Origin of the sequence: Psychrobacter sp., from assembly GCF_049295055.1 — a bacterium.
Taxonomy (GTDB): Bacteria; Pseudomonadota; Gammaproteobacteria; order Pseudomonadales; family Moraxellaceae; genus Psychrobacter.
Window position 1 is genome coordinate 1 of record NZ_JBAQQF010000071.1, and the last position, 52,896, is coordinate 52,896.

The following is a 52,896-nucleotide window of genomic DNA, read 5'->3' on the forward strand; positions in this document are numbered from 1 at the left end:
TAGGTCATGCCGTCATCTATACTTTTGAGAACTTGTCTACGAAAATCTAGTGAGTAAGTCATGGTCTTTATAATAACAATTAGATTTGATAATTAGTTTATAACACTTTTAAGTGGGATTGACTATACATTTATTTTAAATAAGCTTATATCACGCTGACTTTTATCATTGTAATGGCATGTTAAAAATGATGGGAAATTTAGAAGCGCGGTCATATCTTTAATATAAATTCTGTATACTTAAAACTGAACCGCCCAATTTGCAACCAATGGATGACCTTCTGCCATGTCTAGACGTTCAGCGCCTTTTGTCGCCCCTGATTATATCGACGACTCTATTTCAAAAGATGGCAAAAAACACGCCAAAGTTTTGCTATCAACGCTGCAAGAAGACATTGCGAGCTTTAGGAATGAGCAGTTTCCACCTGATATTTTACTTCAAGTTCGTGATATGCCTATTTATGAAGGAAATTTAGCAGAAGTCCAAGCATATCAGCAACGTTGGCATAATCTACTTGAGCGCGCGCTGGCATTTTACCCCGCTGCCAATTTAGCACCTGATTATCTACCTTTGCCCGCCAGCCTTGAAATACCGCAGTTTATGTATCATGTTCAAAGGCTGCATCTGACCAAAACCCGAGCTAAGGAATCAAAAAGCTTTGGCTCGGTCGGTGCACTTACGGATAAATGCGGTGATTATAGCGCTGATGATATTGAGCGTATGACAGCGGTTTTTGACAATGATGATGAAGCGCGTTTGGTCGCCCACCGTGAGTTTATTGACTTGCGTGCTTATGTATTTTGCCGTGATAATAAAGGCGAGATGTTGGAGCCTGAACGGGTAAGATTTTATCGGACTGGACTCATCGTGCATGCCCTACCCGATTTTAAAATCGTAGATAGTCGACAGACACCGCGTAAGCGCCGCAACGATGCTTATAGCAATCCGCTGGCAGATAATGGCGTATGGAAGATTTATCGTAAAAAATAACCTATGTTAAAATATTTTTTATTGTTGTTATAATTCTGCTTTACTACTCATTTTATCGTTACTGCTAAGGATTCCAGATGTTCGCTGCCGCCGCCGGCTCACCAAATTTAATGTTACAAGCTACAATCTTCTTGGGAGCAGCGCTGCTGTTTGTACCACTTGGTAAGCGCTTCGGTATTGCGACAGTCTTAGGGTATCTGATCACAGGACTGATATTGGGTCCAAGTGTGCTAGACGTAGCAGGCGATGCCGAAAGTTTGTTACATTTTTCTGAGTTTGGTGTGGTGATGCTGCTATTCATCATTGGGCTTGAGCTGCAGCCCTCACGATTATGGGCACTACGCCGTTCTATATTTGTGTTGGGCGGTCTACAAGTTGGTCTAACTGGCACGTTATTAATGTGGCTCTCACATCAATTCTTCGCCTTACCACTCGATACCGCATTCATCGTCGGCTTTGGCCTCGCCCTCTCGTCTACTGCATTTGTACTACAGATATTGACTGAAAAGCAGCAGCTGTCGAGCACCCATGGCCGTGAAGCCTTTACAATTTTATTATTCCAAGACATTGCTGTTATTCCTTTATTAGCCGTCATTCCTTTTTTATCAGGGGTGCGCGAACAAAGCTATGATTTGATTTATTTTGGCAAGGTATTTGCTGTTTTTGCCGGACTCATTTTCGCCAGTCGTTATGTCGTTCGCCCGTTTTTTAAATTTGTAGCCTCAAGTGGAGCGTCAGAGTTATTAACAGCAGTCGCGCTATTTATCGTAATGGGCGTCTCTATTTTGATGGGTCAGATTGGTCTATCGATGGCATTAGGCGCATTTCTGACGGGCGTATTGTTGGCGGATTCTGAATATCGTCATGAGCTAGAGGCCAGTATTGAGCCTTTTAAAGGCCTGCTATTAGGTTTATTCTTTATGTCGGTCGGCATGCTGACGGATGTGAAATTGATATTAGCAAAACCCATCTTTATCATCGGCTGTGCGATGGCGCTGATGTTTATCAAGTTTGGTGTTATTACCGCCATTGCAAAAATATCAGGCAATCGCTGGCCGACCAGCATCAGACTAGGTGTTACCCTCGCCCAAGGCGGTGAATTTGCCTTTGTCTTGTTTAGTGTAGCAACGGCACAAAACGTCTTGCGACCTGAGCTTGCCAATACCTTGAACCTTGTCGTGACCATCTCTATGGCACTCACGCCACTGGCATTCTTATTATTAGAAAAAATAGGTGAGCCATTATTTGCAAAAAGTAAACCAAGTCGCGAATACGATACAATTCCAGACCACGAGCATCAGGTAATTATCGCTGGTTTTGGGCGAGTTGGGCAGATTATTGGTCGTGTACTGCGCATGCACAATATCGAGTTTACAGCGATTGAGCGTTCTGCAAATCGAGTCGATTTCGTCCGTAAGTTTGGTAACCAAGTCTACTATGGCGATCCAAAAAACCCTGAGATATTACGTGCGGCTGGCATCAAAAAAGCACGTGTATTTATTCTTGCTATCGATGATTTAGAACGCTCTATCACCACCGCTCAATATCTACGTAAAAACTATCCAGATCTGGTTGTCTTGGCACGAGCGCGTGATCGCCAGCATTATTATCGTCTACGTGAGGTAGGCGTTCGTCATATTTGGCGTGAGACTTATTTAACTTCTTTAGATATGTCACGTGAATCGCTACAGCTGCTCGGTATCTCACCGGAAAAGGCACGCGAAACGGTAAAAACTTTCCGCGACTATGATGATGATTTGATTGAACGCCAACAAGCTATCTATGACGATGAAGCCAGTATGATTGAATCAGCCCAATCAGCGATGGCAGAGCTAGAGAGCTTATTTGATGAAGATATCGATAAAGCGCGTAAAATGGATTTGAGCGATTTTTATGAGGCGCTCAAAAGCCAAGCCATACCAATCGATGATAAAGACCATATCGCGACTGATTCTAAAAACTAAGCGTTATAAAACGCTACTCAGCGCTGCAATTTTCAGGCGCTTGCTTTTTATTCAGCGAACTTATACATTCCCAATTATCAGCGCCTGGCACATGATAAAACACCAGGTTATGACCATTGAGATAGCGTATAGGAAACTTAACATTCTGAATCGTCGCAACAACGGCACAGTCGGTTTCTACTACCCCCGCTGCTTTATTATCAATATCAATACGTACTTGCTGCGTGCCGGTGTTGATAGCTAGATTGATTGGACATTGCCCTGTTTGCTGATACGTCAGCGCCACGCGATTCTGTGCAGTTTTGGCCGTATCATAGGCATCAAAGAGTACCTCATTTGCTTTTGGTTTCGCGACAATAGGCAAAAACTGCACTTTTATCACCATTAGAGCAAAGGCAAAAAACCCAAAGCCCAAACCTAGTCCGAATAAACTGACCCCGCCCTCTCGGCGCAAATGCGCTTGTTGCAAACGCTCATCTTGCGGATAGTCATCAATAGCATCGGCAATCTCACGCCGTGCCATCCGATAATAATAAGCGTCCGTCCAGCGTGCGACCATAAACGACCAAAATAGCCAAATGATCGCAGCGATGCCTGCTCGTATCGCCATCTGATAAGCATCAGCAATATAAGGCATGGCTAAAAATTCAACAGTAACCAATACCAAAGCAACATTGAGCTGGATAAATGACCATCCTGCCACGCTATAGACGATCGCATCCATATAGCGCTTACGATATAGCAGCCACGGAAAGGTCACAAAAAATGCCGCCCAATGCCATTTTGGTGAGAGATAGCCTTGTTTATCAAATTGCTCAAAGCGTTTTAAATAATAACGCTGGCTACGATTACTGATAAACCATTTGTCCAATTGCGTACGTCTGACAGAGGTCAGTTTTTCTTGATAAAAAGGGGGCGGTGTATCCGTTTCGATAAATAACATAGCAGTAAGCTCTCAATAAAAAGCGTATTGATGATTATAGTAAAACTCTCGCATCATAGTGAACCATCATGTCAAATCCAACCTTTATATTCTTCATTAGAATTCCATATTTACCGTATTTATTTAGTATAAACTTATGCAAAAGCCAATCATAGAGTGTCTAGACTCTTATCATTAAACGATCAGCAACCCCCTTATGTCTAAACGTAAACGTCATATAATACTATCAATCCTCGCTATTACCGCACTAATCGGTATCGCTTTAACAGTCATTATTGCTAATATCAGTTCAATCTCTGACCCTTATCGTAATGAGCTGGTTTTTGATAAAAATAGCTTTGTAGGACAGTGGCCATTTACTGTTGAAAGTGTGGTCATAAGGTGTGATGACATCAATCATAAATCAATCGTTTCTATGACAACACCTACTGGAGAAGGTTATATTCTTAATGCTGATTCAAACGTAGGCTCCGATAAACCTCAAATAAAATCATTAAGCCCAGAAGATGCTGTCTGGCTCGATGTTCCTAAAGATACCGAAAAACCTAAAACAGATTCACTCTCTAGTAATGTTAAAATTCCTATCGACGATATCATCAGCGCAGGTTTAAAATTATGCGTTGAGATTTAGGATGACTTGAGAGAATTAGCAGATGCCTTATGATTCAACGTTCACACTTGCTCAGATTTAACCTATAATACGCTCATATTCGCAACTTTATAAAGCCTTAGTAATCTTATGAGCCAACCTTCTAATACCGATAGTCCAAACGATATAAACCAAGTAGCTGATGCTAGTATTGCCGCTCCTGCCGACACCAGTGCCGTTTCAGAAAATGACAAACATATTCGTATCGTCAATACGTTTATGAAACGCCGTACACACATGAATAAAAATGCCGAACTAGCCTTGACTGCGCCAGAATTTGCTCATTATTTGGTGAATAACAGTTTTGGCGATGGCAATCTTGATGGCATCGATGATTTGCGTGAGTTATTCACTGATAGTCCTAATGGTAAAGATGCCCCACTTACCTTAGAGATTGGCTTTGGACTCGGTGATTCGTTCATCGAGATGGCAGTAGCAGAGCCTAGCCGTAACTTCGTTGGCGTCGAAGTACATGAACCAGGTATCGGCAAATGCGCTTATATGGCAGGCACCCAAGGCTTAACCAATGTCAAAATTATCAACGGTGATGCCATTCAATTGCTAAAGCAGTTACCAGAGAACCATATCGATCGCATTCAGCTATATTTTCCTGACCCATGGCAAAAGAAGCGTCACTATAAACGTCGCTTCGTCAGCCCTGAACGCATGGCAATCCTAACTCGCAGTTTAAAACAAGGCGGCTGGTTCCATACCGCTACCGACTGGGAGCATTATGCTTTTTGGATGGTAGAAGTTTTAGATGGTTTTGTAGGCTTAACTAATCAAGCGGGCACAGGCAACTTCACTGACCGTCCTGACTTTCGTCCAATGACCAAATTCGAGCGCCGCGGTATAAAGAGTGGACATGGCGTATGGGATTTAATCTACAGTAAAGACTGATAGCGATAATCTTTAACGTAGCAGCTCCCCATCTAGCGGCTAAGACACTTATAATTATTTATAAGTGTCTTAGCCGCTTTTTCATGGCTATTATCTTTATAGCTATCATTTTTATCACTATTATTTTTATGATAATGATAGTACAAGCGCCTGTTTTATAGAGGTCTATATACAGTTCAGCCTGCTTTCCTATCTACTTTCAGAAGCTAGAATATTTTTATAAAAAAATAAGTCGCCTGTCCTTACGTGAAACATAGTGATTACCAAGCAAATTATTGATAAATTTAAATTTGCAAAAATAGAAATCCCTAATAATTGACTACTCTATGACATTTCCTATCTGCGCAAGCATTGATACTATAAGGGCTTCGTGAGTTCTCCCCATAAGCTGTGGATAACCCTGTGTATAAGTCGCCACTTGACAAGAATTTCCCTAGGCAGCTTAAAGGATAAGGTAAAATCGTTCATTTTTTGTACAATTTAAAAAACTTTTAATATCAATAACTTACCTATCGTTTAAAAAGAAAGTAATTTATTTTTAATATTTTTAATATTAATTTTATCTGCTCAGATGTTTCACACAGGATAAATAAAATTATTTTATTTGTTGTGGACAACTCATAAACTCATTGACAAACAGCTCTGTTATCAATTTCAAAATTTAAGCTAAAAAAGCTCTATTTTATACAGAGTTCGTCCTTATACTATACGACACCATGTGTCGCTTAGCCTCTTACTGGTCTAATAATCTGACTTGGATTTTGTTATAATTACCTATCTAAACAAGAGTGGTATAAAGAAGTATTCACTGATAATTAAATGCCGAATCTATCAATAAATATTACGTTTATCAGTATTTATGAACTTTTTTTTACTTTTCTCATCACTTAATTTTACTGTATAGTAGAGTGATATATTCGATGTCACTGTCTAAAACCTAATATTACAGCCTACCCTAACCTTGCTCAAAAACACATCCTACTGACGATTAAAGTCGTGATTGATAGCATTGAGTAAGCAGTTTGTGATAGCAATAATACTTACTGTTCCGAATCAATAATTAATAACAAGGAGTCCTGCATGGACGAAAATAAAGCCAAAGCCCTTAAAGCTGCATTAGCTCAAATCGAAAAGCAGTTTGGTAAAAATACCATTATGCATTTAGGTGATGACTCAGCAGCACTTGATGTCGATGTGGTATCGACTGGCTCATTGGGTTTAGATATTGCACTTGGTATTGGTGGTCTGCCAAAAGGTCGTATTGTTGAGATTTACGGCCCTGAAAGCTCAGGTAAAACCACTATGACTTTGCAGGCAATTGCAGAATGCCAAAAACAAGGCGGTGTTTGTGCCTTTATCGATGCTGAGCACGCCTTAGATCCGGTCTATGCACGCAAGCTTGGTGTGAATACTGATGAATTGCTACTCTCACAGCCTGATAATGGCGAGCAAGCGCTTGAAATTACCGATATGTTGGTACGTTCAGGTGCGATCGATATGATCGTTATTGACTCGGTAGCAGCCTTGACGCCGCGTGCAGAGATTGAAGGCGAGATGGGCGATTCACATATGGGCCTGCAAGCACGTCTTATGAGCCAAGCCTTACGTAAAATCACTGGTAATGCCAAACGCTCAAACTGTATGGTCGTGTTTATTAACCAAATTCGTATGAAAATCGGTGTTATGTTCGGTAGCCCAGAAACCACAACCGGTGGTAATGCGCTCAAATTCTACGCTTCAGTACGTATGGACATTCGCCGTATCGGTGCGGTTAAAAATGGCGATGAAATCATTGGTAACCAAACCCGTGTCAAGGTTATCAAAAACAAAATGGCACCGCCATTTCGCCAAGCTGAGTTTGAGATTACTTATGGCGAAGGTACCAACCATTTAGCTGAAGTTATCGATTTGGGTGTTGAGATTGGTGCAGTTGGAAAAGCAGGCTCGTGGTATAGCTATGGCGATGAAAAAATCGGTCAAGGTAAAGCCAACTCTGTGCTGTTCTTAAAAGAAAACCCTGCCATTGCTCAAGAGATTGAAGCTAAGATTCGTGCTGAAAAGCTTGGTCCCAAAAAAGACGGTAAGGAAGCAGATCTTGTTGAAGCTAACGAAGAACTGGCCTCTGAACCTGCACAATAACGGTTTAATGATTAATTGTTATAAGTAACTATGATTTATTATGGAAATTAAAACCTTAGCTGAAATTCTAGCTGAGTCGGACGCCGACTCAGCTGGTAATACTGATACTAAACCAAAAAAAGCGTCTAAACACTCATATAAAGGTTCGCCTAAAAAGCCTCATAAAACTAGCAAACGCTCTATCTATCCAAGTAAAGACTACTCATCAGCTAACGACTCAGTAAATAAAAACTCAGTAAATAACGACTCTACTTTTAATATAGAATCGATTGACGCGCTACCCTCTCCTATAAAAAAACCTTTCAAGTCTAAAAAACGTAAAAAAACTTTCCACCCAGCTGCTAGATTTACTGCTGAACCTAATGATGTGCCTGTTTATCAGCCACCAGAAGCGCAAAGCATTAAAGAGATGCTGGCAGAAGTAAAATACAATGTTCATGGCGATCAATACAATAGCGACTCTTCTAATCAGGCTGACGTTGGGCGATATTTAGAAAGTTCAGAATATTTTTCTGCCGTATCGCTTACTAATGACAGTGAAACGGATAGTCGAATTGATAACCTACCCTCTGCACTTAAAGCTTATCTACGCACGCCTGAGCAACGGCAAGCGGAGGTCGATGCCATCAAAGCAGAAAGCCGCTTACGTTGGTTGGCTTTTTATTATTTGTCACGGCGCGAATATGGTAAAGCCGAGCTCAAGCAAAAGCTGATTGATAAAGAACAAGACCCGGATAAAATAGACGCATTACTCGATGAGTTTGAAGAAAAAGGCTATCAAAGCGATTACCGTACGACCCTCATGCTTATCCGTGAAAGCATTCGTAAAGGACGTGGGCGTGGACATATTAAGCAGGAATTCTATCGTAAAAAAATTGCCATGCCAGATAATATCGATGAGCTGATTGACATGGCCAATACAGAATCCGAAGAGTTTAGCGAATTTATAGATGACAGCGCTGATAATTTAGTCGAAGGCGTAGACTGGCTTAAACTAGCGGTCACTGCCCGTACCAAAAAATATGGTAACGATATACCTACTGAGCAAAAAGACAAAGCGAAGCAACTGCGTTTTTTACAATATCGTGGCTTTAATACCGATATTTGCTTTCAAGCCCTTAATTATACGTTAGATAATTTAGATGAACGTTTTTAATCGTTTTGACATTGACCGTCATAATAGAATGTTATCTGTTTATACTTACTGTTTATTATATTTTAGACAAAAAGAGAGCACATTTACATGTACTCTCTTTTTTTGTCCGTGCCACCGTAAAAAATATTAATTAAAAAACTATTTTATTTTAACGCCCCTAAACGGCTAGATAACTGATTAATAATTTGCTCAATTTCTTCATTGGCTTCAGGTTCATTGTCTAAGTTACCATTTGGCGTTAGCTGATTCATTACTTCAGGCAACAGCTCAGCCAAACCTTGGCGTACTTCCATCTCGTTAGCGCCCGTGTGCGCGGCTACTTGCTGGATTTCATTATCATCAAATAAACGGTTGATCTCATTAGGATCAAGGTTATCGTTAACCTCCTGATTACTCATCCAAGAACGCGCTTGGTTTTCATAACCCATGCCGGTAATCTTCGATAATGCACCACCTAACCCACCATTACGTTTGATCCAACTGAGTACCATCGGCATGAGGGCAGCAATGAGCATTCCTTTACCACCAAAGCCGCCTCTTTTTTGGCCACCCATAGCCTGACCGCCCAATACGCTACCTAAGATATCACCAAGGCCACCAGAACCTGAATTCATATCACCACGCTGATTAGCGCCTGTTAAGCCACCGATGATATCATCTAAACCAAAGCCATTATCTGAGCGGCGCTCGTATTGCTGCGGGTTATAACCACTTGGTTGATTACCACCGCCTAATACACCCCCCAATATATCACCTAACCCACCAGTACGACGCGGATTGATGCGTTGGTTGACTGGATTACGTTGCGCATCTTCTGGGTCCATTGCGCTACGTACCACCTGACTCACTAAATTCCCTAGTAAACTCATAATTTATTCCTTTTTATTATAATAAAATTCATCGTCAAAATAGGTTACTGATAGAAATAACAATTACTGTATGTATCATCAATTACAGCATCGTTAATCAACATCTTGTAAACCACTTTTAACGATTGAGTCTAATATATCAAATCTCTTTCTCTCTCTAGATAGGCATTTTGTTATGACATGTAGTAGATAGTTTGACATTATAAGATAAAGTGAATAAATGAGTAGAAGCCGTAAAATTAAGTGATCTTTATCTAAGCGGTTTTGCTAGCAATCATATTGGCCAAGATAGTCAACTCTCGCCATTGCTCAGCGCTGACTTGATCACGAAATACAGCCACAGATAAACGACGTCGATAGGGTTCTATAATAATAAAATCAAAGCATATGACCCAGCGATAATGAGCGAGCGTATTAAGCTCTGCTTGCCATAATGCATCCCCGCGGCCCGTACGTACCAACAGTTGCCAATTTTGATAAATGCTCTTATCAAGTGGTGGTTGGCTTATATGTAATAGGATGGGTCGTGATAATGCTAAGTAGATTATGATTGCAGCGCTAATGATTAGTATGAAAACATATTGCCATAGTGACAATGAAGCAAGCGCTGCCAATGTAATCATTACACTGGCTAGGACGCTATAAAATATCATGCGCCAATAGCTCATAGCCTTAATAGCGGTGTCGATACGTAGCGAGGTTAGCGTTGTCATATTTGGATACCGCAGCATACTTTTAATTCACAGAGCTTGTTTAAAGCTGATTTGACTATCAGAAGATAATCTCATGCGATTTAAACGGCAGATGAAAATTATTTGTATTCGAATAATTCTTTAAGTTATTAAACCAAACTTTTGCTATGGCGCCATGTCTTAATCTTATTGACTAATTCCCACATCGCCTCATCTTCTGGACGATTTTGGTTGGTGAAATAATCTAATAAATCAGGATCTTCATGAGTCAACATTTGAGCAAATTTTTCTTGTTCTGCAGGTGCAGCCGTTAGGTATATCTCTTTGATATATGGGTCAAAATAAAAGTCCAACTCTTTAAGACCGCGACGTGCTTGATAAATAATGCGACGCTGCTCATTAGTTGGCTCTGGTTGGTTTGTAATTATCATAAAGATATTCTCATTGGTTTACATTATATTTAGATTGTATTTAGATAACTATTAAAGTGCAGCAGTTGTATTGTTAGAAATAACTATCAGAAAAGAAACCTATTTTTAATCTTCAGCATTTAATTATAGCCATTTAATTATTGCCATTAGGATTTATCATGTGCAGATAACTGGCTCCATAATGCCACGGCTTGCTGCATCATAGCGACATTATGAGTACGAATAATACTAGCACCCTGCTGAAGCGCAAAGATACCCGCAACAGTACCTACCGTATCACGCTCGGGCGGTTGGGTAGTAGCAAGCGCATGCACACCGGTTTTAGTCAGCACTTCTGCCAAAAATCGCTTGCGTGAAATACCAAACATCATCGGCAGCCCAAGTGTTTGCAATCTTTTAAGCTGACTTAATAATGCACAGTGATGCTCATAGTTTTTAGCGAAACCAAAACCGGGGTCGATAATTATTTTTTCACGTTTGACACCCATACTGATGACTTCATCGATACGTGCCTCTAACTCAGTCTGTACCTCATTAATGACATCATCATATTGCGCCAGATTATTCATGGTCGTTGGCTCGCCGCGCATATGCATCAGCATAACTGGTATATCAAGCTGAGCTGCCAGCGCTGCTGCACCTGCACGTTTAAGCGCCCGCACATCATTCCAAATATCAGCACCTGCCTCAAAAGCTGCCTGCATAACCGCTGGATTACTGGTATCAATGGACAGCCAAATACTATCACCACAGCATTGTCTGATCGCTTGCACAACGGGTATAACACGTTGTATTTCTTCATCAGTCGCCACAGCATCTGCATTTGGTCGCGTAGATTCACCACCAATATCGATAATGGTTGCACCAGCCTCTACCATTTGTTGACAATGAGCAACCGCTTTATCGATCGCATTAAACTGTCCACCATCAGAAAATGAATCTGGTGTTACATTAAGAATACCCATAATATGAGGTTGTGATAGGTCTAAAATTTTATCGCGACTGGTCACCGTATAGGCAGGTAAAGGTTGGAATAATGACATAACCCATCCATTTTATAAAAGATTGAAAAAACGCTCTTAAAGAGTAGCTTATGATAGCAGTAAATCTTATACGATTCTAAAACCTGCATAAAATAAAGAAAACAAAAAAGCCCTTTTTAAAAAGGGCTTTTTATATTGAATATTAATGAATTAAATATTACATCGCTGGTAATGGCGGAGGCGTCGTTCCCACTGTTTTCACATCGCCTTTCGACAAGTTCACTTCATTATGCTGATAAACCCTTGGCGGACGAGGTTGTTCACCCGCTAGGATATCTTGCAACTGATCGCGGTCAATCGTTTCCCATTTCATCAAAGCTTCAACCATGGCATGCATTTTTTCTTGGTTGCCTTCAATCAATTCACGAGCGATGTCATATTGCTCTTCTAACATACGGCGTACTTCTTCATCGACCTTTTGCTGCGTGGCTTCTGATATGGTACGAGTACCACCACCAAAATAGCCTTGCGAGCTGTCATCATCTTCATACACCATGATGCCTAATGCGTCTGACATACCATATTTAGTCACCATAGCACGCGCCATTTTGGTTGCACGCTCAAAGTCGTTTGAAGCACCCGTTGACATTTGATGGATAAATACTTCTTCCGCAATACGGCCACCAAACAAGATAGCAATATCACTCAGCATCTTCGACTTATATAAACTGGTCTGATCGTGCTCAGGCAACTGCCAAGTAACACCAAGGGCAAAACCACGTGGCATAATAGTTACCTTATGCACAGGATCGGTACCCGGTAACAGCTCAGCAACTAAAGCATGACCTGCTTCGTGGTAAGCGGTAGCGCGGCGTTCTTCTTCGCGTATAACCATCGATTTACGTTCAGGACCCATATACAGCTTATCTTTAGCATCTTCAAAGTCATTCATATCAACGCTTTTCTTGTTACGACGAGCCGCAAATAATGCCGCTTCGTTTACAAGGTTGGCCAGCTGCGCACCACTAAATCCTGGTGTACCGCGGGCAAGAGCGTTGGCATCAACACCAATGGTATTAGGCAGTTTTCTTAAATGGACTTTAAGAATTTGCTCACGACCTTTGATATCTGGCAAGCCAACTTGAACCTGACGGTCAAAACGACCCGGACGCAATAGCGCTTTATCAAGCACATCGGCACGGTTGGTTGCAGCGATGACGATAACGCCTTCATTACCTTCAAAACCATCCATCTCAACCAATAATTGGTTCAGCGTCTGCTCACGTTCATCGTTACCGCCGCCCATACCGGAACCACGGTGGCGACCGACCGCATCAATCTCATCAATAAAGATAATACAAGGTGCGCTCTTTTTCGCTTGTTCAAACATATCACGAACACGTGATGCGCCAACACCCACAAACATCTCAACAAAGTCAGAACCCGAAATTGAAAAGAACGGTACTTTCGCTTCACCAGCAATGGCTCTTGCTAGTAGCGTTTTACCCGTACCTGGAGGACCGACCATTAAGATACCACGTGGAATCGTAGCGCCAAGTTTGGTGAATTTGTCAGGATCACGCAAAAACTCGACCACTTCCACCACTTCTTCTTTGGCTTCTTCGCAGCCAGCCACATCTTCAAAACTCACTTTGATTTGGTCTTCGGTCAACATTTTAGCTTTCGATTTACCAAAGCTCATTGGTCCGCCGCCTTTACCACCAGCGCCACCTTGCATGTTACGCATAAAGAATAAAAACAGACCAATAATCAATAGAATTGGGAAACTGGCTATCAGCAATTGCATCATGACACTTTGGCGTTTAGGCGCTGTGCCTTGCACTTCAACTTGATTCTCGCGCAATAGTGGCATGAGCTGCTCGTCAGCCACAGCTGGTCTAATGGTCTCAAAAGCTGAGCCATTTTTCTTTTCGCCGATGATTTGCTCGCCATCAATTTCAACACTGGCTACTTGATTTTCTGACACAGCGGTCACAAATTCAGAGTAGTTAAGGCTATCCGGCTCAGATGATTTATCAAAGCCGCTAAACACCAGCACTAAAACGCCGATTACCACCAGCCACAATAAGGTATTTTTTACCATGTCGCTCACTAGTTATTCCCATCCCTTACTTATTGGTGTGTTTACTCAACACGTGACGTCTATATATAAACGTATGTCTCGCTATTCAAGAGCTATTGGCAAATTATCGCTTATTCGTCCAAAACAGAGGTGATAAAAACAACCTCGCATCCTTACTGGAAAAATAATTTCTATAAATATGCACAATAACCATAGATAACTGAGTTTATAAGGCGCTTACGGTCAGACGACTTTGCTAAAAACATAAGTACTTAACAAATCATTCAGAAAAGTACTTAAATATAGGTTTAAAACAAAGTTAATATAGCATTATATGTGGTATGAACTTGAATAATTCAAGCAGCTTTCACATTTATTCAGTTAACGATTGTAGCGCTTTTCATTTAATCATAAATACATTCTATGATGACACATTATCTCACGTAATATTATCGCAACTTATTGACGTTAAAGCTATTTGATAGCAATCCAAAACATCTCTTTTGAGCGTGGTCGTGAAGCGCCCGGTTTGATACTACGGATTTTACTAAAATCAAGCTGCATCTGCTTGCGTAATTCCTGTGTACCTTCACCTTGAAACACTTTCATAATAAGCGCGCCACCTTCTGGTAAGGTTGCAAGCGCGAAATCAACCGCAAGCTCACATAAATACATCATACGCGGCTGATCGATTGCACTATTACCGGCAGTATTAGGCGCCATATCAGATAAAACCACATCGACCTGTCTATCACCTACTTCCGCCATAATCTGGTCAAACACTTCTGGCTCGCGAAAGTCGCCTTGAATAAAGGTAACGTCTGGCAAAGTATCCATCGACAAAATATCAGAAGCAATTAATATGCCTTTTTCACCGACCAGCTGACCGGCGACTTGAGACCAACTACCAGGCGCACTACCCAAATCGACAACCGTCATACCTCTTTTAATCAGGTTGGTTTTTTCATTAATCTCAAGTAATTTATAAGCAGCGCGGGCACGATAGCCATCTTTTTGAGCCTTTTGCACATAATGATCGTCAATGTGCTCTTTCATCCAAGCACTACTGCTCTTTGACAATTTTTTGTTTTCAATACGTGTGGCCAAAATTCCTGCTCCCATAATTTTGCGAAATACTCATAAACGTCTATTAATCAGTCTTCTATTAACTAATTTTTTGATAAACCACTTTTAATACGTACTTAAGTATTCTAACTACGCGATTAATTAAAGCGTTCATCTATCTTAGACTGTTAAGCAGTCAAATTTTCTTAGTGAAAACACTGCTTTATGAGACCGTAGCGTTTATAATGTGCTCATAAATGCAGTTTAACATTTTCATCACGTAAAATCGTGCAGAATCCTGCTGATCTTATGCAAGATAGTCATAGATTATCTATAATGGTCATTAATTGCTCTCACTCGTACTATCTTTTATTTTTAATAAACACTAGGAATTCTATGCAACTTGATAACGCTACTATTAAACGCCTGAAAGGCATTGGTCATGATCTCAAACCGATTGTCATGATTGGCAACAAAGGTGTCACGCCAAGCATCATTGAAGAGATTGATCGCGCCTTATCAGATCATGAACTTATTAAAGTAAAACTGCCTGCTGGTACCAAGGAAGAGCGTGATGTCATCGGCGCTGAGCTTGCTGCTACTGCGAAGGCAACTTTGATTCACTCAATTGGTCGTATGGCGCTATTGCTACGCAAAAACCCAAATGCCAATCCTAAGCTGTCAAACTTAGCGCGTAATGCGTAGTAGTTAATAAATAACTAACTACTTAGTTTAAGTTCTAGCATACCGTACAGTTTTATCTTATAGACTGATCATGACGGTAAATTGTAAAAGCCGCGATGCACCTTTGCTCGCGGCTTTTATGTCATTTATAGTTCACTATTTAATATGTGATATTCGTTATCAGCTATATCATACTTTATGCTATCAATTATTTTTGGGTAATAAGAATATGAGCCAGATTTTTGATTTGTGCCTAGCGACTGAAACCTTGACACAGGACGCACAGCAACTTGGCGTGACGGTAGAAGATTTAAAACGTATTCAAGTGCGGGTAAGCGCAACCCTCATGCAACAGCCTGAAGCCTGTTTGCAGTTGCACTATTATGTAACGCTGCCTTTTAAGTCCTTAGCCGCTCAATTGAATTGGCCAACGTGGCAGTCTTCACAAGTAGGCTTTACCGATTATTTATGGGAACAGACTTGTCTTGAGTGCTTCTTAGCAGGTTGTTTAGTTAATAAAGACCGTTTGATAAATAATAACAATACAACCAACACTGATGAAGTAACCAATTATATCGAGGTGAACGCAAGCCCTGACGGTCGTTATGCACTCTATCAGTTTAAGAGCTATCGTAACCCTGCGACACTTCCGCCAAACCCTCTACTGCAAGCAGATGGACAGACACGCGCTTCTATCAATTGGACTGATACCTCAAAGCGGCAAATACCGTTACTAGAAACCGAAATAGATGCTAAAGCTTATAGCCATGCATCGACAGCAGCTGAAAACTCGTTACCTAAAACCTCAGTATCTGAAGCATTAGCTCCTAAAAATATATCTTCTAAGCTATATCACTACGAGCGCAGCTTTAGAATGCCATTAAACCAACTGTTCAATGAAACCGCTTGTACCAACGACACTATCATAGAATACATCCATCCTTGTGTCATTTTATACTTTGGTGACACGGCTTTATACTTCGCACCCAAACATGCATCGCCGCCTGACTTCCATAATCGTCAATATTGGACACCTTTTAATGGGCAGGCAGCCCTTGACAAGTAAAAGCCTTAAATTAAGAAACTGCTTTATTTAGGACATAAAAAAACTCAGTAATGTCATAAAGAACATTACTGAGTCCGGAGAAAGGGTTTAACTGATGCTTATTTATCAGCCATTGCAAGGTAAATACCACGGTCTGAGGCATCGTCAACGTATTTTGAATCACGCCATGTTGTATAGCTATTAACACCGCTATATGGACTGATACCGTTTTGACGGAAATCAGATACCCAGTTATTACCATCAAATATTTGGATATGGCCATGTGGACGTCTAGAGCTACGATCATAAACAATAACGTCACCAACTTGGGTCTGCATATTGTTACTAATTTTGCTAAAGCCTGCTTGTGACAGGGTACCACGAGAGGCATATTGATAAGCTGACGGGTTAGGGGTAAATTCGTAGCCAGCTGATTGTAGCGCTTTACGTACGTAACGAGCACAGTAACCAGAGCTGTTAGATAAAGCGACTCGTGATGCATTTGCTGCTGCAATAGCAGGAGCAGAATAACGATCTGGAACTGAACTTACTTGCTGCTGACGCTGCTCATAAGACAAACGACTGGTTAGCGATGCAAGCTGATATTCTTTCTGTTTTGCATGCGCACTTAAATTATCGATTGCTTGGCTGATTTCATCATTGCTAGACACATAAGCGCCGCTGTTAGTGCTATAGATATTACGACTCGAACCATAGTTCGCAGAAGCAGAGATATTTGTGATGGTATGACTCAAGGTATTATTTGATTGAAAGGTTGTTTCGGCAGCACCACTCGTTTGTGCCACACCCATTCCCAATACTGATAAAATTAATAAAGCTTGTTTCATAAATTTACTACCTATTGTGAATATGGGATTGCTCGTCATCCGTGACAAAGCATGAATTAGTTTGGAAAATATAATCATGAGACAAACATGATAAAATCTTTGGTACAACAGCTCACTCTTGTTTCTTCAATGACGAACGCTGAAATTATTAACAGCTTAGTCATATACCTCTTAAATCGTTTTAGATGAGTGATGACAATGTCAAAAAAACAACCTAACCGACTTGCTAAACTTATTGATCATCAAGCTTTTGCTGGTAGCGCACTACCTGAAACTCTTGCTGACGATATGCGTTTATATATACAGGCAACTACTGAAGTAAAAGCGCTTTTGGTAGATTGTCTACCAGAGGAAATCCTCAGTAACTGTTGGGTCGTGGGCTTAACCTCCGAGCAATTAATACTCAGTGTCAGCTCAATGACTGCTGCCAACCATATCCGCTATTTACAAAGTGCTTATCTGCAAGTGTTAACAGAGCAGTCGATTACATTTAGACAACTCAAGCAAATTCGCGTTGTAGTAGCCAAGATATCTGCTGATAATCATCATTACAAATCATCATCAGCGTTGTCAGCACCCTTATCAAAGCCTCTTAAAGCCCATGAAAATCAGGCCTTTAGCCAAAACATAAAGCGGACTATATCACAGGCTGCAGAGTGTGTCACCACTGATGAAAATCTTAAAAAAGCACTTTTACGCTTAGCCAGTCAGTAAAAAACATCAATATCTATTGTAAAGTTATGTAAGTAAAACCAGTAATCGACACCGCTAGCGCTAGGTTTTTGTAATCTCATAAACAAAAAAAATCATCTGTTAGTGCCATTCATATTATGAATACCACTAACAGATGATTTTTTTATTCTCTACAGCTTTTACCTTACCTACTATGTAGCGTGTTTCTTATAAAACTATTAGGAAAGCATCCATTTAAACGAATATTATTCGACCTTACTTATAACCGATTTATGTAATATTGCGTAATTGTTTCGATACTTCGTGTATAACCCTGTATTTATACTTCAACAGTTAGGTTATTCAAAGGTAAATATTCGATAGGACAAGTTACGTTGTCATCAAATGTTACAATTTCAAAGTTATCACGATCTGATAAAATCTCACGTACCAATAAATTATTCAATGCATGACCAGATTTATAAGCATTAAAACGCCCTAAAATCGGATAACCAATTAAATATAAGTCGCCAAGCGCATCTAAAATTTTATGACGGACGAACTCATCATTGAAACGCAATCCTTCTTTATTAAGGATATTTGCTTCATCGATGACGATAGCATTGTCCATGCTACCTCCCAATGCCAAATTATTTTGACGCAAGGTCTCGATATCGCGTAAGAAACCAAAAGTACGCGCTGAACTTAATTGCTCAATAAAGTTTTGGGTAGAAAACTGTAGCTGTGCATGTTGGAAATTTTTATCAATAGCAGGATGGTCAAAATCAATTTCGAAATTTAACTCAAATCCTTCATAAGGACGTAGCTCTGCCCATTTATCGTCAACTTTGACACGTACCGAGCGTACGATTTTAATAAATCGCTTTAAAGTATCTTGCTCACGGAAACCTGCTTGTAATAACAACCCCACAAAGGGAGCTGCACTGCCATCCATAATCGGTATCTCAGATGCCGACACACGGACTAATAGATTATCAACCCCAAGCCCAGCTATCGCACTTAGCAAATGCTCAACTGTACCCACACGTGTACCACCAAATACAAGATTTGATGACATCATGGTATCTTGTACCAAAAATGCGCTAGCAGGGATGGGCATGCTACCGGCAATATCAGAACGCTCAAAAACGATTCCGGTATTAACTGGCTGCGGATGAAACTCTAAATCAACAGGTTGACCACTATGAAGACCAGTACCTGTAACGGCTATTGCTGTTTTTATGGTTCGTTGGTTCATGGCTGTCTTCTCACATATTTTGTTACAATTGGCATAGTGTAGCATTACCCGCCCCTGCTCCGCTAGCGTTAAAAAGCACTAATTTTCTTATATCTTTGATTGATAACATTTATCACAACTCTATTATTGCTGACTTTTATGTCTCAATAATTGATTTATCGCTACGAAATAGTGAGTTTTAGAGACGCATTATCCTATCAATTGGCTTACATTAAAAATTTTTTAGCATGTTCTTTTATAGACATTTATGGCTCCTACTTAACCCATTTTATAAATAGGCAGTGGTTATAAATAAGCAAAAAAAAAGCCAGCGATTGAGCGCTGGCTTTTTTAATGATAATTATTTATAAATGACTATTTGTTTTGTTGACGCTTAAGATAGTCTTGAATGCTATTGGTCTTAGTTTTAGTCTGCTCTGGAGCAGCATTCGAACGGATTGGGTTTTCTTGATATTGAGCTTGAGACTGTTTCTGACTGTTTAAAGCGCTCGTATGCAAGCTTGGATCGACAGGCTGGGTACTATTTACAGATGGCACAGGCTGCTCTACTACTTCCGGTTCTTCACCAGCATTCTCATCTAAGGTCAGGCCCGTTGCGATAACGGTCACATGCAAATCGTCGCCCATTTTTTCATCGATAACAGAGCCATAGAAAATGTGCGCTTCATCGATATCAGTAATCTCTTCTACTATGACACTGATTTTGCTCATCTCATCCAATGATAAAGACTCAGAAGAAATTACGTTGACGAGTAGACCTTTGGCATTCTCTAAACGCAAATCATCAAGCAATGGTGATCTAATGGCTTTTTCAGTCGCTTGACGCGCACGATCATCACCGCTGGCACGACCAATACCCATCATCGCATGACCTTTAGCCGTCATTGCAGTACGGATATCATTAAAATCGATATTAATCATACCTTCGCTAGCAATAGTTTCGGCAATGCCTTGAACCGCATGCAACAAAACATCATCCGCTTTTTTGAAAGCATCTTGCATAGAGATATTGCCGTAAACACTCATTAACTTATCATTTGGGATAGTAATAATAGAGTCAACGAAGTTGGTAAGCTGCTCGATACCTGCTTTAGCAGCCTTGATACGTTTACCACCTTCAAACTTAAACGGCGTCGTCACTACGGCAACGGTCAACACTTCCATTTCTTTGGCAATACGTGCAACTACTGGTGCTGCACCAGTACCCGTACCGCCACCCATTCCAGCAGTGATAAATACCATATCTGAGTGTTCCAGTAACGCACGAATCGCTTCTTCGTCGCTTTCTGCGGCTTCACGACCAACTTCTGGGTTCGCTCCTGCGCCTAGACCACGGTTTGTTTTTGCGCCGAGTTGCAATTTATGCGGTGCCGTCAAGCGATCAAGCGCCTGTTTATCGGTATTCGCACAGACAAACGTTACCCCTTTAATCCCTTGTTGTACCATATGTTCAACTGCATTACCGCCACCGCCGCCTACACCGAATACAGTGAAGCTTGCCTGGCCATTGTTTTGAAGCTTGTTGTCATCTGGCATGGTGTATTTTGACATAAAAAGGTTTCTCCAGTTGCAGATAGCGTGATGGTCGATACATGGGTAACACACTCATACGGCGCGCTATCGACTTACTATATATAAATGTATTTAAATAGAACAGTGCAATGGCTTAAATAGTGGAGCTTAGCCAGCATATGTCGTTATTGTACAGGGTATTACTTTTAACATTGTTGTAGGGTATTAATCGCAAAATACTTATTTGCATATTATAAATATTTTGTCAGCAGAATTCCCACAGGATTATAATATCTTTTTTAGGACACTAGCAAAACGTTGCCCCGCACTTTGAAAAACACCCGTCACACGGTTTTTTTGAATCGCTTCAGGCTCACTTTTTTCACTACGTCGAAACTGCTCGCTCTGACTATATAGTAATGTTCCAAATGCCGTTTGATAAGCGCGATCATTAACCTGAATATTTAGCTGCTTAAAAGATTCATCATTATCGAAATGGTTATAAGCGCTAATGGCAGGATGGGTGTTAGTCAGTACCACTGGCATTTTAAGCAGTTTTTTGGCAAACGGTATCATGCCTTTAATAGAACTGCCACCGCCTGAAAGCACAAGCCCCTTATCAATATAGCCTAATAAATCCGCTTCATGTAATTGGCGAACCACTTCGGTAAATATTTGCTCATAACGCGCTTCGATAATACGAGCGAGATTATAAATATTAATATTAATCTCATCACCCGACCCTTGCGGTTTAAACAGGAAAAAGGAGCTTGGGTCTACGCTATTAACATCAACAGTACCATATGATTTTTTCAGCTTTTCGGCTTCTATCATAGAGATACCCATATCTGCCGATATATCCATTGTCACTTCATGACTACCGGTCGCGATGCAATGCGTGAAAATCAACTTATTTTCTTTATAAACACAAATACTAGTGGTACTAGCGCCTATGTCAATCAAGCAAACACCTTGTTGGCGCTCTTCACTCATCAAACTATATTCTGCACTGGTCACTGCATCAAAAACGATATGGTCAATACCAACATCACAGCTTTGCAATAGCTTTTGCATGTTCTGACGGCTTGAAACCGGCATCATCATCATGTGATACATGACGCTGATATTGTGCGCTACCATATCAATGGCGTCATCTACCATAAATTCTTGATTATCGATATAAATGCCTTGCTGGCAACAATGCATCAAATAGTAGTCCGATGACAAATCTTGCGATTTAGCATTCGATAATGCCTGCACCATATCTTTGGCACGTACGACTTCGTCTTCTACTCGGACATCACCGATACTATTTTTGCTCAATAGTTCAGGTGTCGCCATCGTTAACCACACACTATGCACGCGACAATTAGCGGTGTCTTCCGCTTCTTGTATGGCTTGTCTGATAGCACCTTGCAAACGTTCGCGATGTTTTATTTGACCTTGATAAAAGTCGCTATTTTTAACTTGCCCAATACCCATAATGCGAATGTCTTTTGCAGAGACAACGCTGCCAATAACGACATAAACTGCCGTGGCACTTAGATGGACAACAACCAGATTTTCAGTATTTTTCATGTTACCAGACAAATTATCGCTAAACAGGAGACCAGATGATGTCTCCATTAAATCATTAAAAGGGCTATCATCAAACGATGATATCGTAGGTTAATTCTTTATACTAATAAAGCAGACAAATGTAGTGTATTAGCTGCTAATTTAATATTTTATTTCTGATGTACTTTTTATGGTGGTGTTTCATTATCTTGTGACGGTGCTATATCTTGTGGCGGCGCTATATTCCATGCAATGGTAAATCCATTTTTGTAACGAAGGTCTACTGACTGTATCTGATCACGGCGATTGCTTAATTGATTAGCAAGCAGCTGACTTAAATTCAACAGCTTTTGCGCGGTATCCTCATTGTCAACGATAACCCGTAATCCATTATCAAAACGAATCAACCAAGTCATTCTTGGTGACAGAATGATATCTGCAACTTGCATATCAAGCGGTGTATACCAATCGTTTACTTGCTGCATCTGTTGCATAATAACGGGCGCTTGAGCCCTATCACCTTGTAAAGTCGCAAAGCGCTCTTGCGTTAAGTCTCTACTGTCAGCAGGAACAAAAACGCTGCCTTTCGCGTCAACCAAACGTTCAGTACCAAAATTTGCAACTGCCTGTTTGGGTAATGCGGTGACCACGATACCACGCTGCCAATCACGGCTAATGCTCACTTGGTCGACCCAAGCCAAATTGGTCGTAATGTCTCGCAGCGCTTGTAAATCAGAGGTAAAAAAACTACTCACACTCTGTTGGTTCATAACTTGCTGTAGGGCTCGATATTCTGTAACCGTCAATCCTTGGTTGCTGACGTGGATAGCAGCAGGAGGCGCATCACGTAATGCTTTACCGCCCATTATCAATATTAATACTAACAACCCTAACACCAATGCCGTAAAGAAATATTTAGCCGCAGTCGGTACTTGAAAATTAGATTTTGGGTGACGGGTTTTATCACTCATCAAGTCAGCTACGTCATTGACAGTTTGAGCCATAATAAACTTCGTCCCTATATTTATACCTGAATTATTTATATCTGAATATTTATATCTGATTGATAATTGCATAAAACTGATGATGCTTTGTACTAATGTAAACCTACTTATTGTTTTACTGTTCACAGAAATCTATTCGATTGACATGCTATCAATTTAATTGTCTAAAAGGCTATATAAAATGTGATTATGTTCGTTTAAACGTAACATTTTTCTCAGCTAATGAATGACTTAACAGAGAGTTGCATAAATATCACTAAAATAGACTAGTATTACAATACTATCGCATTTTACCTTTAAACAATAGCCTAACCCCTACTACTAGCAACGAATTTACACAAGTTTACATGAAGCTATGGTATAGCAGGCCTAGCGATACATTTATTCTTTTTAATACTGCTATCTATCTGCTCTAAAACAATACTTAAGACACTAAATGTATTCTTCTGCCAGTATCTCAGTGTGGCATTTTAACCAATCATTAAGCCAAAAAACTGACGCTTTTGATAATTGGTTACGTGGTTACGTGGTTACGTGGTTACGTGGTTACGTGGTTATAATGTCTGCGCTAGAATATGCCAACACAAGCTATCAAAGTCCATCCCTCGAGCTTTAGCAGCCATCGGAACCAAACTATGGCTGGTCATCCCTGGTACGGTATTAATCTCTAGCAGCCAAAAGTTACCTGCTTCGTCTTGCATCGCATCAATACGTCCCCAGCCTTTTGCATCGACGGCACGAAACGCTGCCAAGCTTAAATCTTGCAGGTGTTTTTCATCAGCGGCGCTCAGACCACAAGGAATATAATAACTTGTATCGTTACGATTGTATTTGGCTTCAAAATCGTAAAAATTGGTAATATCAGCAGGCTCTAGGCGGATGACGGGATACGCTTCATCATCAATAATAACAATGGTAAATTCGCGACCGGTAATCCAGCGCTCAGCCATCACCACATCACCACATTGCACAGCAGTAGCGTAAGCAGCAGGCAGCTCATCAAGTTGATTGACCTTAGTCATACCAATACTTGAACCTTCGTGTACCGGTTTAATAATAAGTGGTAACCCTAGCATATTGACAACTTGCTGCCAGTCAGTGTCCGCGGTAAGTAATGAAAATGGTGCGGTTGATAAACCACAACCTTGCCACAGCTGCTTAGTACGCACTTTATCCATGCCGAGTGCCGATGCTAAAATGCCTGAACCTGTCTGCGGAATATCAAACCACTGCAGCACGCCTTGTAATAGACCATCTTCGCCGCCGCGACCATGTAAGACGTTAAACACACGATCATAATCACGCAGTTCAGTAATATCTTGATGCTTAGGATCAAAATGGGTGGCATCAACGCCTTGATTTTGTAGCGCTTGCAATACGGCAGCACCACTGTCTAAAGAGACGCTACGCTCATTACCACTGCCGCCGTAAATAACAGCGACTTCACCAAACTGACTGGCATCTTTTACCTTGTTATTCGCAATATTTGGTACGGCATCATGACTTGGTTGGCTACTTTCCAATTTATCTTTTTCTACTTGCGCAGCCGCTGCCAATGCTAGCTCCGGATTGATAATAGCGGCTGTATTATCTTGGGTGTTATCCGTATCTTTGTTGAAGTTATCGTTATTTTCTTGATGGTTATTGGCGGTCATAAGTATTATTCCTAATATTTTTTAAGGCTATTCTGTTGAGATCTATTTGATATATAGATTGTTGGCGGCTAATTCGATGGCTATTTGTCCAACATTACCAGCACCTTGGGTAATCAACATATCATTTGCTTTAAGCAGTCGCTGCATGACAGGGGCAATATTGTCTTTATCAACAATCGTCGGCTCAACAGTACCGCGCAAACGAATGCTACGTGCCAACGCCTTGGTATCTGCACCGGCAATCGGACTTTCACCGGCTGAATAGACATCCAACAACAATAATTCATCAACACTTGAAAGTACTTCGACAAAGTCATCAAAGCAGTCGCGCGTACGGCTATAGCGATGCGGCTGGAACATCATCACTAGACGACGATTAGGGAAACTTTGACGGGCGGCTTTAATAGTAGCATCAACTTCTTTAGGATGGTGACCGTAGTCATCAATCAACAAAACATCACCATCATCGATAGCGACAGAGGCATGCTGCTCAAAACGACGACCGACACCTTCAAATTTTTGCAGCGCCCGAGTAATGGCTTGATCATCAACGCCTTCGTCGGTGGCCATCGTAATGGCTGCAAGCGCGTTGTAGACATTGTGCACGCCTGGAATATTTAGAGTAAGACGTAATGGCTCATGGTCACGACGCAATACGGTAAAGTGTGTTTTTGTACCTTCGGTGACCAAATCAATGGCCTGTACATCATTAAATGGCTCAAGACCAAAGGTTAATACCGGACGCCCAATATCATCAATCATCGCATACAGTTCAGGATCATCACCGCACACAACGGCCAAACCATAAAATGGCATGTTTTGTAAAAACTGAATATAGGCAGCTTTTAATTTATCAAAACTATTGTCGTAGGTCTCCATATGATCTTGATCGATATTGGTCACAATTGCTGCCATCGGATGCAATGATAAAAACGACGCATCAGATTCATCCGCTTCCGCAATTAAAAAACGACTGCCACCAAGCGCAGCATTCTTACCTGACGCATTGAGCTTGCCGCCAATCACATAGGTTGGATCAAGATTTCCCTCAGCCATCATGGTAGTCAGTAAGCTGGTGGTGGTGGTTTTACCATGCGCACCAGCAACGGCGATACCATGACGGTAACGCATCAACTCACCAAGCATATCTGCACGGCGTACCACAGGAAGGCGTGCTTCCAGTGCCGCTTTTACTTCAGGGTTACTACGGTCAATGGCCGACGATACAACGATAACATCCGCATTAGCGATGTTTTTAGAATCATGACCGATGGCGATATCTATGCCAATCTGCTGTAAACGTTTGGTAACCAGACTCTCAGCAATATCAGAACCACTGACTTCATAGCCTTGGTTCTTCATGACCTCAGCGATACCGCACATCCCCGAACCGCCAATACCGATAAAATGCAAATGCTGAATACGGCGCATTTCTGGTATCTCAATCAAACGTTTCGTTAGGGCTTTAGCAGAGGTAGGCATAGCATTTTCTCTTAATAGAAGACTGATAAAATATAATTAAAAAATAATTCGTGTTTGTTATTTATAGTGTTTGCCAGATAATATCAGCAACTTGCTGGCAGGCCTGACGATTGGCAAGTGCATGACCTTTTCTTGCCATCTCTAGGCAAGCAGGTCGATCAAGCAAACTAAGCTCATCACTCAAGCGTTTTGGCGTTAATTCGCTTTGTGGTAATAAAACCGCTGCTTTATGTAGCGTCAAGGTGCGAGCATTTGCCGTTTGGTGATCATCAACTGCACTTGGTAGCGGCACAAAAATCGCGGCGATACCGACGTTTTGGATTTCAGTGACCGTTAACGCGCCAGCACGGCAGACAATAATATCAGCCCAATTATACGCAGCAGCCATATCATCGATAAATGGCTGTACCGTAAACTGATGAGCGCTTAAATCTTCGCTATCATAAGCCTCTTGCGTTGCCACTTCATTATTACGTCCACACTGATGACGTACCTCAAGAGGACGCTCTATTAACGCCAGTGCTTTTGGCACCGTATTATTTAATGCTTGAGCGCCAAGCGAGCCGCCAACCACCAATAGGCGTAAGGGCGATTTATCATTCACATCATAACGAGCCGATGGCGCTGCTACGCCAGTAATGGCATTACGTACCGGATTTCCGACAGTTTCAAACTTACGATTAAGCTGGCTATTGGCAAAGGTATTTTCAAAGGCTTGCAAGACTTTAATAGCGATTTTAGCTAAATAACGATTACTCATACCAGCAATGGCGTTTTGCTCATGAATAATCAGCGGTGTGCCAGTCATACGTGCCGCAATACCACCGGGTGCACTCACATAACCGCCAAAACCAACAACCATGTCGATCTGATTGCTGCGGATAATTTTAATAACGGCCATCGTCGCTGATAATAAAGTAACGGGCATTTTCAATAAACGCCCGACCCCTTTACCACGCAAGCCTTGCATAGCAATAGCATGAAAACTATAACCGGTCGGTGCAACCAAGCCATTTTCCATACCGTTTGCCGTACCCAACCAATGAATCACCGCCCCACGTTGGGTCAATTCCTCAGCAACTGCAAGCGCTGGAAATACATGCCCGCCGGTACCAGCTGCCATCATTAATATATGCGGTGTTTTCATGAACGCCTGCCTATCTTTTCTTTATTTATATGAAGGACTTATTATCCTATAGCTATCCTGAACATCTTAGCCATCGAACGATGAGAGCGCTATAAAAGCCCGCACAGTAAAGCCCGCATAGTATAGTGTAAATCACTGTCTGATATACAGTATTTTCTAACTGACCAATAACAAAAATCCAAGCCGTGAGCAATCGCGGCTTGGCTTAATATCTACTACTCAACAATCATAAAAGCGCAAAATTTCACGACGGCTCAACCACATATCTTAGCACAGCTATTTTTAATCATTGTGCACATAGATTAGTGATAAATCACTCTATCATTACTGCTTTGCCCAAACTGCCAGTTTTTGCTCGATAGCGATAATGAAATCAGTCGCAATATCAGTACCGCACTGATCGTCAATCTCACGAACACACGTAGGACTAGTGACATTAATTTCAGTGATGCGACCACCAATTAAGTCTAAACCGACGAACATCAGCCCTTTTTCTTTGACAATAGAGGCAACCACTTCAGCCACTTGACGCTCGATGTCGGTCAGCGGCATTGCCACCCCGCTGCCGCCTGCTGCTAAATTACCGCGAGTCTCGCCTTTAGTCGGAATACGAGCTAAGCTATAATCGACCACCACACCATCGACGATTAAGACACGCTTATCACCTTCTTTAATCTCAGGCAAATAACGCTGCGCCATAATCGGTAAGGTTTCAAGCTCAGTCAATATCTCAAGTGTCACACCAATATTTGGGCTGTCAGCGGTCAGACGGAAAATGCCAGTGCCGCCCATGCCATCAAGTGGCTTAACGATAACGTCTTGCTGCTCAGTAATAAACTGACGAATATGAACTTGTTTACTGGTCACAATCGTTGGACTCATATAGTCGCTAAACCACGTGGCAAACAATTTCTCATTACAATCACGAATGGCTTGTGGATCATTAACGACTAGCACACCAGCCGCCTTAGCATGATCGAGCATATAAGTCGCATAGATAAAACGCATATCAAACGGTGGATCTTTACGCATCAAAATCACGTCATAGTCGCTGACTGGCAAGGTCGCTTTCTCGCCTAACGTATAAAAACTTTCAGGATTTCGGGCAACGGTTACGGGCTGCGCATCTATCATCAACTGTCCACGATCCAACCATAAATCATGGATTTGACAATAGCCCAGTGTGTGCCCGCGATCTTGCGCCGACCACATCATTGCAAGGCTGGTATCTTTTTTATAATTGACCTGCTCAATAGGATCCATAATCACTAAAATATTCAAAGAGCGGCTATGCAAAGATTCTTTAGTATTTGACTGGCTCATGGTAAGGCTCACTTACGTTATATTATTAATAGATAAAACAGACATAAATAACATGCCAACCTAACAATGCTTGCAATAATTTATACGCCGTACTGGGCGCGATAATGCTGCATTTTTGCAAGTTGGGTCGCGTCTTTATATTGGTTACTGCCATCTGCTAAATAGCTAATTAAGTCATCGATGTCGACAAGGGCACGCACAGGCACTTGTAAGGTTGCCGCCAGCTCTTGAATCGCAGAATGCTCAGCCAAGCCTTTTTCTTTACGGTCGAGTGCCACGATAATACCAGCGATGCTTGCACCTGCCTGCTCTAAGATCTCGACTACTTCACGCATGGCTGTGCCAGCAGTTATGACGTCATCGAGTATCCATACCGATTTACCACTGACGTCAGCGCCGACTAAATTACCACCTTCCCCGTGGGTTTTTACTTCTTTACGGTTATAGCCCCATTTTGCATTGATACCATGATGCAGCCATAAAGCCTGTGCGGTAGCCGCAACAAAAGGAATGCCTTTATATGCCGCACCAAAGATGACTAGCTCTTGTATGCTTTCACCATCATTTGTAGATGCCATTTGCTCAGCCACTGTTTTAGCTAAGGCATCCGCATAACCACGCGCTAATAATGACAACATCTCACCGGAAGCAAGCAACCCTGCATTAAAAAAATATGGGCTGATACGCCCTGATTTTAAGACAAACTCACCAAATTTTAGTACCTGATTGTCCAAGGCCAGCTGAATAAAGTCATGAGATGAAAACGCTGTTATAGTTTGCATGGATTATCCTTGAAGTCAAAAATATATTGAAAAAAATTGCATTATTGTACGCATTATTGATTAACTTGACCAACCATTGATATGGTAATCATTCAAATTTACATAGCGTGTCAGTAAGCCACAGCGTGACGAGAGATTAAAATGGCACTCTCCGTCGCTACTCACTTGAATATCCCAACCCAAATGATAAGCGGCAACAATGATATGTCCAGTAAACAGATTAATTTGTCTATATTGATTGCTATTCATGGGTGCTATAGAGAGTTGACTGAGCAGATAGCTGCGAACGTACTCACAAATTTGTGCTGCGCTATAACTTTGATTGATGCTTTTACGGGTAGGACATTGTTTTAGTACATGAACCGCCACGCTACAGGCCATAATATCAGTAGCTAAACTGCCAGCGCCTGTTTCAAACTGTTGCGGCTGTAAAACAACCTGCCAATCATCCGCATACAGGCTATTAAGTAGCTCATCAGGGTCATAGCTATCTGCTATTTTTTGCGGTTTGTTTGTTTTATTATTAACTGCCTCAGACGCTGTAAAGCCATAACGATTAAGGTCAGGATAATGACTGACAACACGCTGAATGTCCGCCATATCCAGTAACGTCATATGCGCAAGTGAAGATAATAACGGCTGCTCACTATAATTGCGATAAAAACTATCAGGTAACAAAATGAGCTTGGCAGCACTCAGTAGCGCTAAATGTTCAGCTAATGCTTCAGAACCGATCAATCGCCACTTGGATAACGAGCTTTCATTCGGTTGAATAAAGCGTACTGACTTACCATAAAGGCGGCGCAATTGACCGTTAATACGGCGCGCTGGCTCTGGGATATCTATCAGCGGACGCGCAGGGTCGATAGGCGTTAGATTAGGATCAAAGTTAGGATGGATAATAGCAGGTTGCTCGCTATTTGGCAGATGAGATAGCTGCCCAACACTATCTTCTACACCTTTACCTTGCCCTGATAGCAGTGGGCTGTCAGATAAATGATTGTCAGAAGTAGATGGCTGGGTCATGAAATCTCCGTAGGCTGTAAAATATAACAGATAAAATAAAAATTATAAAAGGTAGCGTATCATACTTCTCTACTACCTCATGCTTGCTACTGCAAGATATCCTGATAACCTGCCTGCCAATCAGGATAGTTGAGCCAAGCTAACGGAATATTGCTATGCAAGCGTTTGCCCGTAACAGCAGTTTTCTCATTATCGACCTCTGGCGGTAGCTCACCTACTTGTTTGCTCAACCAAGTGGTTAGCTCAAGTGTCGTCACTGGCACATAATCGGTGGCAATATATAGTGACTTTGGCGCAGCTATCGTCAACACCTTGGCAGTAATCGTCACCAAGTCGCGATCCATAATACGATTGCTCCAATCTTCGGCAGCAATCGGTTCTTTTTGCGCTTCTTTAGCTTTACGCAAACGCATCAATCGTTCCCGTCCATAAATACCACTGGGACGAATGATAATAGCCTTTTCACCAAAACCTTGTTGCAACGCTTGTTCTGCTTGCAATATTACTTTTGACGCATCACGTTCAGGAGTGACAAGGGCGGTATACTCATCGACCCACTCACCTTTATTTTGCCCATAAACACCCGTTGAAGAGATGAACACTACCCTTTCAAGATTATCCAATTCATCTGCAAACTTTGCTAGGTGCTGACAAATACTTAAATAGCTGTCTTTATAACCACTGGTCGAATACTCATCAGGAGTCACAATAATGGCGATACGCGTGAACGCTTGCAGCTGCTCAGCGGTCAGTGTCAACGCATCCGCTTGCATAAATGTCGCACTATCATCTAATTGGTAATGGCTACGATCACTACGCGCCAGCCCAGTCACAGACAAACCATTTTGAGCAAGTTTATTAGTCACCGGCAAACCAATGTCACCTTGACCGATAATAAGTAATTTCTGAGTGGACATAAGATATCCTTATTTATAATGGTACTAATGGATTTTCTTTTTTATTTATAATTGATTTAGAAATTTAAAATCACCAACTCTTTACTACACTTAAAAATAACGCATATAAGACAGTTTTATATCATCATTAGCATCGACACGGTCTTGCCAATCATAGCTAGCATTAAGTCGTAGCGCTTGCTTTTTATCGATATCGTATTGCAATCCAAAGGTAGTAATCGGCTGCCAATAATGACCCGTTACCTCAGGCGCATCGCTGCTGCCATGATACCAATACGGCAGTTGCAATTCAGCTTGCGCGCGTAACTGATTGTTAATCTGGTATAGGCAGCCAGCGTTTACCCCTGCCCCCACGCGATAGCCTTTATTGATACCACGCCCACCTTGTACTGCGCCAGTTGCCAAGGCATAGCACAGCTGCGGCGGCATCTCACCAGAGTTCGCAGGCGGCGTTCCAAACGCCCATGACTTACCATATTCTAAGGTGGTGCTTGCCACCAAATGATCAGTGCCATCTTCTTGTGAGCCATCATTGATACGCGTGGCTTCAACACTCGCGCCCCAAGTCTGCCCTTTCTTAGCAGTATTGACAGGATTATACGAGCGTCCACGAATTAAAGTGAAATTCTGCAAAACGACGCTTTTTGGTTGGTTGGCTTTGTTATCGTCCTTGTCGTATAAACGCAATGTTGCCTTGATACCTTCTAAATCAAAGAACTGCCCAAACCCTGCGGTACGATCAAGCGTCTCATGGAAGCCGGCCCGTAGACCAAGCTCTACATAATTGTTATCCCCACGCTGTCCAATACCAACTTGGCCACGTTGCAACGCATGACGATCAAGCGGATTATTATTAGCTGCGGTAATAGTTAATGGCAACAACGTCTTACCATCAGTACTCATGCTCGATGCCAAATTAATATCGGCTGATTTAATGTTGTTTGCTGCTTCTTTGGTCAAATCTTGATAGCTTGAATAGCCTAGTTTGGCTGCTTGCACGGCTTTATTTAACTGTGCTTGGCGTACGCTACTGTCTGCTGGCGTATAAAGGGTGCTTGCGAGCAAATTTTCAGCGTTAAGTAAATTAACGACATCGGATGGGATTACGGCATAAGGAAGTTGGCTGAGCAAATGCTGTTCAGGGCGTACCACATCAATAAGACGTAAAATCTCCGAAGCACAGTTATCCGTCGCAAAGTAATAGGGCAAACTTAAGTCTTTGGTTTCCCACACATGCAGCATGATTTGCTGCACCTCGCTTGGGGTTAGGTCCAGCTGATAGGTCCACGTATCACGTTCGTCAGTTTTTAGATAATCTGCAAGCTTTTTAGGATAAGGATCAATTTCGATCAGATTATCATAGTGACCACTCGCCGCTTTAATAGCATAAATTAAAAAGCTATCGGAAGTATCTCCATCAACACTGTCGTTGAGCGCATAAGCATGATGAATCTTACTAGGGTCAGCCACACTAGCCTTTGAGTCAATGCGCAATAAAGTATGGCCAAAAGCAGAAATAGGATTATCTAAATACTCTTGCGCAAACATCATTGATAGCTGTTCAGGTGCTAACATTGTCATCCAGTCATCAAGCTCTGAGCAGTTCGTTTGCAATGCTGTTTTATCAATATTTAACGTCTCGGTAAGCCAATGTACGCGCGCAGGAAAACGGCAAAGTACCGAATTACTTTGATTGGTTTTAACATTGTTACTATTGCTCGTAGAGGCTATTACTTCCTGAGCAAGCGCGACCAGCATGGCATCAAGTTCAGCAGCTGAATCTTGCTGACCGTTGCTGCTTAAGAAAAAACTGGTATCGTCGACGACGCTTTTATTTTTCTTTTTACCAAGCAAGCTTTTTTCATCATCGATAAAATAGAGTAAACGGCGCCATGTTATATGCTGTGCTAGATTGTCTTGTTTTACTTGCTGACGCCACGTTATTAATAACTGCTCAGCATTCGTGTTTTGGCTGTTTTGAACATTTTGGGTATCTTGTTTATCCGCATCTACTGATTTGACTGAATGTTTAACCATCAAATCTGGATTAGCATCAGTGGCAAGCTCGCCTGTAGTGACAAGCGATAAAGGCGTTGGCAAAAACGCCTGTGCCTGTACAGTTAGTAGCAGCCCAGCAATCGTCAGTGGCAAACGCGCTCGTCTACTCAACTGTATTGGCTTACCCTCTATTGTAATAAGGTTTAATTTAATAGATTTTAATTTAGTAGACATGAGGTAAAATCTCGCACTGTAGGGGTCATACGCTTGTCGCGTTATTAGCTATGCTAAATTAACAAAAAAAACATTCTGAATTACCATTTTCTTTAGATATATTGCTATAACTTTATACAAAATTTATGATAAAAATCATTTCTACTATGCTTATTAATAACATTATAAAAGAGAATACTATGTCCGCAGCATCAGCAATGACGATTAACGATGGTCGATTATCAGCGGTCAAATGGATAGCGTCGCCGAACTATAATAAACGACCAAAAAATACGACTATTGATACTATCGTCATTCATAATATCAGCCTACCACCCAACGAATTTGGAGCGTGTGGCGCTGATGGTATACATTACGTTGAGGCGCTATTTACCAATCAATTAGACTGGGAAGCACATCCATACTTTAAGACGATTGAGGGCGCAGAAGTTTCGGCTCATTTATTTATAGAGCGTGATGGTACTGTGACTCAGTTTGTCAATTTTAAAGATCGCGCATGGCACGCTGGCAGGTCTAGTTATCTTGGTCGTCCTGAGTGTAATGATTATAGCATTGGTATTGAGCTTGAAGGCTCAGATTTTGTGTCCTTTACAACCGCGCAGTATGATGCACTTGCACAAGTAATCGCCGCTCTCTATAACGCCTACCCTAAAACCCGTCGACATCTAACCGGTCATAGTGAGATTGCCCCCGGTCGCAAGACTGACCCCGGTAATTATTTTGAATGGGGGAAATTACGCGAGATGGTAGCCAATGAACTTAAGGATTAGGTCATATTAATCATTCTGATAATACGACTATATATTCCATATCCAATTCATTTACCCCTGCTATGAAAGTGCTATAATCCGTCAGTTTTTTGACATTAGCATATTAATAAATAAATCAGCAAACAACTTAGCAGAATAGGTTCTCATGGCAAAAAGTCGGTTATTTCGTTCAACCATGGTAGTCAGTAGCATGACCATGCTGTCGCGTATTTTAGGTCTGGTACGTGATATCGTATTACTAGGCGTCTTTGGTGCAGGTGGCTTGATGGATGCCTTTTTGGTTGCCTTTAAGATACCAAACTTCCTGCGACGTCTATTTGCTGAGGGCGCATTTAGCCAAGCATTTGTACCCGTGCTATCAGAATATAAAGAAAAATATAGCTTACGAGAAGTACAGATATTAGTCAGTCGTACCTCAGGAGCGTTATTGCTAATTTTGTCGATGCTCACTGTCGTGGTCATTTTAATGGCACCGTGGGTCGTGACTTTATTTGCCCCAGGTTTTGCCGATCAACCTGATAAGTTTGCTATTACGGCTGAATTGCTACGTTTGACCTTTCCTTATTTACTATTCATCTCAATGACCGCTTTTGCCAGTGGCATCTTACAAAGCTATGGACGTTTTGCCGCGCCTGCTTTTGCACCAGTATTGCTCAATTTATGTATGATTGGCGGCGCATTGGTGTTTGCACCCATGTTCGAGACGCCCATTATGGCGCTCGGTTATGCGGTCGCTATTGCCGGTTTATTACAACTATTACTCCAGTTACCGCAATTGTCGCAACAAAAGCTATTGGTTCTCCCTAAAATCGATTTTCAACATGAAGGCGTTAGGCGCATATTAAAGCTAATGCTGCCTGCTATTTTTGGCGTATCGGTTACTCAGATTAATCTATTATTAAACACTATCTTTGCCTCATTGATGATTGGCGGCTCAGTATCGTGGCTATATGCTGCTGAGCGTATGAGCGAGTTACCACTCGGCCTAATTGGGGTGGCGATTGGCACGGTTATTTTACCTAGCCTATCAAAAAGTGAAGCGCAAAAAGACGATATCAGCTTTAAAAAGACTATCGATTGGGCAGCACGCTTAATTATTTTAGTCGGCGTACCTGCATCGGCAGCACTGTTTATCCTATCAGATGTGCTCATGCAAGCGTTATTCTTACGTGGTGAGTTTACCTTACGCGATGCGCAAATGAGTTCGCTCGCACTGCGTAGTATGGCCGGTGGCATCTTAGGCTTTATGCTAATTAAAGTCTTTGCTCCTGCTTTCTTTGCTCGTCAAGATATCCGTACACCAGTAAAAATCGGTATTATTTCCGTGTTTGCTAATATGATTTTTAGTGTGATATTTATTGGCATATTTTACTTTTTTGAGATTCCACTGCATGGTGGTCTGGCGCTTGCGACGACCGGCGCCTCATTTGTGAATGCTGGCCTATTATATTATTTCTTACATAAACGTGATATTTTCCGCTTTGGGCCTCATTGGAAAAAGCTGTTTGCGCAGTTTGCAATTGCGACCAGTGCCATGGTCGCTGTGCTTTATGTCATGCTACCCTACTTTCCAACCGGTGATGCTCAGTGGCGACGTTTGGTTGCGCTACTCATTATGTGCACGGTCGGTGCGCTGGTTTATGGCGCTGTACTTCTGGCAACAGGCTTCCGTCCACGCCAGCTTAAACATGGTTAGAAGGCAAGTATTTTGTGATTGGATGCGCAGAGCTTTGCTAGCCTCTTCTTTACCAAACAGGCACAAGCTTCAATGAATCGCTGACTGTTAATGGTGCTAATAGTCGCCATAATTAATTAACTATCGATCCATAAATAAATTTTGAAGGGTAATATGAAATTTGATATAAAAGCCAAACACTTAATACGCTTACCTATAATACTTGCTACTGGTTTATTAAGTACGGGATTATTATTAAGTGGCTGCAGCAAAAGCGATAACGACATTAAAGACAAGGACTTAGTAGCAGTAGATACGACGGAAAGCCAACCTACCGTAAACGATGCTAATAGTATTGATGACGTTGATGGCAATACTGATAAAACTGATGCTAATAAAAAGGTTGCTACTGATACCGAAATTGTCAGTGAAGCTATTAGCCCTATCGCAGCCGCTGTTAAAGAGCCGAGTATACTGACCAATCAAACCCAAGTCGGTACGCCAGAGAATACGGTCAAGCTAGCCCTTGATACCTTATATTATGGCGATATTGAAAAAGCTGCGACTTATTATAAAGTCGATATGGAAAATTTCGCTGAAGAGTTGAAAAATACTCAGTTTGCCTTTAAGCAGACGGTTGAAGCTGTCACTATTATTGATACCAAATACAACGACGATAAAACAAAAGCTACAGTCATCGGTGAGCTTAGGTTAAAAGGACAAAATGAGCCTGCACCACTGACCTATGAGCTACAAAAAATTAATGGCGAATGGAAAATATTGGGCTAGGACGGTTGAGTATAAATAACGAATTTAACGCTTATTATTATCGTCTGCGGCATTCTCTGTAACAAGGCTTTTACCAAGCATCACCACATCAGCGATAAAGCCATTCATATCGCAAACCTGCGGCATACAGCCCCATTGCTCAAAGCCAAGTTTACGAAACAACCCTAGGCTTGGCTGATTATGAGCAAAAATAAGCGCGACAATATTATAAATTCCGAGGCTTGGCGCTTGCTCTAACATCCAGTGAGCCAATAAACTACCCAACCCTTGACCATGGTAATCCTTGTGTAGATAAATGCTAATCTCGCTGCTGATATGATAAGCCGGACGCGCATACAAATCACTAAAGCTGCCCCACGCAACTATTGGCGACAATTCTTTTCGGTTGTTGCTGTGTATACCCTTGTCTACTGCTCTAACAACATAAATAGGTCTTGTTGCACTACTGATATGTTCTGCAAACCAAGTTGCTCGCTCTTCATGAGTCACTGGTTCTAGATTGGCTGTCGCTTGCTTACCAGCAATGCTTTGATTGTAAATAACCAAAATCTCTGATAAATCTTCGTCACTTGCTCGCTGGACAATAAACTGATCAGTGAGGTTATGCTTAGATAAAATAGGTAGTATTGCATGTGAGGCCATATCAGACATAGAATTTCCGTAATTAATAACGATAGTTAATAGAGATGGCTAAAGGCTCAGTGCAGCACAAACGATAAATCATTGATGATTTTAATTGAAAGCTTTATTGTCAGGCTACTGCTCAACAACATTAACCCCTATAAATATAATGACTATTAAAGTTGCTGATGACGTTGTTTAATTATCAACAGACTATAGGATGTTAGTATGGCTATTTTACTTTATAATGGCTGATTTTAGACACATCGATTTTAAGTATAGATGTGTTTTTTTATTTTTTATCTGGTCTTATCTATCATAGCTGAAAATTTATGAACACCTATTTTCTTGAGCAATTGATTGCATCGCCAAGCGATCTGCCCGCCAATACTAGCCCAGTCGATCTAACGCCCTGTGTGCTGACTATTGGTAATTTCGATGGCGTGCATTTGGGACATCAAACGATGCTCGCTCAAGTTCGTACACTTGCACATGCGCGTAAGCTTAGCGCTGCCGTAATGATATTTGAACCACAGCCACGAGAGTTTTTTGCGCCAGCTACTGCCCCTGCGCGCTTGACCAACCTTGCCGAAAAGCAAGCCTTGTTAGCAGAATATGGTGTCGAGACCTTGATTGTCGCAAGCTTTGATACCGAATTTCGCTCATTATCAGCGCAGGCATTCGCAGATATCTTAGCGCGGCGGCTCAATGTACAAGCTTTGGTATTGGGTGATGATTTTAAATTTGGCCATGATCGTAGCGGTGATAGCCAGTTTTTGCGTGATTATGGCTTGCAGGTGACTAATCTTCATACCGTCACAGATAGCAGCGATAAAGCGGCGCGTATTAGCTCAACCCGTATTCGTGATTTACTATTGGCCGGTGATATTGGTGCTGCTAATACGTTACTTGGCCGTGAGTATGCGATAACAGGAATAGTGGTTGGCGGCGATAAAATTGGTCGTACCATGGACTTCCCTACCGCCAATATTGATCTAAAGCGCATAAAGCCTGCTTTACACGGTATTTTTGCAGTCGATGTCGTCAGCCTTGATGAGAATGGTAATGTCATAGCTAATGGTTTAACGGCGATCACTAATAGCGAACATAAAGGGGTTGCGGGTTTACGTCCGCATAGCTTGTTTGGTACGGCCAGTCTTGGCACCAGACCATCGGTGGATAAAGGACATGAGTGGCGTTTAGAAGTGCATTTTCCAGAGTTGCGAGCTGACTTATATGGTTTAACTTTACAAGTACGCTTCTTGCATTATTTGCATGGCGAACGCCATTATGAAAGCTTAGAGGCATTAAAAACCGGTATTCATCATGATGTAAAAGAATTACTTGAGTGGCGATCAGAGCAAACAACCAGCTAAAAGATATAGCAGATGAATAAAAAAGCCCGCAACCGTAAAATGTTGTGGGCTTTTTTATAGGTAAGTTTTAAAAAAACCTCATTTATGAACAACTAAGTTTTTTCTAGGCTTCTGGATATTCTAAGCTTCTGGATGTAGTCGCACGTTTAAGTCATCGATGACCTCAACCCATTCTGCATCTCTTTCCCATTCTTCTTGTAAAAAAGCTCGTTGACTGTCTGTCCAAATATTAGCTTCTATTAATTTTTCTTCTTTTGCTAATTTATTATTGTCGATAAAGCTATCAATGGCTTCGTCAGAGCTATCAAGTCCTAACTGAGCAAATAGCTCATTCATATTATATTCAGGTTCACCCAACATAAACTTCTCCTTAAATGACGCCAATTTATTTGTGCTTATTGTTTAGACTAACCACTTCATTGTAGCAAGCTTTATGATAATAGCTGTTAATCAACGTTTATCTAACGTTATCAATTGTATTAACAGTCTCGCGTTAATGGTACAGAACTTAAGGGTTATCGATAAAATTTATATGAAGAATAAGAACGTATAATCAGTCCTAAATAAAATAAATACAAATATTATAACGTGCTACTGGTATCAATTTTTCTGGCTTGCTGTGCCTACACCGACAGAGGCTGCGAATAATTCATCCCAGTAGCTCTGTATTCTTTTAAAAGTGGATCCACTATAGCGTACTTTAAAAGTATAGGCTAAACCACAAAAAAGCCCTCAAAATTTATGAGGGCTTTTATATAGTATCAGTAATAAGCAGTGCTGAAGTTTCAGCTGTTTAGCTACTTATGGTAGTAAGTGTGCTACCGCATCACGCTCTTCGTTAAGCTCTTGCTCAGTAGCTGCCATTTTCTCTTTTGAGAAAGCTGATGACACATCAACGTCAGCAACGATAGACCAGTCGCCATCTTTACAAGTACAAGGGAACGAGTAAATCAAACCTTCAGAGATGCCATACTCGCCATTAGAGTAAACACCCATAGATACCCAATCGTTATCATCAGTACCCATCACCCACGTGCGTACGTGTGCAATAGCAGCATTTGCAGCAGAGGCTGCTGATGAGGCACCACGGGCTTTAATGATTGCCGCGCCGCGCTGTTGTACTTCTGGGATATAAGTGGCTTCGTACCAGTCACGCTCAACTAAGTCTAAAGCTGGCTTACCGTTTACGGTGCAAGCAGTCAAATCAGGATACTGAGTTGATGAATGGTTGCCCCAGATAATCATTTTTTTCACGTCATTAATGGTGCTGTCAGTTTTACCAGCCAACTGCGCCATTGCGCGATTATGATCCAAACGAGTCATCGCAGTAAAGTTACGTGGGTCTAAATCTGGTGCGTTACGCTGAGCGATAACGGCGTTGGTATTAGCAGGATTACCTACGACCAATACTTTAACATCACGGCTAGCAACGTCATTCAATGCTTTACCTTGTGCTGAGAAAATTGCAGCATTGGCTTCTAGCAAATCTTTACGTTCCATACCTGGGCCACGAGGACGTGAACCTACTAGTAAAGCATAATCGATATCTTTAAAAGCAACAGTAGCATCATCAGTTTGTACGATACCTGCCAATAAAGGAAATGCACAGTCTTCTAATTCCATAACCACACCCTTTAGGGCGTCTAGTGCTGGAGCGATTTCAAGTAATTGTAAGATTACTGGCTGATCTTTACCTAGCATTTCACCAGATGCAATACGAAATAACATAGCATAGCTGATATTACCAGCGGCACCAGTTACGGCAACACGTACAGGCTGTTTCATAGAATATTCCCTAATTGATTATTAGATAATTCATGATTATCATTTTAGATATCGACGTACTAGATGAATAATAGCAGTCATAAACCGAGGGTTAGTGTAGCACTTCAGCCTATTAACCGTCTAGAGAAAGCGAGAAAGCTATTCATAACTATATTGTTACATTTTATACGAAAAAATATCGACAATTGTTATGGATAGCCATCTTGAAGAAGCGACATCGAAAAGGAAAATAGGGAAAGACAAAATAGGATTTAGAAAACGCTTTAGCATAAGTATTTTGATTGACTAGCAAAACGTTGACAAGAACTTTTGGATGACTGATGCTGCCATCTAATAACACGATTCCAATAAGCAACTATATAATTAGAATAACAAAATAATTAGAATAACAAAGGAATATTACTTACCGCCTGATATGATAAATTTACTGCCACAATTGTCTACGACATTATGACAAGTACCAAACTGACTACCTTCATAACAAACATGTACATCGGTCAATATCATCTGACGACGATTGCCGACCTGACAGATTAAATCGACACTCGCAGGAGACATACCACTATTAAGCTGGGTCATTTGTCCAATGAAACGAGATTTTAATACCGTATAGCTATTCCCCGTATTCAATTCATTAGGCAGTTTTAGTGCACCCGCATAGTTGATGATTTGCCGAAAATAACTACTGGCGCTGAGCGGACTACATGCGCCATAACGTTGCCAGGCTTGGCTACGCACCGTCGTATCAGGCATGATACGGTTAACCACTTTTAGTTGTAGCGGTGTCAGGCGTGGCTCGCTACCGCGCCCACAGCGCTCACCGTAGCCCATATCTAAGCCTGACACTGTCAAAGAATACCCTTCTAGACACTGGCGCATACGCGAACGCGTTGGTTGTAAACTACATAACGCTGGTGTCATCTCAATCATCAATACTCGCTGTCCAGTTTTGGCAGCACCAGCAGCTTGTGCAGGCAACATTATCGCGCCTTGCATCAATAGTAAAGCGGCGATACCGGTAGCAGTACTGCCTATCCTCACATGCTTTTCGCCGATCAAATACTTATTTACCTGATCTGATAGCACTGTCTTTGACATCGAGCCCACCTTGGTCTGAATAGATAACCGACGCCTAGCTTGCGACGATATGGGCAAATTGAAATATTTTTTAATCATAAGAATTTAGAACATTTAGCAATGATAAAAATTAGCTTATAAACTTAGTGATAGCCCTAAAAGCGTCTGAATTAGCAATCTAAGAATACCTGAAGTAATGCAAATGATAATTAAAACAATGGTAGCAAAATGCTTTTTTTAATATATAGCAAAAACGTAAACGTCATTTAAACTGGCACTCACCATTATATAGACTGTACCTCATGACTATATAAACGAATCGTCATTAAATAGCGACGCAAAAATAAAGATATGAAAAAAACCACTAACCGTTTTCACCGTTAATGGTTTTTAAGTAAAATCAGTCAGTATTAGAATCCAGCAGGTACGGTGCCCATACGCTGACTAATCGGCTGACCACGACCGAGTAGGCTGCTATAAATGGTGGCATTTTCCATGACGTGTTTGACGTAATTGCGCGTTTCAGGAAACGCAATCGATTCGACATATTGATCTGCTGCCAATGAGCCATAGCTTGGCTGCCAACGCTTGGCATTGTTCGGACCCGCATTATAGCCAGCCGTCGCCAATACAGGCTGCTGATTCAATTTACCAAAGATATCACCCATATACCACGTACCATAACGGATATTGGTATCGCCACTATTGGCGCGGCTAGCACTGTAGGTCTCACCCAAATTGCGAGCGATATACTTTGCGGTATCTGGCATGACTTGCATTAGTCCACTTGCACCAACATTGGAGCGCGCAGAGGGTACGAAGCGACTCTCTTGGCGCATAATGCCGTATGCCCATGCTGGATCAATACCCGCTGACTGACTGTAATTAACCACCGCACTTTGATGCGGCATCGGATGCGATATTGCCAAGCTGTTTACGCTGTCGGTATTATCAATCGCATATATCGCACGGTCGAGCCAGCCTATATCATACGCTTGACGAGCAGCCGCAATGATCAAATTAGTATCACGATTATCACGGGCTTTTTTCACCGCCCAGTTCCATTCGCGATTGGCATAGGCGCGGCTGGCATCGGCGTTGTATAGAGCAAACGCTCGAGCAAAATGTGGATTCTGTAACGCACGAGCTCGATCAGCGCTGCTGACATTTGGTAAACTACTACCACCCAAACGGCTGGCATCAAAACGTTGACCGACTTTATCTTTTGCCATCAAGCCATAATACTCATTACTTTTGGCTAAATTTTGATACATTTTCTTAGCGGTATTACGCTTGCTTCCATCGTTTGACTGCTCATACGCACGTGCCAGCCAATACTGCCATTGGTTGGTTTTTTGCGATTCAGCATCCATTCTTGAAATGGCTTCAACCACATCATCCCAACGACTAAAACGAATCGCTGCCATGGCATAATATTCTGCTTCTTCAAAGCTAAAATCATTGTCTAAGCTACTACGGAACCAGTCAACGGCCTCAGCGTTAAAGCCATCATCGGTATTGTGATTCATGCGCTGTACACCAAGGGTACGATAGGCTGCGCGGCGAGTATCATCCGTCAATAATTTAGCTGGACGCTGATTGTCTTGTTTGATATCAAAATCTAACTGTAACGCTGCCTCACGATAAGATTTTTCTGCTATACGCCCTATGGCATACAGATACAAATATTGATTGGTTTGGCTAGCAGGCTCACGGGCAAAACGGCTAAAGAATGACGATGGGCTCAGCTGAATCTCACTCAATGACGAATAAGGAATGGACGTACCTAAACGTGAGGACAGCGCCATAATATCGCCGGTCTTACCTTTACGTAGCATACGTTTCAGACGAGAGGTGCGGTCTTGATTGCTAATCAACGCGTTGTTATTCATCTCTAGCGCCAACTGATCACATAGCGCAGGCTGCTTTTTGGTCGTCAGCCACACATCAGACTTCGCTGCCATAGCGCGCATGGTATCGCCGCCATTATTAAACCCAAGCGCAACGGCGCATTTCTCACTGGCATCCGCATTGGTGATCAAGTTCGCCACTTGCCGTACTGAAGCATAATCATTTGACCCAGCTTTGGTTTCAGCAAAATCCGCAGCGAGTTTCTCTGCCATGACCGTATCTGGGTATTGGCGTACAAACTGCGATACCGCCGCTGAGCTTTGCGAATTAAGATCTAAATTCATCCGCCAATAAGTTGGATACATGGCAAATAAGCCGCCATTCATTGCTTGCTCATAATTATAAAGCGCATTGACATCGCCGCGTTCTGCCGCAATTGCCGCCGCAGTAAACGAGCCTACCCCGTTATCTGGCTGATAGCCGCTGTTTTGTTGCGAGCTGTTCTGTTGGAAAGTGTTTTGTTGCGAGTTATTTTGTGTGTAACCGTCAGGCTTATAGCTCTCAGGCTGGTAGCTTTCTACTTGATACTTGCCTTCTTGTTGGTATGTACTGGTACTACTATCACCCCATGTCAATTCTGCGCAAGCAAGTTGCGAAAACCCCAATGCCCCTACCGCTGTCGCTAAACTCAACATGCTAGTTCTGAGCGCCGTTCTTTTAAAACGTTCGGGCATATAATTTTGATGATGAGTATTCTTCTCTATGATACCAGGAGCAACCTGCGGCTTTGTCATACTGACTCTCTTTATAATATGTCTAAATAATTTATCTAAGTCATTCATTTAAATAATGTGTCTTAAATAATATGTCTAAAACGTTGTGAATCGCGATTTATTAAATAGCACTGATAGGGTGGCATTCATCATACTATACTCGTTGCACTTTCAACCATAAGCTTTACTTTTCGTTAATAAATTGGATAGCACTGCGTAACACAGAGGTGTTATCGAGCATTAATCGTTATTCGTACTTACCGATAATAGTTATAGCTAAATAATGATAGATAAGCAATTGATACTATTATAAATAATCTATAACTATTATCATGACTAGCACACGCTAACTTTTCACATTGGCACAGGGTTGTGATAAAATACGCCACCTGTTAATCGCCTACCTCGCTATATTTTTAGTCAATCATGGACTTATCCTTATGAGTGTTACTGTATTCAATCCCCGCATCGATGACGCTGTTGCCTCTGACATCACCACTATTGCGCCTGCTGTCACTGCACTCAAAGAAACAAGTTCAGCCGAAGCACTGGTAAAATCAGCCACTAAAAAAGTATTTATCACTACCCAAGGCTGTCAGATGAATGTCTATGACTCGGGCAAAATGCTCGATGTGCTTGGCGACTCACACGGCATGGAAGTAACCCATGATATTGACCAAGCCGATGTATTGCTGATGAATACCTGCTCCATTCGCGAAAAAGCCCAAGAAAAAGTCTTTTCAGAATTGGGTCGCTGGCGCAAACTAAAAGAAAAGCGTCCGGACTTAGTAATCGGTGTTGGTGGCTGCGTCGCTTCACAAGAAGGCGACAATATCCAAAAACGCGCGCCTTATGTCGATATGGTATTCGGTCCACAAACCTTGCACCGTCTGCCAGAGCTATACGACCAATCACATGAGCAACGTGAGATTGCACCTAAAAACCGTATTGGTACAGTGGATGTCTCATTTCCTAGTATCGAAAAGTTTGATTTTTTACCAGAGCCAAGAGTAGAAGGGTTTAAAGCCTTTGTCTCTATCATGGAAGGCTGCTCAAAGTATTGCTCATTTTGCGTGGTTCCTTATACGCGCGGTGAAGAGTTATCACGCCCACTTGATGATGTGTTGGCAGAAATTGACAGCTTAGCGGCGCAAGGCGTTCGTGAAATTAATCTACTTGGTCAAAACGTCAATGGCTATCGCGGCGAAAAAGACGATGGCAGTATTTGCCGATTCGCTGAGCTATTGCACTATGTCTCACATGTCGATGGTGTTGAGCGTATTCGCTACACCACTAGCCATCCGCTAGAATTCACCGATGACATCATTGACGCCTATGCACAATTACCAGAGCTAGTATCACATTTGCATCTGCCGGTTCAGAGTGGCTCAAATGCTATCTTGGCGGCGATGAAACGCAACCATACCATTGATGTTTATATCAATCAGATTAATAAACTCAAAGCCGTTCGTCCTGATATCTACTTATCAAGCGATTTTATTATTGGCTTCCCTGGTGAAACCGATGAAGATTTTCAGGCGACGTTAAATTTAGCAAAAGAGTTAAATTTCGATCATTCGTATAGCTTTATTTATTCTAAACGTCCGGGGACGCCAGCAGCAGAGTTGCCTGATGATGTGAGCTTTAAAACTAAAAAAGAGCGTTTGGCTGAATTCCAAAAAGTCATTATCGACTCAACGCTTGCCAAAACCCATGAAATGGTCGGTACGACAACTCGTGTCTTAGTTGAACAAGTCGCTAACCGCCATCCTGACTGCTTAATCGGCACAGCGGATAATACCCGCACCGTAATGTTCCCTTATGATGTTGATAAGATGGACGACATGTTAGGTAAAATTGTTAGTGTGCGTATTACCGATTTTGTTAGTCCGCATATGGTAAAGGGTGAATTGGTAGAAGTGTTGGCTTAGGTCAACTTAGCTTAATTTAAAAAAAGCCGTTCACTATTATTAATAGTGAACGGCTTTTTTGTGCGTGAATTTAAAACTAATTATCATTATTCTGATAACCAATCTCTCTGCCGCAGCTGTTGCTTAGTTTCGCGGCGGCGTTTTTTACGCACGATAGCGATGTCCTCCTTCTCATGGATACCGCCTTTTCTTAGCAGCGGATCCAGTGCCAAATAATTACGCGGTTTGACTGCGCCTAGCGTTTGCTGACTTGAGTTTTCATTTAAGTCATTACGGTGTTCCAGCTCTCGCTCAATTTGCTTAGCTTTTTTTAAGATTTCTTTTAAGCTCATATTTTATCTCAATGATTATTTTTTTAATTCATTTTTTGATACCCATTCCGAAAATTATCTTAGCGAGAAAAACGAGCGCAAATTGTACATTCAGTACATTAAGCGAGTTTGACGACGCTAAGATGATTTGCAGGTTTGGTATTATCCTTTAATACACATGACTTGCTTAAGCGTATGTACCACTTCAACTAAGTCGGTTTGGTTAGCCATCACTTCATCAATGTCCTTATACGCGCCCGGAATTTCATCAATGACGCCTTCGTCTTTACGACATTCGACACCATCGGTTTGCGCTTTTAGCTCATCAACAGTGAAAGTGCGTGCTGCTTTGCCTCGGCTCATCTGTCGCCCTGCCCCATGTGAACAAGAACAAAACGACTCATTGTTACCAAGACCACGTACGATAAAGGACTTTGCTCCCATTGAACCAGGGATAATTCCAAGCTCGCCAGCATAAGCACTAATCGCGCCTTTGCGCGTGACATAGACTTGCTCGCCAAAGTGGACTTCTTCATTGACGTAATTATGATGGCAATTAATAGCTTCTTTGGTCAGCTGAAAGCGCGGTAAGCCAACTTGTGGAGACTGCAAAGATTTGATGACTAAACGCATCATCTCGCGGCGATTCTCCAATGCATAGTCTTGCGCCCATTCAACTGCTTCAATATAGTCAGCAAAGCTGTCAGAACCCTCTGCAAAATAGGATAAATCGCGATCGGGTACATGACCAAAGCGTGATTGACGTTCTTTTTTAGCCAGATTAATAAAATACTGTCCGATGCAATTGCCAATGCCGCGACTACCCGAATGTAGCATTACCCAGACATCCTTATTCTCATCTAAGCACAGCTCGATAAAGTGGTTACCGCCGCCTAAGGTGCCAATCTGTTTCGCCCAAGTGCGCTCAAAGCCTCTAAGCATCTTAAGCAAACCCGGATGCTTATCAGTGATAGGTTTTAGCCGTTTACCTAGCGGGTCAAGAGTGGAGTTTTTGGCTTGAATTTGCTTATGCATATTGAAGCCAACCGGCACCTGCTGCTCAACTGCTAAGCGAATTGACTTTAGGCTATCTGGCAAATCACTTGCTGTAAGCGATAAACGTACGGCGTTCATACCGCAACCGATATCGACACCGACCGCTGCTGGAATAATCGCCGACTTAGTAGGAATCACACTACCTACGGTCGCGCCTTTGCCCACATGCACATCAGGCATCACTGCAATGTGCGAATGTATAAATTCTAATTGGGCTAGATTGCGAAGTTGCTGCATCGCGCTTTGTTCGACATCATTGGTGTAAATCTTGACGGGTACGCCATGTTTGCCACTTTCATTTAATATTAATTGAATGCTCATTAGTTAATGATCCGTTTATAATTTTTATGACATATTTTATTGTTATGCTGTTAATTATTTATCGTTAATTTTAGACAATACTTCTCTGTCCTAATTAAATAAGAAAATAATTTTTAATCGGTAAATTTTAGACAATATAATACCGTCGCCTTTTCAAACTCATTAATTAGAATTGAAAAAGAAGGTTATTATTTTTATGAGTTTTATAAGATTGATATTACTTTATGGCAGGCATAGAAAATAGCTGTCACGCAAAAAGGCGCAATACTATTGGCAGTGCTATAAAGATAGCATTACAGAGAAGGCAATATAACAGAGTATGGTAAAGCAGATATCTGGAGCTTAGCCCAACCTTTGCGAGGTTATCACTACTGTCATTGTGTTCACTGATTCAATCTTTAAAAACGTTTTAGTATCTAGGTGGGACATAGTAATTCCTCCGTTGGTTGTGGCTAATCATCAATGAATGACAATAGCAGATTGATTAAGATATATTGTATCAAAGCAGAATAATATTCTTGATAAATATTGAATACTGCTCGTCAATATCGAATAATAATAAACGTTTAAAATATAATGTCAATATAATTTTATATTTATTTATAGAATAGTAAATGCATTTTTATTAATTAAAATTTATTTTTAATAAGATAGTCATTGTTTATTTTGCATCTTATTAATATCAGACGTTATTTTATGAAACCATGAAACCACTAAAAACTTCGACTAGCAAAGCCGCCGCAATTAATATAAATATCACTCCGCAGCCACGATTAAGCCAAGCTAAACGCTCGCCAACATCCAACCAACCTGCTAGCTTTTTGCCGCCTAGCGTATATACGATCTGCCAAATCGTCTCACTTAAAAACAGCCCTAACGTTAGCATGATATATTGTGGCCAAAGCGGCGCACTAAAATTGATGAATTTAGGGAAGAAGGCAGCAAAAAATAAAATTGCTTTAGGATTTGATAACGATACCCACATACCCGTTCGAAACAGCATCCAATCGCTAGGTACTGCCCTAACTGCTGCACTAGAAAGTGAGCGCGGCTTAAGTTTGTCAGATTGCTGAATATTATCAACCTGATTAGAGCTTATTGCGAGTTCTGCATTCACCTCCGCACTCATTACGCTGGCATCATTCATTAAACTGTTATTAGCGGCACTATCACGCCATGACGAGACACCCAAATAAATGAGGTAAATAGCCCCCACTAATTTAATCATTGTCAGTAACCAAGGCGATTGACGACTGATGACATCCAAACCAAGCAATGTTGATAGTAACAGTATGAATAAACCAAGACTTAGACCTGCCAGCGTCCATAATGTTCGCTTGACGCCATAATTAAGACCATACTGAAATGCCAGTAGCATATTCGGACCGGGAGTCGCTGAGATAAAAAACGTACTTGCAAAAAATACCGCAAACAGATGCCAAGACATCAACTAACCCCTACTTTCTTATTTAAAATTAACTGACTACATAAAAAACAAACACCGCCATAAAGACGGTGTATTTTATACCAACTACTATCCAGACTACTGAGTTTATTTATCTGCAGTACAGCTTTCTAATAAACGCTGTAAAAAACTATCGCAGCGATCAATCTCGCTTAACTCGACATATTCATCGGCTTTGTGTGCTTGCTCAATACTGCCAGGGCCACAGATAATGGTTGGAATACCGGCATTGGTAAACTGCCCACCTTCGGTCGCATAAGCGACTTTATGACGTTGGGTGTCACCTGTTAATGCGGCTATTAACGCTTGTAGCTCGGCACTATCGTTATCCGTCATTGCCGGTACGCTTTCCTCTTGCATCAGCTCAATACCAGTTTCTGGCGCGCGTGATTGCATCTGTGCGCTTAACTCTGCAACTTTTGCTTGAATCGGCGCGAGGATATCCTGCTGCGTCATATGCGGCAGATTACGATAATCAAAGGTAAACTCACATAGATTAGGTACGATATTGGTCGCTGTACCACCTTGAATAGTGCCTACAGACAATGTGGAATACGGGACATCAAACAACGCGTCATTATCGTCTCTATAACTGATTTCTTCTGCCAAAGTATCGACATAACCAATCAAACGACTGGCATAACTGATGGCGTTCACACCCGACGCTGTCAATGACGAATGCGCAGACTTGCCATGTACGCGGCAACGGTAAACGGCAATGCCTTTATGCGCCACCACCATTGCCATATTAGTCGGCTCGCCCACGATGCAATAATCCGGTGTGATACCACGTGCTTTTAAGTCTGCTAAAATTAATGGCGCACCTAAGCAACCAACCTCTTCATCAAAGGATAAGGCCAAATGCAATGGACGACGCAACTGACCACTATTTGATAACTCTACCGCTTCTGGTAATAGCGTCAGTGCACAAGCGATAAAACCCTTCATATCGCAAGCACCGCGTCCGTATAGTTTAGTACCACGAATCGTTGCGTTAAACGGCTCTGATGTCCAGTTCTGACCATCGACTGGTACGACGTCAGTATGACCCGAGAGCACCAAACCGTTATTCACTTTGTCAGCATTTTTTCCGGCTGGTACCGTAACGAATAAATTGGCTTTGTTTTTGGCATCATTAAAGGTTAAATCTACCGTAAGACCTAATTGCTCACAATAGCTTTGCACATCTTTAATTAATGCTAAGTTTGAATGGCGACTGACCGTATCAAAGGCAATCAGCCTTGTTAGCCAGTCGATGCTGTTTTTAGGATAATTACCATCAACCACACTTTTATTATCCGTTGCTACCGTCATAAGACATCCTTAATATAGTCAGTACTAAATAAAAGAAACACAAACATTATAACGCGCTACTGGTATCAATTTTTCTTGCTTACTGTGCCTACGCAGGCATAGGCTACGAATAATCAATCCCAGTAGCACTGTATTCTTTTAAAAGTAGTTCCACTGCACTATCCAAACTAAAAGAGTTTAGCCTCTTTGAAATGCGCGTCGTTGCAGGTTTTTTATCTCTTCATCTAGTCCAGCAATCGGACCTTCGACTGGCACATTAGGCGCCACTTCTTGAATAGCCAATGTATTAATCGGTGAAGAAGACGTGACGCCCATCTCCTTCATCCACTCGCCCAATTGTTTTGATGAGCTGACATAAACAATACGACCTAGTCCTGCCCATGCATGAGCCGCAGAACACATGGCGCAATGCTCACCCGAAGTATAAACCACCGCTTGCGCACACGCATCGACAGTCATATTTTTTGCTGCCCATTGAGCGACGGCAATCTCAGGGTGATAGGTTGCATCAACACTATTGGCACGGTTGCGATCTTCGCATAATACCTGACCCTCACTATCGACCAATACGCTTCCAAATGGCTCGTCACCGGCTTCTAAAGCTTCAGTAGCGAGCTCAACGCAGCGACGCAGATGTTGCATATCATTGTCAGTTATCATCACAATTTCCTTTTTATCGCCTTACGGCAAATCATAGTCCCTATTGCACTTTACATGACATCAAACCACATCGTATAAAATATGCATCAAAGTATTTATGATAGCTCTCATTTACGATGGGTTATTTTGATTCATGGCATCAATGACTGGCGGCATCGCTTTTGGCAGCTTACCTTCTGCTTGTAACTCTTTGGTAGTTTTGGCATCGATAGCAAGACCAGCGATCAGCGCAATATCTTTGACAGGTTTACGCTGACGAGTGGCAAAACTCACTGGCACCATACGCGCAAACTCATAAATATAAAGATAAGACTCTTCACCACCCTCAAAATCTTCGTCATCTTCTAAACGAATCCCTCCAATCTTCGCCAAATCCGATAGCATCTCATTTTCTTCGCTACTTAGAGCACAATCAGTAATCCCAAAACCTGTCATAAACCCATTAGCCCACTGTTTCAGAGCCATCACGCGCTCGTATAAGTCATGTTCATCATCAGGCACAAGCGGTGTATAAGAATAAGCATCTTCTTTGTCTTTTAGCTGAAAAACCGTATCTTCTGCTTCTTCAGTCAGCAAAGTTAATGCCTCGTCAGGTAAAGAGGCAAAGCTCAACTCATCAAATACCTTCGCCCATACCTGCTCGTCAGGCGCATCACAGGCAGTCATTAGCCCCGTCATTAGACCATGTACCTCACTGATAGAGACATCAGTCCAGTCGTCAAATGCCTTTAGCCACGTATTCCAGCCAGAAATATTGTCATTCATAATAGAGGTCCTAATAGTTGATAGAATTATTATTTATAAAAAAAATAAACGCAGCACGATGTCATTGACAAGGCCGCGGCTAATATAAAAAAGCTCAAGCCCAATGTTGGTAATTACTTTGTTGGTATAGATATTATGCGGTCACCTATGGCATTATTAAACGCAGACAACAAAATTCATTTACGCTTACTTGTTAAGGATAAAAACTGACTATGTATGACCAACTTAGAATATTAGAAAAAATGATACTCGACATCAAAAAACAGTATCAGCTTGTCAGTGCTGAACTTAGCAGCCTCAAGCAACAACCGATTACCGATCCAAAAGAACTTGTCGCATTAAAAACTA

The 52,896-nt window shown here is 41.6% G+C and carries 45 protein-coding genes; 14 read left to right on the plus strand and 31 right to left on the minus strand.

What is annotated here, in order from left to right:
- The first annotated feature begins 285 nt into the window (after positions 1-285).
- Positions 286-990 carry a hypothetical protein gene (locus WAZ74_RS10535; RefSeq protein ID WP_422308257.1) on the plus strand — a complete coding sequence of 235 codons (705 nt, stop codon included), beginning with the start codon at positions 286-288 and terminating at the stop codon, positions 988-990.
- A gap of 77 nt (positions 991-1,067) precedes the next feature.
- Entirely contained in the window at positions 1,068-2,954 is a 1,887-nt protein-coding gene (locus WAZ74_RS10540) for a monovalent cation:proton antiporter-2 (CPA2) family protein (RefSeq protein WP_422308258.1), read from the plus strand.
- Between the two features lie 13 nt (positions 2,955-2,967).
- On the opposite strand, the gene WAZ74_RS10545 is transcribed toward WAZ74_RS10540, so the two are convergent.
- Positions 2,968-3,897: a DUF2628 domain-containing protein gene (locus WAZ74_RS10545; RefSeq protein ID WP_422308259.1), complete on the minus strand. Its 930-nt coding sequence runs from the start codon at positions 3,895-3,897 to the stop codon at positions 2,968-2,970.
- Between the two features lie 196 nt (positions 3,898-4,093).
- Here WAZ74_RS10545 and WAZ74_RS10550 point away from each other — a divergent pair, with 196 nt between their 5' ends.
- From WAZ74_RS10550 to WAZ74_RS10565, 4 genes are all read left to right on the plus strand, one after another.
- Positions 4,094-4,528 carry a hypothetical protein gene (locus WAZ74_RS10550; RefSeq protein WP_422308260.1) on the plus strand — a complete coding sequence of 145 codons (435 nt, stop codon included), beginning with the start codon at positions 4,094-4,096 and terminating at the stop codon, positions 4,526-4,528.
- A 108-nt stretch (positions 4,529-4,636) separates the two neighbouring features.
- Entirely contained in the window at positions 4,637-5,446 is an 810-nt protein-coding gene (gene trmB / locus WAZ74_RS10555; protein WP_422308261.1) for a tRNA (guanosine(46)-N7)-methyltransferase TrmB, read from the plus strand.
- Positions 5,447-6,526: 1,080 nt separating this feature from the next.
- A complete protein-coding gene (gene recA / locus WAZ74_RS10560) occupies positions 6,527-7,585 on the plus strand; it encodes a recombinase RecA (protein WP_422308262.1) in 1,059 nt (352 codons plus the stop codon).
- Between the two features lie 40 nt (positions 7,586-7,625).
- A complete protein-coding gene (locus tag WAZ74_RS10565) occupies positions 7,626-8,741 on the plus strand; it encodes a regulatory protein RecX (protein WP_422308263.1) in 1,116 nt (371 codons plus the stop codon).
- A 143-nt stretch (positions 8,742-8,884) separates the two neighbouring features.
- Here WAZ74_RS10565 and WAZ74_RS10570 read toward each other — a convergent pair whose 3' ends face one another.
- The 6 genes from WAZ74_RS10570 to WAZ74_RS10595 all read right to left on the minus strand — a co-directional run bounded on the left by WAZ74_RS10570 (position 8,885) and on the right by WAZ74_RS10595 (position 14,906).
- Complete coding sequence (locus WAZ74_RS10570) at positions 8,885-9,610, minus strand: YidB family protein (protein ID WP_422308264.1); 726 nt, start codon at positions 9,608-9,610, stop codon at positions 8,885-8,887.
- A 254-nt stretch (positions 9,611-9,864) separates the two neighbouring features.
- Entirely contained in the window at positions 9,865-10,323 is a 459-nt protein-coding gene (locus WAZ74_RS10575; protein WP_422308265.1) for a hypothetical protein, read from the minus strand.
- Between the two features lie 128 nt (positions 10,324-10,451).
- Positions 10,452-10,733, minus strand: coding sequence for a succinate dehydrogenase assembly factor 2 (locus WAZ74_RS10580; RefSeq protein WP_422308266.1), 282 nt, complete (start codon positions 10,731-10,733; stop codon positions 10,452-10,454).
- A gap of 146 nt (positions 10,734-10,879) precedes the next feature.
- Positions 10,880-11,776, minus strand: a complete 897-nt coding sequence (folP, locus tag WAZ74_RS10585) for a dihydropteroate synthase (protein ID WP_422308267.1) — start codon at positions 11,774-11,776, stop codon at positions 10,880-10,882.
- A 157-nt stretch (positions 11,777-11,933) separates the two neighbouring features.
- Entirely contained in the window at positions 11,934-13,829 is a 1,896-nt protein-coding gene (gene ftsH, locus WAZ74_RS10590) for an ATP-dependent zinc metalloprotease FtsH (protein WP_422308268.1), read from the minus strand.
- A gap of 444 nt (positions 13,830-14,273) precedes the next feature.
- Complete coding sequence (locus WAZ74_RS10595) at positions 14,274-14,906, minus strand: RlmE family RNA methyltransferase (protein ID WP_422308269.1); 633 nt, start codon at positions 14,904-14,906, stop codon at positions 14,274-14,276.
- Between the two features lie 354 nt (positions 14,907-15,260).
- Here WAZ74_RS10595 and WAZ74_RS10600 point away from each other — a divergent pair, with 354 nt between their 5' ends.
- Entirely contained in the window at positions 15,261-15,569 is a 309-nt protein-coding gene (locus WAZ74_RS10600) for a YhbY family RNA-binding protein (protein ID WP_201562055.1), read from the plus strand.
- Positions 15,570-15,777: 208 nt separating this feature from the next.
- Positions 15,778-16,614, plus strand: coding sequence for a hypothetical protein (locus WAZ74_RS10605; RefSeq protein ID WP_422308270.1), 837 nt, complete (start codon positions 15,778-15,780; stop codon positions 16,612-16,614).
- A gap of 98 nt (positions 16,615-16,712) precedes the next feature.
- Here WAZ74_RS10605 and WAZ74_RS10610 read toward each other — a convergent pair whose 3' ends face one another.
- Positions 16,713-17,441 (minus strand): CHAP domain-containing protein, encoded by a 729-nt coding sequence (locus WAZ74_RS10610; RefSeq protein WP_422308271.1) that lies wholly within the window; start codon positions 17,439-17,441, stop codon positions 16,713-16,715.
- 198 nt (positions 17,442-17,639) lie between these two features.
- Here WAZ74_RS10610 and WAZ74_RS10615 point away from each other — a divergent pair, with 198 nt between their 5' ends.
- Positions 17,640-18,155 (plus strand): hypothetical protein, encoded by a 516-nt coding sequence (locus WAZ74_RS10615; RefSeq protein WP_422308272.1) that lies wholly within the window; start codon positions 17,640-17,642, stop codon positions 18,153-18,155.
- A 298-nt stretch (positions 18,156-18,453) separates the two neighbouring features.
- On the opposite strand, the gene lpxC is transcribed toward WAZ74_RS10615, so the two are convergent.
- From lpxC to WAZ74_RS10675, 12 genes are all read right to left on the minus strand, one after another.
- The gene (lpxC, locus tag WAZ74_RS10620; protein ID WP_422308273.1) at positions 18,454-19,371 is read right to left on the minus strand and encodes a UDP-3-O-acyl-N-acetylglucosamine deacetylase; all 918 of its coding nucleotides are present in this window, start codon (positions 19,369-19,371) and stop codon (positions 18,454-18,456) included.
- A gap of 354 nt (positions 19,372-19,725) precedes the next feature.
- A complete protein-coding gene (gene ftsZ, locus WAZ74_RS10625; protein WP_422308274.1) occupies positions 19,726-20,922 on the minus strand; it encodes a cell division protein FtsZ in 1,197 nt (398 codons plus the stop codon).
- A gap of 246 nt (positions 20,923-21,168) precedes the next feature.
- Positions 21,169-22,461, minus strand: coding sequence for a cell division protein FtsA (ftsA, locus tag WAZ74_RS10630; RefSeq protein WP_422308275.1), 1,293 nt, complete (start codon positions 22,459-22,461; stop codon positions 21,169-21,171).
- Positions 22,462-22,628: 167 nt separating this feature from the next.
- Positions 22,629-23,444, minus strand: coding sequence for a cell division protein FtsQ/DivIB (locus WAZ74_RS10635; RefSeq protein WP_422308276.1), 816 nt, complete (start codon positions 23,442-23,444; stop codon positions 22,629-22,631).
- Positions 23,445-23,998: 554 nt separating this feature from the next.
- Entirely contained in the window at positions 23,999-25,099 is a 1,101-nt protein-coding gene (locus WAZ74_RS10640) for a D-alanine--D-alanine ligase (protein WP_422308277.1), read from the minus strand.
- 42 nt (positions 25,100-25,141) lie between these two features.
- Positions 25,142-26,581: a UDP-N-acetylmuramate--L-alanine ligase gene (gene murC / locus WAZ74_RS10645; protein WP_422308278.1), complete on the minus strand. Its 1,440-nt coding sequence runs from the start codon at positions 26,579-26,581 to the stop codon at positions 25,142-25,144.
- A 61-nt stretch (positions 26,582-26,642) separates the two neighbouring features.
- Complete coding sequence (gene murG / locus WAZ74_RS10650; protein WP_422308279.1) at positions 26,643-27,728, minus strand: undecaprenyldiphospho-muramoylpentapeptide beta-N-acetylglucosaminyltransferase; 1,086 nt, start codon at positions 27,726-27,728, stop codon at positions 26,643-26,645.
- Positions 27,729-28,052: 324 nt separating this feature from the next.
- On the minus strand, positions 28,053-29,051 hold the full coding sequence (gene gshB / locus WAZ74_RS10655) for a glutathione synthase (protein WP_422308280.1): 999 nt from the start codon (positions 29,049-29,051) through the stop codon (positions 28,053-28,055).
- 80 nt (positions 29,052-29,131) lie between these two features.
- A complete protein-coding gene (gene pyrE, locus WAZ74_RS10660; RefSeq protein WP_422308281.1) occupies positions 29,132-29,833 on the minus strand; it encodes an orotate phosphoribosyltransferase in 702 nt (233 codons plus the stop codon).
- Between the two features lie 60 nt (positions 29,834-29,893).
- Positions 29,894-30,859 carry a hypothetical protein gene (locus WAZ74_RS10665; RefSeq protein WP_422308282.1) on the minus strand — a complete coding sequence of 322 codons (966 nt, stop codon included), beginning with the start codon at positions 30,857-30,859 and terminating at the stop codon, positions 29,894-29,896.
- Between the two features lie 86 nt (positions 30,860-30,945).
- Positions 30,946-31,776 (minus strand): SDR family oxidoreductase, encoded by an 831-nt coding sequence (locus WAZ74_RS10670; protein WP_422308283.1) that lies wholly within the window; start codon positions 31,774-31,776, stop codon positions 30,946-30,948.
- A gap of 90 nt (positions 31,777-31,866) precedes the next feature.
- On the minus strand, positions 31,867-34,008 hold the full coding sequence (locus WAZ74_RS10675) for a DUF4105 domain-containing protein (RefSeq protein WP_422308284.1): 2,142 nt from the start codon (positions 34,006-34,008) through the stop codon (positions 31,867-31,869).
- 179 nt (positions 34,009-34,187) lie between these two features.
- Here WAZ74_RS10675 and ampD point away from each other — a divergent pair, with 179 nt between their 5' ends.
- The 3 genes from ampD (at position 34,188) to WAZ74_RS10690 (ending at position 37,242) form a co-directional block, all read left to right on the plus strand.
- On the plus strand, positions 34,188-34,778 hold the full coding sequence (gene ampD / locus WAZ74_RS10680) for a 1,6-anhydro-N-acetylmuramyl-L-alanine amidase AmpD (RefSeq protein WP_422308285.1): 591 nt from the start codon (positions 34,188-34,190) through the stop codon (positions 34,776-34,778).
- A gap of 145 nt (positions 34,779-34,923) precedes the next feature.
- Entirely contained in the window at positions 34,924-36,474 is a 1,551-nt protein-coding gene (murJ, locus tag WAZ74_RS10685; protein WP_422308286.1) for a murein biosynthesis integral membrane protein MurJ, read from the plus strand.
- 153 nt (positions 36,475-36,627) lie between these two features.
- Positions 36,628-37,242 carry a hypothetical protein gene (locus tag WAZ74_RS10690; RefSeq protein ID WP_422308287.1) on the plus strand — a complete coding sequence of 205 codons (615 nt, stop codon included), beginning with the start codon at positions 36,628-36,630 and terminating at the stop codon, positions 37,240-37,242.
- A 24-nt stretch (positions 37,243-37,266) separates the two neighbouring features.
- Here the strand turns inward: WAZ74_RS10690 and WAZ74_RS10695 are convergent, their stop codons facing one another.
- Positions 37,267-37,893: a GNAT family N-acetyltransferase gene (locus WAZ74_RS10695; protein WP_422308288.1), complete on the minus strand. Its 627-nt coding sequence runs from the start codon at positions 37,891-37,893 to the stop codon at positions 37,267-37,269.
- Positions 37,894-38,195: 302 nt separating this feature from the next.
- Between WAZ74_RS10695 and ribF the strand changes: the two genes are divergently transcribed.
- Entirely contained in the window at positions 38,196-39,239 is a 1,044-nt protein-coding gene (ribF, locus tag WAZ74_RS10700) for a riboflavin biosynthesis protein RibF (RefSeq protein ID WP_422308289.1), read from the plus strand.
- A 120-nt stretch (positions 39,240-39,359) separates the two neighbouring features.
- Here the strand turns inward: ribF and WAZ74_RS10705 are convergent, their stop codons facing one another.
- The 4 genes from WAZ74_RS10705 to WAZ74_RS10720 form a co-directional block, all read right to left on the minus strand.
- Entirely contained in the window at positions 39,360-39,599 is a 240-nt protein-coding gene (locus WAZ74_RS10705; RefSeq protein ID WP_422308290.1) for a DUF2789 domain-containing protein, read from the minus strand.
- A gap of 441 nt (positions 39,600-40,040) precedes the next feature.
- Positions 40,041-41,024: a malate dehydrogenase gene (locus WAZ74_RS10710; RefSeq protein ID WP_422308291.1), complete on the minus strand. Its 984-nt coding sequence runs from the start codon at positions 41,022-41,024 to the stop codon at positions 40,041-40,043.
- A 399-nt stretch (positions 41,025-41,423) separates the two neighbouring features.
- Positions 41,424-42,122 (minus strand): ribonuclease T2, encoded by a 699-nt coding sequence (locus WAZ74_RS10715; RefSeq protein WP_422308292.1) that lies wholly within the window; start codon positions 42,120-42,122, stop codon positions 41,424-41,426.
- A gap of 389 nt (positions 42,123-42,511) precedes the next feature.
- Positions 42,512-44,746: a transglycosylase SLT domain-containing protein gene (locus tag WAZ74_RS10720; protein WP_422308293.1), complete on the minus strand. Its 2,235-nt coding sequence runs from the start codon at positions 44,744-44,746 to the stop codon at positions 42,512-42,514.
- A 419-nt stretch (positions 44,747-45,165) separates the two neighbouring features.
- On the opposite strand from WAZ74_RS10720, the gene miaB reads away from it, so the two are divergent.
- A complete protein-coding gene (miaB, locus tag WAZ74_RS10725; protein WP_422308294.1) occupies positions 45,166-46,656 on the plus strand; it encodes a tRNA (N6-isopentenyl adenosine(37)-C2)-methylthiotransferase MiaB in 1,491 nt (496 codons plus the stop codon).
- An 86-nt stretch (positions 46,657-46,742) separates the two neighbouring features.
- Here miaB and WAZ74_RS10730 read toward each other — a convergent pair whose 3' ends face one another.
- The 6 genes from WAZ74_RS10730 to WAZ74_RS10755 all read right to left on the minus strand — a co-directional run bounded on the left by WAZ74_RS10730 (position 46,743) and on the right by WAZ74_RS10755 (position 52,548).
- Positions 46,743-46,988: a hypothetical protein gene (locus WAZ74_RS10730; RefSeq protein ID WP_422308295.1), complete on the minus strand. Its 246-nt coding sequence runs from the start codon at positions 46,986-46,988 to the stop codon at positions 46,743-46,745.
- A gap of 141 nt (positions 46,989-47,129) precedes the next feature.
- Complete coding sequence (locus tag WAZ74_RS10735; RefSeq protein ID WP_422308296.1) at positions 47,130-48,344, minus strand: RtcB family protein; 1,215 nt, start codon at positions 48,342-48,344, stop codon at positions 47,130-47,132.
- Between the two features lie 694 nt (positions 48,345-49,038).
- Positions 49,039-49,791 carry a LysE family translocator gene (locus WAZ74_RS10740; protein ID WP_422308297.1) on the minus strand — a complete coding sequence of 251 codons (753 nt, stop codon included), beginning with the start codon at positions 49,789-49,791 and terminating at the stop codon, positions 49,039-49,041.
- A gap of 105 nt (positions 49,792-49,896) precedes the next feature.
- Positions 49,897-51,123 carry an acetylornithine deacetylase gene (argE, locus tag WAZ74_RS10745; RefSeq protein ID WP_422308298.1) on the minus strand — a complete coding sequence of 409 codons (1,227 nt, stop codon included), beginning with the start codon at positions 51,121-51,123 and terminating at the stop codon, positions 49,897-49,899.
- A 177-nt stretch (positions 51,124-51,300) separates the two neighbouring features.
- On the minus strand, positions 51,301-51,783 hold the full coding sequence (locus WAZ74_RS10750; protein WP_422308299.1) for a nucleoside deaminase: 483 nt from the start codon (positions 51,781-51,783) through the stop codon (positions 51,301-51,303).
- Between the two features lie 111 nt (positions 51,784-51,894).
- On the minus strand, positions 51,895-52,548 hold the full coding sequence (locus WAZ74_RS10755; RefSeq protein ID WP_422308300.1) for a UPF0149 family protein: 654 nt from the start codon (positions 52,546-52,548) through the stop codon (positions 51,895-51,897).
- Between the last annotated feature and the right edge of the window lie 348 nt (positions 52,549-52,896).

Coding starts and splice junctions, on each gene's coding strand:
- WAZ74_RS10670 (WP_422308283.1), bottom strand. CDS start 31,776: ATGTCCACTCAGAAATTACTTATTATCGGTCAAGGTGACATTGGTTTG.
- WAZ74_RS10690 (WP_422308287.1), top strand. CDS start 36,628: ATGAAATTTGATATAAAAGCCAAACACTTAATACGCTTACCTATAATA.
- ftsZ (WP_422308274.1), bottom strand. CDS start 20,922: ATGTCAAAATACACCATGCCAGATGACAACAAGCTTCAAAACAATGGC.
- murG (WP_422308279.1), bottom strand. CDS start 27,728: ATGAAAACACCGCATATATTAATGATGGCAGCTGGTACCGGCGGGCAT.
- argE (WP_422308298.1), bottom strand. CDS start 51,123: ATGACGGTAGCAACGGATAATAAAAGTGTGGTTGATGGTAATTATCCT.
- WAZ74_RS10580 (WP_422308266.1), bottom strand. CDS start 10,733: ATGATAATTACAAACCAACCAGAGCCAACTAATGAGCAGCGTCGCATT.
- miaB (WP_422308294.1), top strand. CDS start 45,166: ATGAGTGTTACTGTATTCAATCCCCGCATCGATGACGCTGTTGCCTCT.
- trmB (WP_422308261.1), top strand. CDS start 4,637: ATGAGCCAACCTTCTAATACCGATAGTCCAAACGATATAAACCAAGTA.
- ribF (WP_422308289.1), top strand. CDS start 38,196: ATGAACACCTATTTTCTTGAGCAATTGATTGCATCGCCAAGCGATCTG.
- WAZ74_RS10600 (WP_201562055.1), top strand. CDS start 15,261: ATGCAACTTGATAACGCTACTATTAAACGCCTGAAAGGCATTGGTCAT.
- lpxC (WP_422308273.1), bottom strand. CDS start 19,371: ATGAACCAACGAACCATAAAAACAGCAATAGCCGTTACAGGTACTGGT.
- WAZ74_RS10735 (WP_422308296.1), bottom strand. CDS start 48,344: ATGAGCATTCAATTAATATTAAATGAAAGTGGCAAACATGGCGTACCC.
- WAZ74_RS10755 (WP_422308300.1), bottom strand. CDS start 52,548: ATGAATGACAATATTTCTGGCTGGAATACGTGGCTAAAGGCATTTGAC.
- WAZ74_RS10610 (WP_422308271.1), bottom strand. CDS start 17,441: ATGAAACAAGCTTTATTAATTTTATCAGTATTGGGAATGGGTGTGGCA.
- WAZ74_RS10605 (WP_422308270.1), top strand. CDS start 15,778: ATGAGCCAGATTTTTGATTTGTGCCTAGCGACTGAAACCTTGACACAG.
- ampD (WP_422308285.1), top strand. CDS start 34,188: ATGTCCGCAGCATCAGCAATGACGATTAACGATGGTCGATTATCAGCG.
- WAZ74_RS10535 (WP_422308257.1), top strand. CDS start 286: ATGTCTAGACGTTCAGCGCCTTTTGTCGCCCCTGATTATATCGACGAC.
- murJ (WP_422308286.1), top strand. CDS start 34,924: ATGGCAAAAAGTCGGTTATTTCGTTCAACCATGGTAGTCAGTAGCATG.
- WAZ74_RS10715 (WP_422308292.1), bottom strand. CDS start 42,122: ATGTCAAAGACAGTGCTATCAGATCAGGTAAATAAGTATTTGATCGGC.
- WAZ74_RS10540 (WP_422308258.1), top strand. CDS start 1,068: ATGTTCGCTGCCGCCGCCGGCTCACCAAATTTAATGTTACAAGCTACA.
- WAZ74_RS10710 (WP_422308291.1), bottom strand. CDS start 41,024: ATGAAACAGCCTGTACGTGTTGCCGTAACTGGTGCCGCTGGTAATATC.
- recA (WP_422308262.1), top strand. CDS start 6,527: ATGGACGAAAATAAAGCCAAAGCCCTTAAAGCTGCATTAGCTCAAATC.
- WAZ74_RS10750 (WP_422308299.1), bottom strand. CDS start 51,783: ATGATAACTGACAATGATATGCAACATCTGCGTCGCTGCGTTGAGCTC.
- WAZ74_RS10565 (WP_422308263.1), top strand. CDS start 7,626: ATGGAAATTAAAACCTTAGCTGAAATTCTAGCTGAGTCGGACGCCGAC.
- WAZ74_RS10575 (WP_422308265.1), bottom strand. CDS start 10,323: ATGACAACGCTAACCTCGCTACGTATCGACACCGCTATTAAGGCTATG.
- WAZ74_RS10615 (WP_422308272.1), top strand. CDS start 17,640: ATGTCAAAAAAACAACCTAACCGACTTGCTAAACTTATTGATCATCAA.
- WAZ74_RS10695 (WP_422308288.1), bottom strand. CDS start 37,893: ATGTCTGATATGGCCTCACATGCAATACTACCTATTTTATCTAAGCAT.
- WAZ74_RS10720 (WP_422308293.1), bottom strand. CDS start 44,746: ATGACAAAGCCGCAGGTTGCTCCTGGTATCATAGAGAAGAATACTCAT.
- folP (WP_422308267.1), bottom strand. CDS start 11,776: ATGTCATTATTCCAACCTTTACCTGCCTATACGGTGACCAGTCGCGAT.
- WAZ74_RS10640 (WP_422308277.1), bottom strand. CDS start 25,099: ATGACCGCCAATAACCATCAAGAAAATAACGATAACTTCAACAAAGAT.
- WAZ74_RS10730 (WP_422308295.1), bottom strand. CDS start 46,988: ATGAGCTTAAAAGAAATCTTAAAAAAAGCTAAGCAAATTGAGCGAGAG.
- WAZ74_RS10545 (WP_422308259.1), bottom strand. CDS start 3,897: ATGTTATTTATCGAAACGGATACACCGCCCCCTTTTTATCAAGAAAAA.
- gshB (WP_422308280.1), bottom strand. CDS start 29,051: ATGAGCCAGTCAAATACTAAAGAATCTTTGCATAGCCGCTCTTTGAAT.
- murC (WP_422308278.1), bottom strand. CDS start 26,581: ATGCCTACCTCTGCTAAAGCCCTAACGAAACGTTTGATTGAGATACCA.
- ftsA (WP_422308275.1), bottom strand. CDS start 22,461: ATGAAAAATACTGAAAATCTGGTTGTTGTCCATCTAAGTGCCACGGCA.
- WAZ74_RS10740 (WP_422308297.1), bottom strand. CDS start 49,791: ATGTCTTGGCATCTGTTTGCGGTATTTTTTGCAAGTACGTTTTTTATC.
- WAZ74_RS10550 (WP_422308260.1), top strand. CDS start 4,094: ATGTCTAAACGTAAACGTCATATAATACTATCAATCCTCGCTATTACC.
- WAZ74_RS10705 (WP_422308290.1), bottom strand. CDS start 39,599: ATGTTGGGTGAACCTGAATATAATATGAATGAGCTATTTGCTCAGTTA.
- WAZ74_RS10570 (WP_422308264.1), bottom strand. CDS start 9,610: ATGAGTTTACTAGGGAATTTAGTGAGTCAGGTGGTACGTAGCGCAATG.
- WAZ74_RS10675 (WP_422308284.1), bottom strand. CDS start 34,008: ATGTCTACTAAATTAAAATCTATTAAATTAAACCTTATTACAATAGAG.
- pyrE (WP_422308281.1), bottom strand. CDS start 29,833: ATGCAAACTATAACAGCGTTTTCATCTCATGACTTTATTCAGCTGGCC.
- WAZ74_RS10635 (WP_422308276.1), bottom strand. CDS start 23,444: ATGGCTCAAACTGTCAATGACGTAGCTGACTTGATGAGTGATAAAACC.
- WAZ74_RS10665 (WP_422308282.1), bottom strand. CDS start 30,859: ATGACCCAGCCATCTACTTCTGACAATCATTTATCTGACAGCCCACTG.